This is a genomic window from Nocardiopsis oceani (genome assembly GCF_054777395.1).
In genome coordinates this window covers 1-57,671 of the sequence record NZ_BAAHAR010000042.1, presented here as the reverse complement: position 1 = coordinate 57,671, position 57,671 = coordinate 1, and the positions used below count along the sequence as shown (strand labels likewise).

Sequence of the window (57,671 nt, the reverse complement as noted above, 5' to 3'; positions counted from 1 at the left end):
TCCTCGTGACTCAGTTCCACCGGCGGGTAGGCGCCGTTGAGCGCGTGCTCACGCGAGCGCGCCTGCAGGGGGACCACGTTCTCCCGGTGCTCTCGCGCCGAGAGGGTGTTCTGGTCCTCAACGGTAGGTCGTACGAGTGTGGCCTGTTCCACTCCGTCCTCCCTCATCTATGTGAGTGCGGAACATCAACTCGTCACCGACTGATCAAGCGCACCCGACTGGCTGTCGGCGCGGGTGAGTCCCGGCACACCCGACACGCTCCCGGAACCCCTCTGGCACAGGGGTGGGAGTATGTGGGGAGCACAGGACACACACCCCTGACTGCTGCGGTCTGGGACGGACAGACCGCATCGAGGGGCGCGTGTGCGGAGTTTCACGGGCCTTCCTTGACCCGAACCCCTGCTCACCGTTGTTCTCGATCCACTTCGGCAAACTCGCGGACCAAAGCCCGCCCTCAGCACGCTAGGCGGCGGGGATGGTACCGTCAAGACCCCATAAATCACCATGTGTGGTTGCCAAATACCCGTGAGTGACATGTTCACTGGCTGGAAAATTTTCCTCATGCCCTGACCTGCGTAAACAACCTTCAACAAAGTGGCGAGATCCGTAGCCGATCTCCCAACGGAAAAACTCCGCTCTGACTCCGGAAATACCCACCCCTGACCGGGAGCTTGCCCCCTGTGCCCGTCAGGTGAGCAGCGACTCGCGCACTCAGCCTCATCCCCGCAGGTGGGACGCGTACACATCGGGGCCGCCGCACCTCGAGTGCGGCGGCCCCGTGTTGGCCTTTCGGTCATCCCACTATCGGGATTCGCCCTTTCCTCTTTTGCCCCAACCGGGGCCCAAGGTGTCCCTGCTAGTCCCCAGAGGGCTTCACGATCGGGAAAAGCACAGTTTCCCGAATGTTCTTGCCCGTGAAGGCCATGAGCATGCGGTCGATACCGACCCCCACGCCACCGCTGGGCGGCATGCCGTACTCCAGCGCGCGCAGGAAGTCCTCGTCGAGCTGCATCGCCTCTGGATCGCCCTCCGCGGCCATCAGAGACTGCTCGGTCAGGCGACGGCGCTGCTCGACCGGGTCGACCAGCTCCGAGTAGCCCGTGCCGAGCTCCATGCCGAAGCCGATCAGATCCCACTTCTCAGTGAGCAGCGGGTCCTCACGGTGCTGACGGGTGAGCGGGCTGGTCTCGACCGGGAAGTCGCACACGAACGTGGGCTGGACGATCGTGTGTTCCACCAGCTCCTCGAAGACGTGCTCGACGAGCTTGCCCTGGCCCCAGTCGTGGCTGTACTCGACACCCTTGGCCTCGGCCAGGCGACGGACCTCCTCGACCGGCGTCGCCGTGGTGACCTCGGCGTCCAAGGCCTCGGAGACCACCCCGTACAGGGTGACCCGCGGCCACTCCCCGCCCAGGTCGAAGGTCTGGCCGTCGCGCTCGATGGTGGTGGTGCCGAAGACAGCGCGGGCGGCGTCCTGGAGGAGCTCACGGGTCACCCGCGCCATGTCGCTGTAGTCCGCGTAGGCCTGGTAGAACTCCAGCATCGTGAACTCGGGGTTGTGCGTGGAGTCCGCACCCTCGTTCCGGAAGTTCCGGTTGATCTCGAAGACCTTCTCCAGGCCGCCCACAACCAGCCGCTTGAGGGACAGCTCCGGCGCGATGCGCAGGTACAGGTCCATGTCGTAGGCGTTGATGTGCGTGGTGAACGGACGGGCCGTGGCACCTCCGTGCACGCGCATCAGCATCGGGGTCTCGACCTCGATGAAGTCGCGGGTGCCCAGTCCATCCCGGATCGCCCGGATGGCGGCCGAGCGGCGGCGCACCATCTGCTGCGACTCGGGGTTGACGATGAGGTCCACGTAGCGCTGGCGCACGCGCGCCTCGGGGTCGGTCAGCCCCTTGTGCTTCTCCGGGAGCGGGCGCAGGCACTTGGCCGTCAGTGTCCAGTCGCTCACCATGATCGACAGCTCGCCGCGACGGGAGGTGATGACCTCACCCGTCACACCCACGTGGTCGCCGAGGTCGACATCGGCCTTCCAGGCGTCGAGGCGCTCCTTGCCGACCTGGTCCAGGGACAGCATGATCTGCACGTCCCCGGTCTCGTCGCGCAGGGTCGCGAAGCACAGCTTGCCGCCGGAGCGGTAGAGCATGACGCGGCCGGCGATGGCGACCGTGGCCCCGGTGTGGGTGTCGGGCTCGAGGCCCTGGTGTTTCTCACGCACGGGGCCGATCGACGTCGTCCGCGGGTAGGTCACGGGGAAGGGATCGGTGCCCTCCTCCCGAAGACGGTCCAGCTTCTGTCGCCGGACCCGCATCTGTTCGGGCAGGTCGTCGTAGTCGTCGTGTGCGTGATTCACGGGGCCGATCCTACCGGCGCCGGGGTCATTGGCCGAACCGGTCCGTCGGGCGGACCGAACGGAAGAAGCTGCACGCCCGTCACCCCCGCGTCCCCGATGTCAGCCGTGCATGATGTCGAGGATCTCGGCCGTCTCCTCCAGCAGCTCATCTTCGGTAGAGCCCACCTGGTCAGCGTGCTCGCCCGACAGGTCCCACTCACTGCCGTCCAAGGCGACAGTGACAATGGAGGCGCCGTCGGTGAAGACAACCGTCAGTCCCAGTGCGGTGACCGGCTGTTCCCAGTAGGCGTAGCCGTGCTCACCGAGATCGACCTCGTAGAGGGTGTGATCCTCAGCTTCGCGGTCCAGGCCTGTGTTGTACCTGGAAGCGACGTCGCCAACCCCGTCCTGGACACGGATGCTCAGCCTCCGGCGCTCGTCACCGTGCTCCCAGTCCCTGGCACTCTTGTCGGTGGTCTCCCAACGGCAATCGCTCGTGGTGGACGCTTCGTACCCCCGGGGCCCCAGGTCGGCGAAAGGGTCGTCGTACTCAGCACAGTCGTATTCGGTGCCGTCGGGTTGGGCCAGGGGCGGCAGGCCCAGGTCGTCGAAGGTGTGCCCCTCTCCGTAGACCGGCTCCTCTTCCGCCGCATCCGAAGTGGGGCGCGGTGCGGGGTCGGCGGGTTCGGAGCCGCCCAGCAGCGGCCGGAGGCCCAGCATGGGCCCGACGAAGACGAGCAGTACGACCACTACGACGACCGCCGCCAAGCAGCCACAACCGCCCAGCGCGAGGAACAGGGGAGCATTGGACTTCTTGCCACCACCGGCACTGTGCTGGCCCGGGTGTCCTGCGTACTGGCCCGGCTTCTGCGGACCGGCCCCTTGCCAGCCGTGGCCCTGCGGGCCGGGAGGACCCGGATGGCCGTGCTGGTGGTGGCCTGGGGAGCCCTGCCCTGGGTCGCCATACCCGCCTGGTCCGCCGGGGGGCTGGGGGTAGGACATGCGTGTACCAGGGCCTTTCATCGGGAGAGGGTTCGGGAGAGGCTCAGGGCCCGGGACAGCTTCTCACAGGCCCGCATCGAAAGACGTCATTCACCTGCGGGAACGCCTGGCCGACAGTGGCCGCAACCCCGTGGACCCGCCGCGGGTCAGCCCGCGTTGCGGTCGAAGACCAAGCGGAGTCCGGTCAGGGTGAGCCAGGGTTCGTGGACGTCGATGGTCTCGCACTCACCCACCACCGTCGAGGCCAATCCCCCGGTGGCCACCACCGTCGCGTCGTCGGGGTTCTCGGTGAGCTCGGCGACCATCCGGTCCACGATGCCGTCGACCTGTCCGGCGAAACCGTAGACGATCCCCGAACGCAGCGCCTCGGTTGTGTTCTTGGCTATGGCGGCGCGGGGTTTCACGATCTCCACCATGTGCAGCTGGGCGCCCCGCTGGGACAGCGCGTCCACCGAGATGTCGATGCCCGGTGCGATGGCGCCGCCCACGTACTCCCCCTTGGCGCTGACCGCGTCGAACGTGGTCGCGGTCCCGAAGTCCACCACCACGCTGGGGCCGCCATAGAGGTGGCTGGCGGCCAGCGCGTTGATGATGCGGTCGCTGCCCACCTCCTTGGGGTTGTCCATCCGGATGGGCACACCGGTCTTCACACCCGGTTCGACGATCACCGCGGGCAGGTCGCCGAAGTGGCGGCGGAACATGTCCCGCATCTCGTGCTGCACCGAGGGGACCGAGCAGCACATCGCGATACCGTCGATCTCTTCCAGCTTGCTCAGTGAACTCCCGTCGATGAGTCCGCGCAGGACCACGGCCCATTCGTCCGCGGTGCGCCTGGTATCGGTCCCCACACGCCAGTGTTCGAGAAGGTCGTCGGCTTCGAAGAGCCCGAAGACCGTCTCGGAGTTACCGACGTCGAGCGCGAGCAGCATTCTGGGGGCCTCACTGGTCGAAATGGTGTGTACCAAAGGAATCTTCCACCAAGTGGCCCTCTCACAACAGGTCGAGTGCGATATCCAGTGCCGGACTGGAATGGGTCAGGGCACCGACGGCCAGGTAGTCGACCCCGGTCCGGGCCACACCGGCCGCGACGTCGAGCGAGAGGCCGCCGCTGGATTCCAGGCGGGCGCGCCCGTCGACCAGGGCCACCGCCTCGGCGAGCTGGGCCACGGTGAAATTGTCCAGCAGGATCTCCTCGGCCCCCGCGGCCAGGGCTTCCTCGATCTGGTCCAGCCGGTCCACCTCGACCTCCAGTGGCAGATCCGGGAATCGCTCACGGATGGTGCGGACCGCCGCGCCCACCCCGCCGGCGGCGACCACGTGGTTGTCCTTGATGAGCCCGGCGTCGCTGAGGCTGTACCGGTGGTTCACTCCGCCGCCGCAGCGGACCGCGTATTTGTCGAGGGCACGCAGCCCCGGGGCGGTCTTTCGGCTGTCCCGAATACGGGCACCGGTGCCGACCACGGTGTCCACCCAAGTGCGGGTGGCGGTGGCGATCCCGGACATGTGGGTGAGCAGGTTGAGCGCCGTGCGTTCCGCGGTGAGCAGGTCACGGGTGCGTGCGGTCACGGTCATGAGCACGTCGCCGCGCTTGACCGCGTCACCGTCGTCCGCCGATCTGGAGGCCTCCAGCGCACCGTCGGCGACCATCCAGAAGACGAGTTCGGCGATGGGCAGGCCGCTGACGGTGCCGTCGGCCCGGGCGACCACGTGGGCGGTGCGGACCTGTTCCGCGGGGATGGTCGCCACGGTCGTGACGTCGATGCGGGATCCCGCCGTGAGGTCCTCCGCGAGTGCCCTTCGGACGGTGTCCACGTGGGACTCGTGCGGTGCAGTCCAGGGAAGGGTGAACTCGGCGCGCGCTTCGGGTGAGGGGTTCGGTCCCGCGAGGGGGAACGCGATGGCGTCGAGTTCGGCCACGAGGGCGGGCGGGAGAGCAGGCTGGGCGGTCTCGTCGGTGGTCACGATCGTGTCCTCTTCCAGTCGGACGACCACGGGCCGAACGCGCAGCTCGGGTCTGGGTTCGGGTGCGTCGGCGCGCTGGTGCGAGCCGCGGCTTTCGGTGCGGTGCAGCGCCGCGGCCGCCACGAGCCGGGCCACGGTGAGCAGGTTGGTGGCCTCCCAGGCGGCAACGTCGGGGGCCTCCGGCCCGTCCGGGGCAGCCAGCGCATCGAGCCGGGTGACGAGTTCAGCCAGGTCTTCGCCGGTGCGCAGCACCCCGGCGGAGCGGGACATCAGGGCGCGCACCGCGGTGGCCGTGGCTGGACCGGCCAGGTGCATGGTCGACCCCGTGGGCTCCGCCGAGCCCGAAGGGCGCTCCTGCTCCGCCGCGATGCGGGCGGCGATCCGATCAGCGTAGACCAGGCCTTCCAGGAGGGAGTTCGAGGCCAGGCGGTTGGCCCCGTGCACACCGGTGCGCGCGACCTCGCCCACGGCCCACAGCCCCGGCACGCCGGTGCGCCCGTCGATGTCGACCTCCACTCCGCCCGAGGCGTAGTGGGCCGCCGGTGCGACCGGGATGGTCTCGACGAGCGGGTCGATGCCGTGGGCGCGGCAGGACGCGAGGATGGTCGGGAAGCGGTGTTCCCAAGTGTCGCGACCGAAGTGGCGGGTCTCCAAGTACACGTGGTCGGTCCCCTGCTCGGCCATCGTTCGGGCGATGGTGCGGGCCACGACGTCGCGGGGCGCGAGATCGCCGAGCTCGTGCACACCCTCCATGATCCGATGTCCCGCGGCGTCGACGACGTAAGCTCCCTCACCGCGCAGCGCCTCTGAGATGAGGGGTTGGCGGCCCCGCGCCTCCGGACCGAGCCAGAGGACGGTCGGGTGGAACTGGATGAACTCCAAGTCGCGGAGGCGGGCCCCGGCGCGGGCCGCCAAGGCAAGTCCGTCACCGGTGGAGACGGGCGGATTGGTGGTGGCGGCGAACACCTGGCCCATCCCGCCTGTGGCCAGCACCACGGCGGGGGCCAGGACCGCGCCGACGCCGTCCCGCTCACCTTCGCCCATGACGTGCAGGGTGGCGCCGCGCACCTCACCCGTAGCATCGTCGCGCAGGGCGTCCAGGGCCACGGCGTGCTCTACGACCTCGATCCGTTCCTCAGCGAGGATCGCCGCCACGAGGGCCCGCTGAATCTCGACTCCGGTGGCGTCGCCCCCCGCGTGGGCCACCCGGTCGGCGCGGTGACCGCCCTCCCGGGTCAGGGAGAGCTCCCCCGAGGCGTCGCGGTCGAACTCTGCGCCGAGGCCGATGAGCCAGCGCAGCGCGTCGGGCCCTTCCGTGGCGAGCACGTTCACCGCGCGGGCGTCGCACAGGCCGGCTCCGGCCAGGAGCGTGTCGACCATGTGGGCGACCGGCCCGTCCTCGGGGGCCATGGCAGCGGCGATGCCGCCCTGGGCGTAGGCGGTGGAGCCGGTGGACAGCCGGTCTTTGGTGACGAGGACGACCCGGCCCGACGCTGTGCGCTGGACGTAGCGCAGCGCGGTGCTGAGGCCCGCGATGCCCGAGCCGATCACCGCGACGTCCGCGTGGACGGTCCACCCGGGTCGCGGTGCCTCGAGCCGGGTCTGTCTGACAGAACTCATCTGTGGGTCTCTTTCGCGCGTAGCCGCTGGGAGGGGTCGGACGGGCAGGGTGGGCCGGTACTGACGCGCCGGGGCCGGAGTTACAGGGTCACCGACACGTTGTCGATGAGTCGGGTGGTGCCCACCCGGGCTGCCACGGCCAGGACGGCGTCGCCTCGGTGGTCGTCCGCGGCCTCCGCGAAGGTGGCCGGGTCGACCAGGGCCAGGTAGTCGGGTTCGACGGGCGGGTCGGCCTTGGCCACGTCGTCCAGGACGGCGAGCGCGGCCTCGCGCACGGCCTTCGGCCCCGACGGCGCGGCGTCGGCGCCAGCGCGCAGCGCCCGGGACAGGGAGAGCGCGCTGGCCCGCTCCGCTTCTGACAGGTAGGCGTTGCGGCTGGAGGAGGCCAGACCGTCGGAGTCGCGCAGGGTGGGGATGCCGACGATGTCCACGGGGAAGTTGAGGTCGGCGACCATGCGTCGGACGAGGGCGATCTGTTGGGCGTCCTTGGCCCCGAACACGGCGAAGTCCGGGCGGACCAGGTTGAAGAGCTTGGCCACGACGGTGAGAACGCCGGTGAAGTGCCCGGGGCGGAAGGCGCCCTCCAAGCGTTCGCCCATGGCCCCGGCTTCGACGGTGACCATCTGCGGGGAGGGGTACATGGTGTCGGTCTCTGGGGCGAAGACGACGTCCACGCGCTCCGCGGCGCACATTTCGGTGTCCGCGGGCAGGTCGCGAGGGTAGCGGTCGAGGTCCTCGTCAGGGCCGAACTGGAGGGGGTTGACGAAGACGCTGACCACCACGGTCTCGGCACGCTCTCGCGCGGCCCTGATGAGGGTGCGGTGTCCCCCGTGGAGGGCGCCCATCGTGGGGACCAGGCCAACGGTGCCCGCCGTGTGGAGGACGTGGCGCAGTTCCTCGGGGGTGCGGACGATGAGGGGGCCATCGGCGGCGGGTCGCTGCGGAGTGGGTTCGGTCATCGATCATTCCCGTTGTGGTGTGCTGTGTCCGCGCACGGCGGCGGGCGCGGACCGGGTGCGACGCGCGGGTGGTTCCCGGTCGGGTTCAGCGCCGGAGGACGTCGAGCAGGCGCGCGGCGTCCTCGGGTTTGAGCATTCCGGCATTGATGGCGCGGTCGGCGGTGAGCCGCGCGAGTTCCACGTAGCTGGCCACGCTCTCGGGGGCGTTCTCGCGCAACTGCTCTATGTGTCCGGCGACGGTGCCGGAGTCGCCGCGCAGGACGGGGCCGCTGAGCCCGTGGATCCCCAGGCGCAGGGCGTTGTCCAAGGCGGCGCTGAGCATGGGCGCGAGCAGACGGCCGGGCTCCGGCACCCCCGCCTCGCTGAGCAGGGACGCGCTGTCCGCGACGAGGGTGACCAAGTGGTTCGCGCCCCCGGCGAGGGCCGCGTGGTAGAGCGTGCGCTTGTCCTCGGCGATCCACACCGGCTCCGCGCCCATCTCGACCACGAGGGCCTCGGCGATGGGACGGAGCTGGTCGGGCGCGGTCACTCCGAAGGCGCAGTTGGCGAGGCGGTCCACGTCCTCGTCCCGGCCCGTGAAGGTCATGGCGGGGTGCAGTGCCAGGGGAAGGGCCCCGACGACGGTGGCGGGGGCGAGCACCGCGTGGCCGAGGGCGCCGCTGGCGTGGACGAGGAGCTTGCCTCGGAGGTCGGTACCGGTGGCCGCGAGCCCTTCGACGAGATCCGGAAGGGCGTCGTCTGGCACGGTGAGCAGGACGAGGTCGCTGGCTTCGGCCACCTGAGCGGGTTCGAGGATCCGTGCGCTGGGCAGTCGCTCCTCCACACGGACCACCGATGCGTCGGAGACCGCGGAGGCCGCCACGACCTTGTGGCCGGCCCGTGCCAGGGCGACACCGAGGACGGAGCCGACCCGGCCGGCCCCGATGACGCCGACGCGCAGGCGGGCGGGGTGCCCCACTGTCGTCTCCATGTTCCGTGTCCCCTCGTGCTGCCGGTGCCTCCGTTACACGCGCACCGTCCTCTGAGCACACGATAGCCCTCCCCCAGCGGTGACCTGCCGCCCCGGGCCGCGGTAGGACCCTGGGCGCGTGGCGGGGTTTCGGACACGCGGACGGGGATGGGCGCCGTCGCCCACCCCCGCCTGTGTTCCATCGGCCGCGCCCTCACCGCCTGCTGGGCGGGGCGTCCGACCGGGTCTTAGTTCTGGATGATGACGCCCGTTTACGGTGAACCGTGCCAGCCTGCCTAGACCTCTGGGTAGCCATGTCTGCGAAGCAGGAACCTGCTGCCGCCGCGAGGCGGACAGCGCCACCAGACCCCGGTCTGGTCGGAATCCCTCTCACTTCAGGAGAGGGAGGAAGTCAAATAGGCGATGTTCCCACTGGCGTTGGAGCCGTTGCCGGAGGTCCAGGCACCGGCGTGCGCCGCCGCCGGCGCGGCGGAGAGGGGGATCCCGGCGGAGGTGCGAACCACCGCACCGGCGGCGAACGCCTTCTTCAGCACTACTTTCTCCTTCTGTGTCCGGGCGGGGGGCCGGCCGGACTCGCAGTGTTCCTTCCGTGGCACCTTGGGGGCGCCGAGAAAGAAGCTACTGGCACACAAGCCCCAAGAACATGCCTTGAGCTGCATTGATCACAGGACATCCACTGATGTTCACCATGGTTAGCAGACTTTCCCGGGCCCAACGGGACAAAGGGAGGGACTTCGCCGCTGCGCCCGTGCGCGCAGCGTCACCGCCATCCGGGGTTGTTGCCCGCCGCCAAAACGGGTTCCGAGTGAGCCCCTAACCAGACATCCGGACACACTCAGGCATAGAGCACACTCAGGCTCGGAGTGCGCTCGAGCCGGGCCGCAACGAATCCGGAGCGCGGCGGGCCCAGGGCACACGCAAGGGCGCCATCCCGTCGTCACGGAATGGCGCCCCTGAGCAGAAAGCTCGCTGACCCGTCCGGCTCGGTTCAGTCGGGACGTCTCCGACTGGACACCCCCGGCCCGGCCGGGCCGAAATCCGGGTTGTTACCAGTTCTTCACGCTGGCACCGGAGTCGGTGCAGTTGGCACCGGAGATGCCCAGGACGGCGACGGAGTTGCCGCAGACGTTGATCGGCGCGTCGACGTCCACCACGGCCTGGTTACCGCTCAGGATGCCGCCGTTGCCGGAGGTGAAGACGTTGCTGTTGGCCATGGCAGGAGCGCCGGCGAACAGGACGCTGCCAGCGGCAGCGGCGATGGCCGTGGCGGCGAGGGTCTTCTTCAGCATGAATTTCTCCCGTCAGACCGGTAGGCGGGGGGCGCCAACCGGTCGAAAACGTTGACGATGTGTATGACAGTGAACACTCATCGTGTTCGACCACCATTTAGCCATACTCGGTCGCCGCCCGTGACCAAAACACGGAACCGTTTTGCGGACCTGACCAGGAGGTATCACCATCAGTGAGCAGACATGTCGGACATGAAACCCGTAACTGGAACCACTTGAGCCCCGCAATGTGACACACGCCACATTCACTGCTCGGGAGTGTCGCCCGAGCCTTCTTCCGGTTCCTCCGCACTCCCCCGCTCAGCAGCCGCGTCTCCGTGCATGGTTGCCCGGGTCGCCCACCGTTCCGTCCCCGCCGTGGGCACTCGGGCCCTTCTTCCGTACTCCAGCAAGGCGTCCATGAATCTGCGCCCCTCGACCGCCTCACGGTCGGCGGCCCGTGCCGCCACCGGTCCCGGGGGTGTCTCCACGTGCACTGTGGCCCAGTCCCTCAGCTGGGAGAGCGGCCCCGACGACAGCCGCAGCACCTGCATCCGTTCGACCGGAACGATCTCCGTCACCCGGCAGAAGATCCCGCGTACGCTCACGAACAACCGGGCGTCGACACCCGCCGCGTTCGACAGCATCTCCCGGTTGACCACCAGCGGGACGTGTGCCGCATCACTGTCCGGGAACATCTCGTTCACCAGCGCGAACGCCTTGCGCCGTGGCACGACCGGCAGCAGGTCCGCTGAGTCGCCCTGGCGGGCCCCCGCGTAACCGGCGACGGTCGCCTCCACCCGGGCTACGCCCAGCGCGCGCCACAGCAGCGGCTCCACCACGCGCACGGCCTGCACGCGGCCGGGCGGGACGGTCTGCATGCGGCGCTGGAACATCCCGTAGCGCAGCCGCACCCCGTCCGAGGAGAGCGACGCGTAGAAGTCCGTGTAGCGGGCCAGCGGGCCCCAGTAGTAGCGCAGCAGGCCCAGGATCAGCGGGATGGCCCCGCCCAGGACCCCCGGTTCCAGGAACGCCACGAACGCGGTGGCCAACAGGAGCAGCACGATCAGGGCCAACAGCACCGGCACCCGGAAGGTCAGCGCGCCGAGGAGCAGCGCGAAGGGGAGCCGGTAGAACGGCCACTCCGGGGCTTCGGGAGCGCGCCCCGGCAGCCCGGCCGCGTGCGCCAGCACCGCGACCCTCAGTTTCTCGGCCACCTCCCAGGGCACGCAGCGCAAGCGGATGGCGCTCCCGTCGCCGCCCGCCAGCTCCACGCGCAGTTCCGCCAGGCCGAACACCTGCATGAGCAGCGGTCGGACCACGTCCACGGCTTGGAGACGGCTCAGCGGGATCTCCCGCGAGCTGCGCAGCAACAGCCCGCTGTGCACCACCAGATGGTCTCCACGCAGCCCGAAGGTGCCGAACCACCAGGCCGGCAGAGCGTAAGCGAGGGATCCGAACACCACGGCCACGGCGAGGACGAGCACCCAGGCGAACCCGAACTGGGTCAGGATGGGCCCCACCAGCGCCACGAACACCAAGGTCACCGCGAGGATCTGGAGCGGAACGATCAGCCAGTGTGCACGGAAGACCCCCGAGGTCACGTCGTCCTCAGGCTTCGGCAGCGGCGGGGGCGGAGGGGGCTGTACCCCCGGCCCCCGGTGGGGCGGCACCATCGCCGGACTCCACCCCTGCGGTGGGAGTGGGGGTTGGGGCTGGGGCGGGGCTTGGGGACCGGACTGTTGGGGCCCCGGGAATCCGCTCGGCTGGGCCCCGGGCGGCTGCCACGCAGACTGGGGCGGAGGCTCCTGCTGCCCCGGCTCTGGCCGCCCTGGTTCTGGCGGCCCTGGTTCTGGCGGTCCTTGCACTTACAACCCCGTCGAGAAGCTCTCGCTGCGCACCGCGAGCCGGTCGCGCAGCTTGATGGCATCGGCCAGTGGGAGCCCGACCACCCGTGTGTCCGCGGTACTCGCCGCGGTCCGCACCCGGACCGTCGCGATCCCCAGCGCCTGTTCGAGTAGGTCCGCGGTCACGTCCACGACCTGCATCCGGCCGTAGGGGACGACAACGAGCTGGCGGATCAGCACCCCGTAGGTGAGGTAGAGCTCCGCGGGCGCCTCCGCGTATCCCCAGGACCGCTGGAAGAGACCGGCCAAGAACCAGAGGACGGCGGCCGTCACCAGCACGACGCCCACCCAGGCGGCGGCGAGGACAGGCAGGCTCCACAGGAAGAGCAGGAGCGCCCCTCCCGCCCCTGCGGCCAAGGACGCGGCACCCGTCACCAAGCGGCGGTACCAGGCCAGGGCGGTCGGGAGGCGCTGCCAGGGGGTGTCGTCGGGCGCGGCGAAAGCCTCGTCCAGGGGCCTGGACGGCCGGGACGAACCTGTCGCGGGCGGTGGTATGGGTTCACTGGTGTCCACGGCTTCAGTCAACCATCAGCCGGCAAGCCCCGCCCGAAACGGCTCGGGCGCGAGCGCGGCCGACCCGACTTCTAACCGAGTCCCTGCGTGTCGTCCTCACCGTCTTCGCCGTCCTCGCCGTCGTCGGGGACCCGGCAGGCGTACTCCAAGTACAGGGCAGCGGCCAGCAGGAGACCGGCGGCGCCCGCGGTTCCCAGGGCGGTCAGCATGTCCTCGCGGTAGCTGCTCAGCTCCAGGCGGGACGAGAAGGACAGCCCCATCCCCGCGAAGAAGCCCCCGGCGATCGACGCGAAAAGCGCGCTCGCCTTGGCCAGGGCCAGCAGGCGGGCCGCGCTGAGCGGCTCCATCGGCTCGGTTCCCGGCACCCGGCGGATCCGCCGAGCTGTCCGACCCGCCGTGAACGCCTCCGCGAAGGCCAGCAGCAGCAGGGTCGGGATCGCCGTCCAAGGAAGCTGCGGAAGGCCCGTGACGGAGTTGGCGACCAGCAGCCCGACCAGGGCCCCCAAGACAGCCAACAGCAGCGGGGCACGCCACCCTGTCGGGGCGAGCGTGCCCCCGCCGTCACCGGACATCAGTGACCCGCCTCCCCGGGCAGCTTCAGCCGCAGATCGTCACGGGGCACCAGCTTCTGCTCCCCCTCCGCGTCCTCGGCCTCGACCCCGGCGAGCAGGGCCGCGACCGGCGCCCGGCCGGGCAGTACCGCGGCGGGGTCCGTGTCCAGCCAGGGACGCAGTACGAACGCGCGCAGGTGAGCGCGCGGGTGCGGCAGGGTCAGGACCGGGTCGTCGTCGAGGGCCCCGCCGAAGGCGATCACGTCCACGTCGAGGGTGCGCGGCCCCCAGCGGACCTCGCGGACCCGCTCGAACGCCTGCTCGGCCGACTGGGCCCGTGCCAGGAGTGCCCTCGGCGTGTCCTCTGTGTCCACGGCCAGGACCGCGTTGAGGAAGGCCCCCTGTTCGGGCCCGCCCACCGGAGCGGTCTCGTACACGGGCGACACCGCCACCGCCTCGGGGGCACCCTCCCCGGCCAGAACCAGGTCCACGGCTCCCTGGAGGGCGGCCATCCGGTCCCCGAGGTTGGAGCCCAGGGAGAGCACCGCGCGCGTCACCACTGGCCCCGCTTCCCCCGTGTGACGGTGACCGACACGTCCGAGAACTCGTGCTCGATGGGTGCCGACGGCTTGTGCACCGTCAGTTCGACACCCTCCACGAGCACCTCGGCCAGGCACACCTGAGCGAGGCGTTCGGCCAAGGTCTCGATGAGGTTGACGGGCTCGCCCGTCACCACCTCCACGAGCCGGTCGGCGAGCAGGCCGTAATGCACGGTGTCGCCGACGTCGTCGCTGACCGCCGCGGGCCCGGTGTCCAGGTACAGGACCGCGTCCACGACGAAGTCCTGGCCCTCGCGGCGCTCGAAGTCGAACACACCGTGGTGGCCCCGGGCGCGCAGGCCGCGGAGCGCGACGCGGTCCCGCATCAGCCCTCGGCCTCCGTCTCCTCGTCGTCCTCCATCAGCACCGGCGAGGCGTGGTGCGACCACAGCCGCCATCCCTGTTCGGTGTCGACGAACAGGTTGGTCGTCACCACCTGACCGCCCGCGACGAACCCCGGGCTGCCGTCCTCGGCGGTCAGCACGTTCTCCTCGCAGGTCACCATGGCGATGTCCCCGCCGATCCCGATGTGTGTCTCGGTGAGCACGTACTGGATGTAAGTGACGTTGGCCATGATCAGCGACCAGGCGCGCATGATCTCGGTGCGGCCGCGCAGCAAAGGCCAGCCGGGATTGACGCACACCAGGTCGGGGGCCTCGTGCTCCTCGGCCCAGACAGTGCGCATCAGGTCGATGTCGCCGTTCTCGATCGCGCTGTAGAACTGCCCGTTGGCCTCGGCGACGCGCTCCATGACTTCCTGGCGGGACTTCACAGGCTGCCCCGGTCCACAGTCCCGTCGCGGCCCTCGTCGAGGCGGGCGCCGCCGTCGGACCAGGCAGCCGCGACGCGAACCGCGTCGGCGTTCGGACGGACGTCGTGTACCCGGACCGCCCAAGCGCCCCGGTCCGCGGACAGGGTGGTCACGGCCGCGGTGGCCGCGTCGCAGTCGACGAAGGAGCGGTCCTCGCCCTTGGCATCGCCGAGCAGGCGGCTCAGGAAGCGTTTGCGGGAACCGGCCACCAGAACGGGGCGGCCGAGTTCGTGGAACCGGTCGAGCTGCTGGAGCAGCGCCCAGTTGTGCGCCTGTTCGGGACGCTTGGAGAATCCCAGGCCCGGGTCCAGAACGATCTGGCCGGGGTCGACACCTGAACTGATCATGGCCTCCATACGGTCGCGGAGCTCATCGAGGACCTCCTGGACGACATCCGTGTACACGGCACGGCTCTGCATGTCATGACTATGCCCACGCCAGTGCATCAACACGTAGGCGACACCGGAAGAAGCGACGAGTCGTGCCATCTCAGGGTCGGCCATCCCGCCGCTGACATCGTTGACCAGTACCGCTCCGCCTTCGACCGCACGCGCCGCCACTTCGGCGCGCATGGTGTCGACGCTGACGGAGATACCGCGCGAGGCGAGTTCACGCACCACGGGCTCGACCCTGCGCAGCTCCTCGTCGGCCCCGACCCGCTGGGCCCCGGGACGGGTGGACTCGCCGCCCACGTCGACGATGTCCGCGCCCTCCTCGGCGAGGCGGAGGCCGTGCTCGATCGCGCGCTCGGGGTCGAACCAGGATCCGCCATCGGAGAAGGAGTCGGGGGTGACGTTGACGACCCCCATGACCAGGCAGCGTTCGCGGCGGGGCAGCCCCGGAAGTGTGTGTTTCGGCGCCATGCGCATCACCCTACGCCCGTGCCAAGGGACTGTGGGCACGCAGCCCCGGCCCCTCTGGGACTGTCCTGGGACTTCGTTTCCCGGCCCCGGCTCAGCGGCGGTCGAGGATGAGGCTCATGACCTCGTGGCGGGTGCGGTCGCTGCTGCGGAAGATGCCCCGGACAGCGGAGGTGACCGTCTTGGCCCCGGGCTTGCGCACGCCGCGCATCGTCATGCACAGGTGCTCGGCCTCGACCACCACTATCACCCCGCGAGGATCGAGGTGGTCCATGATCGCGTCGGCGACCTCTCCGGTCAGGCGCTCCTGCACCTGCGGGCGGCGGGCGTAGACGTCCACCAGGCGGGCGAGCTTGCTCAGCCCGGTGATGCGGCCGTCCGCGCCAGGGATGTAGCCGACGTGCGCGACCCCGTAGAACGGGACGAGGTGGTGCTCGCAGGTCGAGTACAGCTCGATGTCCTTGACCAGGACCATTTCCTCATGGTCGGCCTCGAAGACCGTGGTGAGGACGTCGCCGGGCTTCTGGTCGAGGCCGGCGAACTGCTCCTCGTAGGCCCTGGCGACCCGGTCAGGGGTCTTGGCCAGGCCGTCGCGGTCGGGGTCCTCCCCGATGGCGATCAGGATCTCCCGGACTGCGCGGGCGATGCGCTCGCGGTCCACGGATCTGGCAGGCAGGTCCGCGCTCACGCTTCGTCTCCCTCAGTGCTGGTGGTCGGCCCCGCCGAGAGCTGGCCGTTGGTCGATGAGCCCTGGATTTCGGCGCCGTTGAGCCTGGACAGCTCCTTCTTGGAGCGGACGGGCGGCCGGTTGGAGGGCTGGCGCTTGCCGTAGCCGGTGTAGGAACCGCGGGAGGGACGGTCCCGGACCGGAGCGAAGATCTCCAGTACCTGGCTCTTGGTGAGCGTCTCCTTCTCCAGCAGCTGCACGACCAGTTCGTCGAGTACGTCCCGGTACTCGACGAGGACCTCGTAGGCCTCGTCGTGCGCGGACTCGATGAGGCGGCGCACCTCCTCGTCGATGATGGAGGCGATCTCCTCGGAGTACTCGCGGGCGTGGGACATCTCCCGGCCCAGGAACGGCTCCGTGTTGGACGAACCGAACTTGCGGGCGCCCAGTCGCTCGCTCATGCCGTATTCGGTGACCATGTTGCGGGCCAGGTTGGTGGCCTTGTCGATGTCGTTGCCCGCACCGGTGGTGGGCTCGTGGAACACGAGCTCCTCCGCGGCGCGGCCGCCGAGCATCATGGCCAGCTGGTCCATCATCTGCGAGCGCGAGGTGAGGAACTTGTCCTCGGTCGGTACCGACATGGTGTAGCCGAGGGCGCGGCCGCGGGGCAGGATCGTGATCTTGTGCACCGGGTCGGAATTGGGCAGCGCGTGCCCCACCAGGGCGTGGCCGCCCTCGTGGTAGGCGATGACCTTCTTCTCCCGGTCCGACATCACCCGGGTCTTGCGCTCGGGCCCGGCCATCACACGCTCGATGGCCTCCTCGAGGACCGCGTGGTCGATGACCTTGCTGTCGGCCCGGGCCGAGAGGAGTGCACCCTCGTTGATGACGTTGGACAGGTCCGCACCGGTCATCCCGGCGGTCTGGCGGGCGATGACGGTGTAGTCCACGTCGTCGGCCATGGGCTTGCCCTTGGCGTGGACCTGGAGGATCTCCTTGCGGCCGTCCATGTCCGGCCGGTCCACGACGACCTGGCGGTCGAAGCGGCCCGGGCGGAGCAGCGCGGGGTCGAGGATGTCGGGGCGGTTGGTCGCGGCGATCAGGATGACGCCGCCCTTGACGTCGAAGCCGTCCATCTCGACCAGCATCTGGTTGAGGGTCTGCTCTCGCTCGTCGTGCCCGCCGCCCATGCCTGCGCCGCGGTGCCGTCCGACGGCGTCGATCTCGTCGATGAAGATGATCGCGGGGGCGTTGGCCTTGGCCTGCTCGAACAGGTCACGGACCCGCGAGGCACCCACACCGACGAACATCTCGACGAAGTCCGAACCGGAGATGGAGTAGAAGGGGACCGCGGCCTCACCCGCGACGGCGCGGGCCAGAAGGGTCTTACCGGTTCCGGGCGGGCCCATCAGCAGGACGCCCTTGGGGATCTTGGCCCCCATCGTCTGGAACTTCTCCGGGCTCTGCAGGAACTCCTTGATCTCGTGGAGCTCCTCGATGGCCTCGTCGGCCCCGGCCACGTCCGCGAAGGTGTTCTTCGGGGTGTCCTTGGTGATCAGCTTGGCCTTGGACTTGCCGAACTGCATCACCCGGGAGCCGCCGCCCTGCATCTGGCTGAAGATGAACCAGAAGATAATGATGATGATGATCAGCGGCAGCAGGCTGAACAGCGCCGTGGTCCAGATCGGGGTGGTGGCGACGGAGACCTCGTAGGAGTCCAGGTTCCCCTCGGGGTTCTCGCTGGACTCCTGGAGCATGGTCGCCAGCTCCAGGCCCTGGCCCTCGACCCAGTAGGACTCGTAGATGTCCCCGTCGACCGTGGTCAGCTGGATGCGCTGGTCCCGGTCGACGATCTCGGCATTGTCCACCTGGTCCTGCTCGATGAGCATGTAGACGTGCGAGGTGTCGGTCTCCTCAGGCTGCGGGCCGGCCCCGACGTCGAACACGCGGAAGCCGATGATGAGCATGAGGGCGACGACCAGGATCCAAAACCACGGGCCGCGGAAAAAACGCTTCAGATTCATGTGAGCGGAACCCTGTCGGGTCCGTCCCTCCTGACCAGGCCGCCCGCCCCAGAGGACTTTCCGAAGCAGGACCTATCGGACACGTGCTCCCTGCGATGACGCCGGGATATTCGACGGTACACCTCGTCGCGCGGAGCGGGCACACCGCTCAGGCCGGTGACGGGGCCGTCATGGGGGCAACGACGGCGACCCGTTCCGTTGTTCCCGGATACCGCCGAGCGCGGACCTCCGCGGGCCCGCGCCTCGGTAGGGAGCGTACTTCCCCAACTGGGGAGAGCGTACTTCTCTAACTCTCGTACACGTGCGGTGCGAGCGTGCCGATGAACGGCAGGTTGCGGTACTTCTCGGCGTAGTCGAGACCGTAACCGATGATGAACTCGTTGGGCAGGTCGAAACCGATGTACTTGACGTCGAGGTCGACGTCGAAGGCGAGCGGTTTGCGGACCATGGTGCAGACCTCGACGGACTTGGGGCCGCGTGACTTCAGGTTGCCCACCAGCCAGGACAGGGTCAGCCCGGAGTCGATGACGTCCTCGACGATCAGGACGTCGCGGTCCTTGATGTCGGTCTCGAGGTCCTTGAGGATGCGCACCACGCCGGAGGACGTGGTCCCTGCCCCGTAGGAGGAGACGGCCATCCAGTCCATGGTGACGGGGCTGTGCAGCGTCCGCGCGAGGTCGGCCATGACCATGACCGCGCCCTTGAGCACTCCGACGATGAGCAGGTCCCTGCCCGCGTAGTCCGCATCGATCCGCGCGCCCATCTCAGCCAGGCGCGTCTTGATCTCTTCCTCGGTGACCAGGACCTTCTCCAGGTCCTGTCCCATGTCTTTGGCGTCCACGCTCATGTCCTCGCTGCTGGATTCCCCGTTTGCGGCAACCAGGATAAACGTGCCGAACGCGGCAACGGTGCCGGACCACCCGGCGGGGGCATGCACGGCTCACCGCCCGAAGAGGATCCGACCAGCGGCGCGGCGTCCCCGAATCCCTCCCGGCAAGTCGATGTGGGCCTGCCCGCGCCACTCCGTGACGAGCCGGTCCAGTTCGCGGACGTGCCGCGCGGTCAACGCGCTGGCGGGGCACCCCGCATCCAGGGCTGCGCGGCGCAGGACGCGGGTACGCAAGGAGGGATCCGCCCGTTCCAGCGGCTCCACGGAGAGACCTCCGACACATTCATCCTCCTCAGTGTCGGCACCCAGCTCACGGGACTCCGCGTAGAGCTCGTCGGAGAGCCCGTCCAGCGTGTCCGCGTCCGCACGGAGCATGGTCGCCGTCCTGGCCAAGGCGGCGCCGATCCCCGGCCCCAGCGCCCTCTCCAGCGCGGGCAGCGCCTCGTGGCGCACCCGGGAGCGGGCGAAGCGCGGATCGTGGTTGTGCGGGTCCTCCCAAGGACGCAGGCCCATCAGGTCGCAGGCCTCCCGGACCGTCACGCGGTCCAGGTCCAGCAGGGGGCGGAGGTAGTCACCGGTGCGCCGGGCCATCCCGGCCAAGGAACGGGCCCCCGAGCCGCGCGCCAACCCGAGCAGGACCGTCTCCGCCTGGTCGTCGAGGGTGTGGCCGAGGAGCACCACCGCGGGGGCGTGTGCCGAGACCGCTGCGGTCAGTGCGTCGTAGCGTGCGTGCCGGGCCGCGGCTTCAGGACCGCCGCCGCCGGAGACCCGCACGGAACTGGTCAGGACGGGATCCAGGCCGAGCCCGCGCGCGATGTCGGCGACGGCCTTGGCCCGGCTGTCCGATCCAGTCTGGAGTCCGTGGTCGACGGTGACCGCGCCGGCGGCGCGGCCCAGGCGCGGCGCCTCGAAGGCCACCGCCCCCGCCAGCGCCAAGGAGTCGGCCCCGCCGCTGCACGCCACCAGCGCAGTAGTCCCGTCTGGCAGGTCGGACAGCACCCGCCGGACCGCCGATCGAACGGCGGCCACGGCGGGGGGCGGTCCGCTCACTCCGTGATGGCGGCGGGCCGGACGACCCGTTCGATCCACTTCGCGGGGTTGCGGATCTCCTCGAGGGTGGGCAGGGTCTCGCGCGAAGTCCACACCTTGTTGAACTCGGCCATCCCGACCTGGGCGACGACCTGTCGGACGAAGGCGGCGCCTTCCTCGTACTGCTTCATTTTCAGGTCCATGCCCAGGAGCTGGCGCATGATCCGGTCGATGGGGTTGGGCGACTCCCGGCGCTTCTGAAAACGGGCCCGGATGGTCTCGACCGAGGGCACGACCTCCGGTCCGACCGCGTCCATGACGTAGTCCCCGTGCCCCTCCGCAAGGCTCATGACGGCGGTGATCCGGTCCATCAGCTCGCTCTGCTCCGGGCTGTGGAACGCGGTGAGGAGGTTCCCGTCACCTCCCCGCACCGCATCGGCCACGGCCTCGCCCGCCTGCCGGAGACGGTCGATGAGGTCCGAGGCCTCCATCTCCGTGGACAGCAGGAGCTCCTGCATGAGGTCCTGGACGTGGTCCCGCAGCCACGGCGTGGCCGTGAACTGCATCCGGTGGGTCTCCTCGTGCAAGCAGACCCACAGGCGGAAGTCGCGCGGGTCGACGTCCAGTTCGCGTTCGGTGTTGACGATGTTGGGCGCCACCAGGGTCAGGCGCCCGGTCGGCGAGTTGCCGTCCGGGTCCGGTGGCAGGAAGAGTTCGTACTGGCCGAGGACCCGCCCGGCCAGGTAGGACAGGACCGCACCCAGCTGCACCCCGGTGATCCGGGAACCGACCGCGGTGGTCAGGTTCCCGGCCGGGCTGTTGTTCAGCCGGTCGGCGCCCATCTGTTCGAGTACGGGTTCGAGAACAACCCGAAACCCGTCGACGTTGGCTCGAATCCATCCCGGGCGGTCAACGATGACCGCTGGCCCTGAGGGTTCGAGGGGGTTCATTCCGGTGAAGTCGCGCACGTGCCCGGCCGCCACGGTGGAAAGCTCGCGCAACTGAGCCACGGCCTGCCGTGCGTCGGACAGGTCCACCTGCGGCCCAGGGCGCACGAGGCGGACACCGGTGTTGACGGCTACGTCCCAGTCGATCACAGTCACACCGTCAGCCTACCCATGCGACAACCGTGAGCACGGAGATCAGGGCGCCAATTCAGGGCCGAGCCAGGGATACCCCTGAGGACGACCAAATGCTTCTCACGCAAGGCAGCAACCGCAGGGGGTGCCCGTTCGAGCGCCGGAGAGCCTGGGTTGCAGCAAGCACAGTGCAAGAGGAGTCAAGCCGCTAGCGAGGAACGAGCCAGGTGCCAGACTGCGCAGAAGGCGTCCGTTGAGGGTTGTTGGCGGGCGACGGGCGGGCGGAGGCCCAAAGTATTACGAACAGCCGCATTGGCTGAGGGCAGTGGCGAGGGTGTCCAGCTGCGGGCCGGAGGCGCCCGGGCTGTTGGCCATGAGCGCGAACACGAACACGTTGCCCTCCAGGTCGTGGACGGTGCCGGCCAGGGTGCTTACCCCGTCGAGGGTCCCGGTCTTGCCGCGCACCATCCCGGCCCCCTCGTGGGAGTTGGAGAACTCCGAGTAGCGCCCGGCCAGGGTGCCGGTGGAGTTCGCGGTGGGCATGCCGGTGATGGTCGCGTTGAGCCGGGGCTCGTCGGAGGCCGCCTTCACCATGCGGACCAGGGCGTGGGCCGTGATGCGGTTGTCGGGGCTCAGGCCGCTGTTGTCGGCCAGATCCACCCCGTCGATCCCCAGATCGTCCATCACCCGGTGGGTGGCTTCGGCCGCCCCCGCGAAGTCGGGCTCCTCGCCCATCTCCATCGCGGCAATGCGGCCCAGCGACTCGGCCATGTTGTTGTCACTGGCCAGCATCATGAACTCGACCAGCCCGGTCATCGGCATGGAGTCCACGGAGGCGACGGGGTCCCCGGAGGCCTCGGTTTCGTCCGGCGAGCCCTCGACGTTCAGCCCGGCCTGTTCCAGCCGGTCGGCGAAGGCCTCCGCCGCGGCCAGGGGCGGGTCCGGGGCCCGGGTGGACACGTCAGGGTCCACCCTGCCGCTGTCGGTGAGCAGCGCGTGGATGGTCGCGGTGCTGCCCTCGGTGACGTAGGTGGGCTTCCACCCGGGACCGGTGTCGGACCCGGTGAACAGCGAGTCGTCGTAGCCGACCGCAACCGTGTCCAGTCCTTGGTCCGCGAGGGCGGCAGCGGTGTCCTCCGCGAGCTCCTCCAAGGTTGCTACCTGCGGGTATGCTGCGGAGTCGGCGGTCGCGGTCAGAGTCGCGTCTCCCCCTCCACGCAGCACCACCCGGTTCTCCTCGGGGTCGAGGTAGGCCTCGGTCCGCAGCACGTGGTCGGGGCCGACGGCGTCCAGTACCGCGATGGCCGTGGCGATCTTCGTCGTCGACGCCGGGGTCACCAGGGCGTCCGCGTCCCGCTCGAAGAGAGTCTCCCCCGTGGCGCCGTCAACCACGTAACCGGAGAGGCCCTCCTCAAGCCCGGAAGACGACATGGGATCATCAAGAACGTCCGCGATCCGTTCCGGGGCCGCCGGGGTCGGGTCCGCGGGTGCAACCGCCGCCACGCCGTCGGCGTGCGTGACGGGGTTGGGCACCGCCGGAAGCGGTCGTGCCTCGATCACGTCCAGGGCTGCGAACCCGGTGATCAGCACGAATATGTTGAGCAGGGCCAGCGCGAGGAACGCCTCGCCTCGTACCCGTCGCACCCGGGGCACCTGACCTTCCTTCGGTGTCGCGGCCTGACGTTGTAGTTATACGGCGACATTAGTCGCATTGGGAGCCGAGATCAGCATGGAATTCGACGTTACGATCGAGATCCCCAAGGGGGAGCGCAACAAGTACGAGGTGGACCACGAGACCGGTCGTATCCGTCTCGACCGCATGCTGTTCACCTCCACGACCTACCCCGCCGACTACGGTTTCGTCGAGGGAACACTCGGCGAGGACGGCGACCCCTTGGACGCCCTTGTCCTGCTCAAGGCCCCGACTTTCCCGGGTTGCCTGATCCGGGCGCGCGCCATCGGCATGTTCCGCATGCGCGACGAGGCCGGCGGTGACGACAAGCTGCTGTGCGTTCCGGCGACGGACCCGCGCCAGGAGCACCTGCGTGACATTCACCACGTCAACGAGTTCGAGCGCCTCGAGATCGAGCACTTCTTCACCGTGTACAAGGACCTCGAGCCCGGCAAGTCCGTCGAGGGCGCCAGCTGGGTCGGCCGCCACGAGGCCGAGCAGGAGATCATCGCCTCGGTGAAGCGCGGCGAGGAGCACGGCTCCCACGGCGACGCGTCGCACATCACCAACGAGGGCAAGTAGCCAAGCGCCACAAGCATCTCGGTGTTTCGCAGGACCCGGCAGGGGGTTTCCCCGCCGGGTCCTCGTCTTTCCCGTCGGCCGCCGTCGGTCCCGTTGGCAGTACCGCTCAGTTCATCTCGGCGCTGTCCGGAGCCAACGGGCCCGGCTCCTGGCCGGGATCGCGGACGAGTGCGTACCCGGCCAGCGCGATGAGCAGAAGAGCGCACAGCAGGGCGAGGACCATGGGCAGCGGGAAAAGCGTCGCGCGTGTCGGTTGGCTCTTGTCGGGACCCAGCGGGAAGCCGTCCCGGCCGAAGCGGTCGGCCCGTGCCGCGACGTGCAGCCGGTAGCCGTCCAGCGCGGATCCGCACATTCCGTTGAGCACCCTGGCACGGACCAGCTCCGTCTTCTCCGGAAGCGCAAGCGCGCAGTCGGCCTCGTAGCTCGCCCGATGGCGCGCGCACTCGGCTTCGGCGAGCGCGTGCAGCCACTCCCCCAGCCGTGCGGCGTCCGGCAGGCGCGCGCTGTGCGCACGGGCGACGATCAGGGTGTCCCTGAGTACGACATGCGCGGCGTCGCGATCACGGAGGACCAGGATGCAGCGCCGGTACAGCTCCTCTCCGTAAGCATCGAGAAGCCATACGTAGACGTCTGAGGGCGGGGTTCGGCCGGAGCGCAGGGCATGCAGGAGATCCTGGTCCGTCATAGACCTAGAATCTACGCCGCGCTCGGCGCGACGCTCCCCGGTTCGCCGAAAGACACGCGGTTCTTCCGCGGAGCCACACCCCCTGCGAGCTGCGACGGGCCGGTGACCGGGTCCGGCCCAGCGCCGGGTTCAGTACTCGTCCGGAGGGCGGCGCGGCTCCGGTGGCCAGCCGGGGCCCTGCGGCCGTCGGCGTGGCGACCCGGGCGGACGCGGACGGCGTGGATGCGGACCCGGACGGTCGGGAGGATCCCCTCGGCCTTCCCGGTCGGGGGTGACGAACAGGGCACCGGCATACCTGAACCGCAACCACAGCAGCACGTAGGTGAGCGCGGTCAGACCAGAGACGAGCAGCGCCGCCTCGACCCCCAGGAACCCGAGGGCCATCACGCCGGCGGCGACCACGACGAGGGCACGCGCCAGCACGCGCGCCCACAGGCCCTGGACCTCGGGGGTCAAGGCTGCCCTCTGGGAACGGATGGCTGCACGGCCACTCCTGTCGCTACGGCTGTACTGGGGGGTGGAGCCCGGTTCGGCGGACGTGCCGTGTTCTCGGGCTCCACATGTCACCACCACGGGAGTCCTCCCGCAACACGTCCGGGACTGGCCAAGGGTGAGCGGTTCGACACGCGCGATTCTCGGTGATCGCTTGACTCACCACCGGCTTTGCTGGTCTCCTTACGTCCATGTATCCGCGCACCCGCACCGACGCCACGGCTCGCATGGCCCCTTGGGCCTCCTGCCACCTGGCCCGTGCGGCGTGTCCGTGTTGTCGTCACTGAGTCGTAGCCGAGGGGACGGAGTCGACCGACCCCGCGCGACCAGCCCGTGAGCGGCGTCCACTTTTCTGTGTGACCTGTCCGCGAACGGATTCCGTCAGGGCGATCCTGCCCTCCGAACGCGTGTTCGGAGAGGCCGCCCCTGCCGCCCCGGCCCCGCCGGGACCCACCGACGACATCCTCGCGGCCACGGTCACAGGACCCGGCCGCGTACACGTGAAGGATCTTCTCACGATGCCCCACCAGGCCTCCGCGGCGACCGCCGTCCGCCCCGCCACGACCGAACACACCCCCCGCCCGCGCCTCGCGACCGTCTCCCTCGACGGCATCGGCGACGTGGTCGACGCCGGCCGCGTTTCCGGCTACGCCCACCTGAGCCAACGCCGACTTCCCACCATCGGACAGCTGGTCTCCGCCGCCCGGGGCGCCGCGGGGACGCTGCGCCGACCGACCCTGTGGCCGACCCGGCGCGGACACTGGCAGCCGGCCCCGCGCAGTGCGCGACGCCACGTGAGCGGTCGTTTCCGGGTGACCACCGTCGCCCTCGAACCCAACAGCTTCGTCCCCGGCCCGGCCCGGCGCTCCGACCGGCCGCACAGCCTGGAGGTGCTTTACCTGGTGAGCGGGAAAGCGCACCTGATCACCTCCGGCGACGACGGCCAGATGCGCTCGGCCGCCGAGCTGGCCACGGACCGGGCTCGCGTGGTGGGCGGCGTCGGCACCGCCTCCGGCCAGTGGCACCAGCACCTGGTGAACACCGGAGACGAGACCGCCGTTCTGGTCCGGGTGACCGCGTAAGCGAACCCGGTGGCACTGCGACCGCTCACTCATGGTCGCCCCGTTCCGGGGCCGCCGCGCGCAACGCCCCGTCCACGGCCTCGATGGAGCGCAGCACCCCTGCGGTGCGCTGACCTTCGGCGAGGTAGGCGCTCATGACCTGGTCGAGGGCGTGTGGTGACAGGTGGTCACGCAGGTCGACGCGGGCCGTGCGGTACCCCTCTCGGGCCGCTTCCAGCGTCGCGGAGACGTACTGGCGGGCCAGCCGGGAGAGGGCTACGGGGTGGCGCCGCAGGACCCCGTGCAACCGGTAGTCGGCGGGCACGTGGTCGAACAGCCATTCCAGGGCCGTCTGCTCGAAGGAGTCCGACCCGGGTGGGTGCACACTCGCGGGCCAGTCCGACGTCAGGGACTGATCGGGCATACCAGACAGCATACCCGCTGCTCGAAAACATGTTCGATGTACGAAGCTCCAAAAAGTGGAACTCGGATCAGTCGGAGTCAGCGTCGGCGGACTCGGTCGACTCCGCGGCCGCCCGCTTCTCCAGCTCCACCCGGACGGCCTGTTCCGCCGCGTCCACCGCTGCTCTGGCGGTGATCGCGTTGGTGTGCGCCCGGTCCAACTCCTCCAAAAGGATGCAGTCGAACGAGACCCGCGCATCGTGGATGGCGGCTTCCAGCTGACGTGATGCCTCTTCCAGACTCATACCCCTCCCTTCCCCAGAAGTGGGCACCCGCACACACCTACCCCAACAGCCCCGCCCTCAGGAGCTGGCCGGAGACCGGCCGCGAACGCTCTGCGGACCGGGCCCCGCCTCGGGTCGGAACAGAACACGGATGACGCTCGCTTCGGGCGTTGGAGACGCGGGTAGGGGCACCGTGAGAAACCCGAAACAAGGGCATCGGTAGAACCCCGAAACACGCGAAGCAACCTGGAGCACAGATGGTCTACCTCATCCTCGTCCTGCTCGCGATCTGGCTGATTGTCTCCATCCTCGGAATCCTGATCGAGGGACTGTTCTGGCTGGCACTGATCGGCGGCGTCCTGTTCGTCGCCACCACCGTGTGGGGCTGGCTGCAGAGCCGGCAGCGGGTCTGAACCTGCCAGGGGGACAGGCTCTCCCGAGTCAGGGCTCCAACGCGGCCCTCCCGCCACCGAGGCGCCGCACGATCCAGCGTGCGCGCCCCTCGTCGCCGTCCAGGTGTTCGCGGACCGCGCGGACCGCCTCGTCGATGCAGCCCAGCGCGATCAGGTTGTGCACGCGCGAGCGCAGTTCGGCGGGAAGTTCGTCGGCCTCGCGCGGCGCGGGCACGTACCCGCCCACGTCTCGCCGGGGCGCGGACCTCGGCGGCTCCGGCTCGACCTCGGCCCCCCGTGCCTCCATACGGCCGACGACCAGGCGCAGCCCGTAGAAACCCCCACCGAGAACGACCACAGAACCCAGCAGGGCGAACAGCATGAACATCAGGCTCATAACGCCCAACTACCCATACGTCTCGCACAACAGACACAACAGACGCACACTCTGGGTAATCATTCCACCAAGGTCGGCCGACACCCGGTGACCGCTCCCCGCGCGAGCCGGAGCACGGCGTTAGGGCGTGTCCGGGTTTCCCGCCTGGACGTCCTCGGGCAGTAGGGTCTGGAGTTCGGCGACGTCAAGGGTCCCACCGGCGGCGGCAGCGGCCTCGATCCGCCGCGCCTGCCAGGTCACGCTCGCCTCGAACAGCGCGCGCACCTCGCGCCCGTTGCCCTCCGCGAAGCGTTCACTCTCCGCGGTCATCAGCGCCGAGAGCACCTCCAAGGTCTTCGCCGGCACCAGGAAGTCCGCCTCCTCGGCCATCCCCACGAAGATGTCCACCAGCTCCGCACGGCTGTAGGACGGGAACTCCACAGTCCGGGAGAACCGCGAGGCCAGCCCGGGATTCCCGGCGAGGAAGGCGCGGATCTCCCGTGAGCTGCCCGCCAGGACCACCACGACCTCGTCACGGTGGCCCTCCATCAGACCGAGCAGAGTGTCGACGGCTTCCTGCCCGGCCCGCTCACCCCCGGCGTCTCCCCTGGTCAACAGGTGCGCATCGGACACAAGGAGGACACCTCCCCGCGCCTGTTCGAACGCCTCCCGTGTCCGCTGCTCCGTCCGGCCCCGCTCCCGCCTTCCCGGTGCTCCCACCAGGTCCGCCCGCGAGACCTCCACCACCTGGCCCCGCTCCAACACGCCCAGCGCCGCCAGCAGCTCACCGTAGATCCGCGTCACGGTGCTCCTCCCGGTCCCGGAGGAGCCCGAGAACACCAAGTGGCGCGACGGCGGCGTTCCCAGCCCGGCTGCTTGGCGCCGACGGGCAGCAGACAGCAGATCCGTCAGACCCCGTACCTCGCGCTTGACGTCGGCCAGACCCACCATCCCGTCCAGCCGGTCCATCAGCACGCGGATCCGGCCGGTGTCCCGTGGTGCACCGACCCCCGCGACGAGTTCGGGGGCCACCACGCCTTCCAGGTCTTCGGGCAGAACCTGGGTGAGGTCGTCGAGGGTCGTGAAACCGCCCTCCACGAGCCGGTTGGCCTGGGCCCGCACCGTCTCCTCGAACATCCTGCGCGCCTCGCGCCCGTTGCCGAACGCCTCGTCGCGCCGCTGCCTGCGGAAGTGCCGGGCCACGATGTCGCGCACGCCCTCACCCAGGTCGTATCCCTGTTCCGCGGACATCCCCGCGAAGATCCCGCTGAGCTGTTCCGGGGTGTAGTTCTCGAACGCGATCGTCCGGCCCATCCTCGACCGCAGCCCGGGGTTGGCGTCGAGGAAGGTACTCATCTCACCCGAGTAGCCGGCGAAGACCAGGACGACCTCCTCGCGGAAGTCCTCCATCAGCTTGATAAGCGTGTCTATGGCCTCCTGACCGAAGTCGCTGCCGCTGCCGAAGCGCCGCGACAGCGTGTACGCCTCGTCGACGAACAGCACACCGCCCCGGGCACGCTCCACCAGGTCCGTAGTCTTGCGCGTCGTGCCACCGAGGTGCTCGGCCACCAGGTCCGCCCGGGACACCTCCAGGAACTGCCCCTTGGAGAGCACCCCCAGTGAACGCAGGATCTCCCCGTACAGCCGCGCCACCGTGGTCTTCCCTGTCCCGGGCGGCCCCGAGAACACCAAGTGGCGGCTGACATTCAGCGCCGGCAGCCCCGCCTCGACCCGCTTCGCGCTCACCTGCTGGAAGTTGACGAGCGACCGGACCTCCTTCTTCACCCCGTCCAGGCCCACCATCCCCTCCAGCTCCGAGAGCAGGACGTCCAGCGGGCGCGCACGGTCCCGCACGGTCCCGTCGCCCTGAGCCTCACCCGGGAATCCGCCCACCGTGCCGTCCCCGGTCGGTGCTGAGGACTCAGCGGCGCGCGCGGACACCCGGTCTCCGTTGCCCCCGCGGTTGCCGCTGAAGGTGCTGTCCTCCAGGTACACGGAGGCGCTGTCGGAGGCGCTCAGGCCCTCGTCGTCGTTTCCGGAGACGGTGCACCGCACCAGGCGTACCCGGCCGCCCTCCTCCACCATGAGGCCGTCTCCCCGGCCGTCCCGGATCGCGGTGTCCTCCAGCGCGACCACGCCGCCGCTGCCCACCCGGACCCCGCGCTCGCCGCTGCCGGACAGGGTGGAGGACCGGATCGTGACGTGCCCGCCCTGGACGTAGACCGCGTCCTCGCCGCAGTCGGAGAGGTCGGCGTGGCGGACCTGGATCTCCGTGCCGTCGAGGATGTTCAGGCCACCCTCGCGGGCCTCGCGCAGCACCATGCCGCGCACCGTGATCGTGGCGTCCTCACGGCTGTGGATCCCCGATCCCACATCGTGGCCGACGATGTCCTCGAACACGCCACGGCCGCCCACGACGATGGCCATCGGACCGTGCCAGCGGCTGACCCGGAGGTCGCTCACCTCGAACCGGGATCGGACCGAGGCGATCGCGCCGCGTTCCTCCTCCCCGCTCTCGGCCACGGACATCCCCGTGACGGTCGCCCTGGCGCCGTCGGCGACCACCAGGGCCGCCTTCCCGACCCGGGTGCACCTCAGGTCGGTCATAGTCACCTCCCCGCCGTCGATGAGGACGGCGTCGGTGGCGGTGCCGTTCACGGTCAACCCTCGGGCGGTGAGCCTGCCGCCCTCGATCGCCACCCCGGTGCGGGTGGCGTCGGTGATCTCGCAGTCGTACAGGGTGCTCTCGGAGTCCCCGTGGACGAAGAAGGCGTCTGTGTCCTCCTTGCGGGCGTCCTCCACCACCAGCCGGGTGAAGACCGCCTTGGAACGTTCGTAGACCCGGACCGGCCAGTCGTAGGAGCCTGTGACCTTCAGGTCGGTGAACTCCGGCTGTGCCCGGTCCCGGACGTAGACGCCGCCCCCGTCCACGAGGGCGCAGTCGGTGATCTCCGGGGACGAGTTGGCGACGTAGAGGCTGTGCCAGTCGTCATGGACCCCGGTGAAGACCGTCCCGCTGATCCGCGGTGAGCACCCGCCCTGGACGGCGATCACCGCCCCGGCGAAGTAGCAGTCGCGTACGCTGCCCTCACTGCCGTCCCACAGCAGTCCGCTGTCCTCGAACCGGCACCCGACGATCTCTGCGTGGGAGGACACCACGTTGACCCTCCTGGGCGCGGTGAAGACGCAGTCCACCGTCCTGACCCGAGCACCCTTCTGCGCGTACAGGGGCGGGTACTCGTCCGAGTCGCTCCGCACGGAGACCCCGTAGATCTCCAGGTTCCCGCCCCCGTGGACGTTGAACACGTTGGTCTCGTTGGCCGCCGCGACCGTGACCGTCCCAGCCCCTTCGGTGGGCACCACGACCACTCGGCGCAGTACCCCGATGACCTGGGGTTCCACATACTCTCCCGGGTCTACTTGGAGGTACAGGTCCGATCTCCTGTACCGGGGGTCCCGGATCACCTTCCCCAACGACGAGCTGGCGGCGGGATCCGTCTTCGAGACGCGGACCGTAATCATCCATCGACTCCAAAGGGGGTTGCGGCCGCGGCGCCGCGCCGGAGTGTCTGCGCTATGTACCGTATCCACCTCGGGCGCCGGGAACCCGCACCGAAGCGCACCCCAGTGGCCAGGGTCGGTCAGAACCCCGGAAACGCCTCAGGCCCGCCCGGGTTTCCCGGACGGGCCTGAGGTGGCTGAGCCGCCTATCGGAATCGAACCGATGACCTATTCATTACGAGTGAATCGCTCTGCCGACTGAGCTAAGGCGGCACAACGCCACATGTCGTGTGCGGCGAAGCAGGAACCAGTCTAGCGCCTCTCACGAGTGGCACGTACAGGCTCACCCGAACCGGACACCGCACCGCCGTGTCACGCGCATTCCATACCGTCCTCGGGCACGGCGAGTTCCAGCAGGTACTCGTCGACGATCTCGTCCACGCACTCGTCACCCATCCGGTAACCCGTGTGGCCGTCGCCGTCTCTGGTGAGGAGGAACCCGGAGTCCAGCTGACCGGCGAGCGCCTCGGACCAGGCGTAGGGGGTGGCGGAGTCGCGAGTGGTGCCCAGCACCATGATCGGGTCGGCCCCTTGGGCGTTGAGCTCACCGAGCGGGGCCACCGCCTCCTCCGGCCAGAAGGCACAGGGAAGCGCACCCCAGGCGAGGGTCGGGCCGAAGATCGGCGACGCCTCGCCCGACGCGGCGGCCGCTTCCGCGTAGGCGCCCACCTCGCGGGGTGCCTCGGAGTCGGAGCAGTTCACGGCCATGAGCGCGGCGGTCGAGTTCTCGTACTCGGCCAGGTCACCGCGCCCGTACAGGTCGTCCCCGAGCAGCAGCAGACCGGTGCCGTCACCGTCCTCCACGGCCTCCGTGAGCGCCTCTCGCACCCGCGGCCACCAGTTCTCCGAGTACAGGGCGGCGAGCACGCCCAGTTCGGCGCGGGACCGGTTGACCTCGCGGCCGTCGCCGGTGGTACTGTCCAGCGGCTCCACGGCCGCACTCTCCAGGAAGGCGTCCAACTCCGCGATGCCCTCCTCGACACCGGTGCCGGAGTCACCGATCGGGCAGTCGGGCCGGGTCAGGCAGTCCTCCACGAAGGAGGTCAGCGCGGTCTGGAAACCCGTCGCCTGTTCCACGCTGACGCTCAGCTGGTCCTGGCTGGGGTCGATGGCGCCGTCGAGCACCAGAGCCCGCACCCGTTCCGGGAACTGCTCGGCGTACTGCGCGCCGATGTGCGTGCCGTACGAGGCGCCGAGGTAGGTGAGTTGCTCGTCACCGAGCAGGCCGCGCAGCATGTCCATGTCACGGGCGACGTCGGCGGTGCCGATGTTGCGCATGAGCTCGGGGTCGTTCTCCTCGCAGGCCTCCACGAACTCCCTGCTGTTGGCCTCGATCTCGTCGAGCCCCTCGGGGCTGAGGTCGGCGAGGTCGTCGGCACCCTCACCGTCCCCGTAGTCCGTGCCGAGGAAATCGTCGACCCCCTCAGCGTCCAGACAGGTCAGCGGGGTGCTGCGGCCCACGCCCCGGGGATCGAAGCCGACCACGTCGAAGTTCTCACGGACCGTTTCGCTGACCGAATAGGGCGCGTGGTCGACGAAGTCGTAGCCGGAGCCGCCGGGGCCGCCGGGGTTGACCAGCAGGGAACCGATGGCGTCGCCCTCGGCGGGGGCGCGCTTGACCGCGATCTCGATCCGCTCGCCATCGGGGTCCTCGTAGTCCAGTGGAGCCTCGAAGACCGCGCACTCGCTGTCAGGGAGGCCGCTCTCGCACTCCGTCCAGTCGAGCTCCTGCTCGGCGAAGTCCACCGGGGCCCCGTCCTCCGGAGTGCCGTCGCCTCCGCCGTCCGTCGTACAGCCGACCGCCAGCACCGCCCCGGTCAGCAGCACCGCCAACGAACCCCGAACCCTCGAACCCACCCGACACCAGCTTCCAGTCGCATCCTGTCCCGCACCATTGTCCCGGGGCGCTTCGCCGCCCTCACCCCGGGTCTGGTCACTCGAGCCCCGCGCCGGAGTCGGCACCGGCCCCGCCCGGGAAACCGCGCCGGGGCACGCAGGGGCCCACAGGAAGCACCAGGGGGCCCGCAGGGGCACGACCGGTCCCCGGTCGGCTACCCGGCCAGGAGCGCGGAGGTCATCGCCTCCATGGCGATCTGCGGGTGCACATTGGCCGCGATCCGCTCGCGGCAGGCCATGATCGCGTCGATCCGGCGCAGCGTGGACTCCGGGGTGCCGGAACGGGCGATCCGCTCCAGGTCTCCAGAGCGCTCCCCGGTGGACAGCTCCACGGTGGCGCCCACCTGCAGGGCGAGCACGTCCCGGTAGAAGGCGGCCAGGTCGAGCAGGGCTCGGTCGTAGGAGTCCCGCTTGATCCTGGTGGCCCGGCGCTTCTGCCGCTCCTCCAGGTCCTTGAGGGCGCCGGAGGCCCCGCGGACCGCCTTGGCCACGCCCTTACCGGTCGAACCTTCGCCGAAGGCCGCCTTGAGCTCGTCCTTCTCCTTCTCGTTGAGTGCCGTGGTGAGCGCCTTGGACTCCTCCTCGGCGATCTCGTACAGCCGGGCCGCGGAGGTGACGCAGGCACCCAGCCCGTCGAGTCGGGTCGGGATGGACAGGACCTCCTCCCGACGGCGGCGCGCCTCCGGATCGGTGGCCAGCTGCCGCGCCCGGTCGGTCCGCCCGGCGGAGGCACGGGCGGCGGCTTCGGCGGCCACGGGGTCCACGCCCTCGCGTTGGACGAGTGCGTCGACGATCTGCCGGGTACCCGGGGTGGCCAGGGTGACCATGCGGCAGCGGGAGCGGATGGTGATGAGGAGGTCGTCGGGTGTGGGTGTGCACAGCAGCCACACCGTCCGCGGCGAGGGCTCCTCCACCGCCTTGAGGAGGGCGTTCGAGGCGGCCTCGGTGGCCCGGTCTGCGTCCTCGAAGAGCACGATGCGGAAGTTGCCGCCGGAGGGCTTGGACCCGGCTCGGAGCACCAGGTCGCGGGTGGCGGCCACACCGAAGCTCAGCCCGCTGGGCCGCACGTAGAGGATGTCGGGGTGGGTTCCGGTAAGTACCTGGTGGCAGGAGTTGCAGTGCCCGCAACCCCCCTCGTCGCACTGGAGGGCGGCGGCGAAGGCCCGCGCGGCCTCTTCCCGGCCGGAGCCGGGTGGGCCGGTGAACAGCCAGGCGTGGGTCATCCCCGCCCCTGGCCCGCCCGCGAGGAAGTCGGCCGCGCCGTTGACGGCGTGGGTCAGTTGGGCGCTCGCCGTTTCCTGGCCGACAAGGTCGTCGAAGACCGTCAAGCTTCCCCCCTGGGCCGCATGGAATGTCTGGCTACCAGGATAGGAGCCGCGGACGACACCCGGACCGTTTTCCACAGGGACCGTTCCGCCGCTTCCCGCCGCCTTCCCGCGGCCGATTCGGTCAACGACGCGGACCGGTCCGCACCGTTGTCCGCACGGCCGAACCAGGTCAGAAGGCGTGCGGCGACGAACCGCGCTTCCGCCTCGGCCATCTCTCCCGGTACAGACGGCCGCACGGGGGCGCCGTCCACACGCTGAGGGGAAGCACATGTCGAAGGTACGCGGGATCGCCATGCTGATCGCGTCCGGGGCCGCCGTCGCCGGGATCGGAGTCTCCGGAACACCCGCCCTGGCTCAGAACGGCGCTCCCAGCAGCCCGCCGGAGGTCACGGCGTCCGTCGAGGCCTCGGAGTGGCCCGAACTGGAGGAGGGCTACGTCACCTGGGAGGTGACGGTCGTCAAGTACATCCTCCACGATCTCGGCTACTACGACGCCAGCAACGCCGACAAGCACTTCGACGAACGGCTGAGCGAGGCGGTCAAGGAGTACCAGCGGGACCGGAACATCCCGGGGAGCGGCGTGGTGGACGGCGAGACCTGGGCTGCGCTCACCACGGACCTGGTCGCGGTGGGGCAGGGCGACAGCGGCTACCGGGTACTGGCCGTCCAGTACGCGCTCGCCGCGGGCCACGGCTTCGACGTGCCGCAGGACGGCCTGTTCGGCCCGGAGACCCTGGATGCGGTGGTCGGCTTCCAGGACAGCGCCGACCTCCCGAACGACGGCATCGTCGGTTACACGACCTTCCAGGCCATCATGTCCACCGGCTGGTGACGACGGCGCCGGGCGGCGGACCGACGCGACCTCCAGCACGGAGTTGTCATCGGGGCCGAAGCAGGTCAGAAGGGCCGCCGGAGCGAACCGGTCGCCTCCGTCACGGATCTACCCAAGTAGAGACGGCCGCGGGGGCGTCGTCAACAAGCGGAAGGGAAAACCATGACGAAGGTACGCGGAGTAGCCATGCTGATCGCGTCCGGGGCCGTGGTCGCGGGCGTCGGGTTCTCGGGGGCCCCAGCGCTCGCCGACGGCCCGGACACGCCGCCAGAGGTGGTCGACACGATCGAGGCGGCCGAGTGGCCCGAGCTGGCGGAGGGGCAGAACCGCTGGGAGGTGTCGGTCGTCAAGTTCATGCTCTTCGACTTCGGCTACCTCGACGTCGTCCACGCCGACGAGCACTTCGACGAGCGGTTGACCGAAGCCGTCATCGACTACCAGACCGCCAAGGACATCGAGGCGGACGGCGTGGTGGGTGCCGCCACCTGGGAGGCCCTCAGCGACGACATGGGGCTCGTTCAGCCGGGTGACAGCGGCAACCTGGTGAAGGCTGTCCAGCAGGCGCTGATCAGCGGGTACGGCTACGACCTGTTGTTGGACGGCGAGTTCGGCCCGGCGACCGAAGCGGCCGTGCGCGACTTCCAAGCTGCACAGGGAATCGACGACGACGGCATCGTCGGCCCGATCACCTTCCAGGCCCTCATGACCCCCGACGACACCTCCGTCGACTGACCACCGGTCTCCGTGCCCCGGTCGGACGCGTGGGTCCCCGGCCGGGGCACGGCCATGCCGTCCCAAGCTTCGGGCGCTGGCGCCCCCAGGGTTCGGGCAGCTCGCCATCGGGTCGCAGGCAGGCGTCGGTGCCCTGCTCGGACCTACACCCCCTACCGTGACCGAACAGGGCTCGACACAACCCGGTCCCCCTCCCCCACAATGGAGCTTCGACTCCCCACGAGCACGGAGATCCCGTGAACCCACCTCCTCCGCACGGTTCGGGACCGCAGGGCTTCCAGCCGCCGCACGGCCCCGGCCCACAGAGCCCCCACCAGTACCCGTTCGGCTATCCCCCGCAGCCCGAGCCCCAAGGCTTGGGAACGGGGGCCAAGGTCGCTCTGGGCGGTGCCGCGCTGGGCACGGCCTTCCTCGTCCTCGCCGCTGTCGCCGCCTTCGTCCGGGTGCCCTCCGACGGCGCACCCACCGCCCAGGACGACCCCTCCGTTTCAGCAACGGACGAGGAGCCGGACCCGGACGACGCGGACCAGAACGAGGGCTCAGCCGAGGACGACAGCACGGACGAGTCCGCGGACGACGGGCCCGAGGGTCCGGGCACCCCTCCGGACTTCCCCGAGCACGACGTCCTCGAGGCGAGCGGCAGCGGTGACACCCTCGTCGAGGTGGAGCCTTCGTTCGACGACGTACGGATCATCTCGATGACCCACGAGGGGTCCGATGTGTTCAGTTTGTACGCCGGGGGATCCGACTCCGACTCCGCGGACCTGGTGGCCACCAAGCGAAGCCCCTACGAGGGCCGGATGCTGCTCACCACGATCTTCGAGGACGACATCGGCATGCTGAAGATCGAAGCCGACGGTGACTGGGAGGTCACCATCGAGCCGTTGACCCACGCGACCCCCTGGCGGGCGGACGAGAGCGAGTACTCCGACAGCGGCGATGACGTCCTCCAACTGCTGTGGTCCACCGGCACCTTCGCTTCCCTCAGCCTGAACCACGAAGGAGACAGGTACTTCAGTGTCAAAAGCCTCGCCGGGGAGAGCACCAACATCATGGCCAACGAACTCGGCGCCTACGAGGGGGAGGAGCCCCTGCAGGACGACGCGGACATCTTGGAGGTCGGGGGCGACGGTGAGTGGACCCTGACCCGCTGAGCGGGCCCTGACTGGACCGGGCTCCGGTGGGGAGTCCGACAGGACCGCCAACAGCCCGAAGGGCCCCTGCCGCGGCTCGGAAGCTCAAGGCGGCAGGGGCCCTCTGTGCACGGTCGGCTACTCGGGCTTGATCACCGGGATCATGCCGGTGACCGCCTCGGAGCCGGAGTCGACCGGGTCGGGCAGCAGCGGCCGCACACGGCGCTGGATCTCCCGCGTGATCTTCTCCTGCGGCTCGCGGGCGTCGAGCACCAGGTACCGGTCCGGGTGCTCCTCCGCGAGCGCGCGGAAGCCCTTGCGGACGCGGGTGTGGAAGTCCGCCGACTCGGACTCGATCCGGTCGGCCGGACCGCCCAGCCGGGAGAGGCCGTCCTCGGGGCGCACGTCCAGCAGCACCGTCAGGTCGGGGACCAGCTCCTGGGTCGCCCACGAACTGACCTCGCGGATGTCGTCCACCGCCAGGTCGCGCCCGGCCCCCTGATAGGCGAGCAGCGAGTCGACGTAGCGGTCGCTGATCACCACTGCGCCGCGGCGCAGCGCCGGGAGGATCTCCTGTTCGACGTGGTCGGCCTTGTCCGCCGCGTACAGGAGTACCTCGGCGCGGTCGGTGATGTGCGAGTTCTCGCGGTCGAGCAGGATACCGCGCAGCCGCATACCGAGCTTGGTGGCGCCCGGCTGGCGGGTGCCCACCGCCTCGAACCCCTGGTCACGCAGCCACACCGTCAGTTCGCGCACCTGGGTGGACTTGCCCGCACCCTCGCCGCCCTCGACGACGATGAAGGCACCGGTGATCCTGCTGTCCTCCTCCTCTTCGGGCTGCGGGGTGACCCCGCGCAGCGCCGCGAAGAGTTCGGGAAGCAGCCCGGGGCCGGCTTCGGGCACGTCCTGGTTGGCCTGGTGGTAGGCGACGAACGCCGCGACGAGGGCGATCAGGCCGCCCGCCATCAGAAGCAGGCCGCTGCCGTGCAGGTCGTAGCTGAGCGGGCCGCCGAGCGGGATCTCGTGGTCACCGGCGAAACCGGCGGCCAGCGGGGCCAGGACCGCTCCCCCGAGGAGCGCCAGTCGGCCCGTCCCGTGCAGGAGGGCGAACCCGGCTGCGCGCTGGTCCTCCTCCACCTCGACACTGACCAGCGACGTCCCGATTCCCCAGGCCAAGCCCGAGGCCAGGCCGAGCACGAGGACCAGGAGCGCGGTGAGGACCATGTCGGCGATCGCGCCGGAGAAGAGCAGGGCCAGACCGCCCAGGATGACGGCCAGCCCGTAGAGGCGACGCCGACTGAACTGCTTGAGGACGCGCGGGCCGGAGACCAGGCCCAGGCCCAGCCCCAGGAAGAGCGCGGCGACGAGGACACCGAAACCGGCGTTGCCCGCGCCGAGGTTCTCCACGTGCGGGCGCCCCACACCGAGGACGATGCCGCCCGCGGCGGCCGTGGCGGCCAGGCCGACGACCACGCCGCGCACGAGCGTCCCCGCACCGACCGCGGCGCGGCCTGCGAAGACGGCGCTCAGGATGTTCGCGTCGCGGTTGGGGCTCTGCGCCTCCTTGGACACCGTGTGCTTGGGCAGTGGCAGCCCGGCGACGACGATCGCCGCCACGAAGAAGGTGAGGGCGTTCAGGTAGAGGGCGACATCCGCCTCGGGGTTGGCCATGGTGGGCACGAGCGCGCCCAACACGTTGCTGACCGACGCCAGCGCGGCGAACAGCAGGGCCGCGACCGGCGCGGCGCCGTATGTGGCCAGGAGGGTCAGCCGGTTGGCCTGGCCGAGCATCCGTTTGGGCACGAGCGTGGGGATCGTGGCGTCGCGCGCGGGGGTCCAGAAGAGGGCGACGATCTCCGCGAGCAGGCTCGCGATCAGCAGCCACTCCAGCGCGAAACCGGAGAACATCAGGCCGACGACCGGGATGGAGACGTAGAGGAGGCCGCGGAGGACGTCTCCGGCGACCATCGTCCACCGCCGGTCCAGGCGGTCCGCGACGGCACCGGCGAGCGGGCTGAGGAGGACCGCGGGCGCCAGTTTGATGGCGACGACGCCGGTGACGGCGAGGTATTGGACGAGAGTGGAGCTGTCGGCCGTGAAGATGGCCGCGAGGGACACCAGCGCCAACAGGCTCAGCCAGTCACCAAGGCTGGAGAGGGAAAGCGAGACCCACAGCCTTCGGAAGGGTGTGATCGCGAGGACGTTCTGCGCCTCGGCCGGCGCTCCCAGGGGTGCAGATCTGCTCATAGCGCTCAAGATTATCGATGAGGGGGATAGGAACTGACAGGCATCAGTCACCTGTCCATGGAATCGGGGGATACGGGCGGGGGTCACACACGTTTCCGTGCCCCCATCCGTCACGCACAGCGTAGTACGCAAGATCATTCCCCGACAGGGGATGAAGTTGCGTATCCGTTGCAATACACGCGGGAACGCTCACCCGGGCGCCCCACGGAGGGAACGTCCAGGTGAGCGTCACTGCTCACCGCCGACTGCGGAGGCCCGTCCGGCCGTTGGCCGCGGACGCCGGTCAGGCCTCTTCGGAGGCCTTCTTGGCGGCCGTCTTCGGCTCGCCGGTCTTCTTGGCGGCGGGCTTCTTCGCCGCCGTCTTCTTGGTGGTCGTGGTCTTCTTGGCCGCGGGCTTCTTCGCCGGGGCCTTCTTCTTGGCCGGGGCCTTCTTCTTGGCGGGGGCCTTGGCCCGGCGGTCGGCCAGCAGCTCGGCGGCGCGTTCGTCGGTGATCGACTCGACCTCGTCACCCTTGCGCAGGGACGCGTTGACCTCTCCGTCGGTGACGTAGGGGCCGAAGCGGCCGTCCTTGACCACCATCTTGGCTCCCGACTCCGGGTCCTGTCCGAGCTCGCGCAGCGGGGGGGCCGCGGCACGGCGACCGCGCTGCTTGGGCTGCGCGAAGATCGCCTTGGCCTCCTCCAGGGTGATCGAGAAGATCTGCTCCTCGGTCTCCAGGGAGCGGCTGTCGGTGCCCTTCTTGAGGTAGGGGCCGAAGCGGCCGTTCTGCGCGGTGACGTCCTCGTCGTCGAGCTGTCCCACCACGCGGGGCAGGGACAGCAGGCGCAGCGCGTCCTCCAGGGTGACCGTGTCCAGGTCCATGCTCTTCAGCAGCGAACCGGTGCGCGGCTTGACCTTGGCCTTCGCCTTGCTCTTGGGCTTGGTCTCGCCCTCGGCGGGCGCGGCCTCCTCGATGACCTCGGTGACGTAGGGGCCGAAGCGCCCGGTCTTGGCCAGGACCGTGCGGCCGGTCTCGGGGTCGACTCCGAGATCCCGGTCGCCGCTGGGCTGGGCGAAGAGCTCCTCGGCCTTGGCCTCGGTCAGCTCGTCCGGCGCCAGGTCCTCCGGCACGTTCACGCGGGCACCGTCGCGGTCCAGGTAGGGACCGTAGCGGCCCACCCGCAGCACGATGTCGGTACCGGGCAGCGGGAGGGAGCTGACCTCCTTGGGGTCGATCTCGGAGAGGTGGTCGCCCACCAGCTCCTTGAGACCCATCTCCTCCTGGCCGTCGGCGTCCTGGCCGCCGAAGTAGAAGCGGCGCAGCCAGGGCAGGCTCTCGGCCTCGCCGCGGGCGATGCTGTCCAGGCTGTCCTCGAGGCGCGCGGTGAACTCGTAGTCCACCAGGTTGCCGAAGTGCCGCTCCAGCAGCTGCACGACGGCGAACGCCAGGAAGGACGGCACGAGCGCCGTGCCCTTCTTGAAGACGTAGCCCCGGTCGAGGATGGTGCCGATGATCGAGGCGTAGGTGGAGGGGCGGCCGATCTCCCGCTCCTCCAGCTCCTTGACCAGGGTGGCCTCGGTGTAGCGCGCGGGCGGCCGGGTGCTGTGCCCCTCGGCCTCCAGGCTCTGCGCCTTGACCGGGTCGCTCTCGGCCATCGGGGGCAGGCGGCGCTCACGGTCGTCCAGGTCCGCGGCGGGGTCGTCGGACCCCTCAACGTAAGCCTTGAGGAAGCCGTGGAAGGTGATGACCTTTCCGCTGGCACTGAACTCGGCGACCTCGCCGTTGGTGGAGGTCCCCTGAATCTTCACCGTGACGGACTCGCCGACCGCGTCCTTCATCTGGGAGGCGACCGTGCGCTTCCAGATGAGCTCGTAGAGGCGGAACTCGGGGCCGGACAGCCCGGACTGGGCGGGGGTCCGGAAGTTGTCGCCCGCGGGGCGGATCGCCTCGTGCGCCTCCTGCGCGTTCTTGACCTTCTTGGAGTACACGCGCGGCTTTTCCGGCAGGTAGTCGCCGCCGTACAGGCTCCGCACCTGGTTGCGGGCGGCCTTGATCGCGCTGTCCGACAGCGTGGTGCTGTCGGTACGCATGTACGTGATGTGCCCGTTCTCATACAGCCGCTGGGCGACCTGCATGGTCTGCTTCGCGGACAGGTTGAGCTTGCGGGACGCCTCCTGCTGGAGGGTGGTGGTGCGGAAGGGCGCGTACGGCGAGCGGCGGTAGGGCTTGCGCTCCACCGAGCTGACCGCGAACCCGGTCCCGGTCAGGCGCTCGGCCAGGCCGCGGGCGGCCGCCTCGTCCAGGTGGCGTACGTCGCGGTCGGCGCGGATGGTGCCCTGGGAGGTGAAGTCGCGGCCCGCGGCGATCCGCTTGCCGTCGACGGAGACCAGGGTGGCGGGGAACGTGGCGGGCCCGTCGGCAGCACCGGCCTCGGTGGCGTCGAAGACCGCCTTGAGGTCCCAGTACTCGGCGCTGGTGAACGCCATGCGCTCGCGCTCGCGCTCGACCACCAGGCGGGTGGCGACGGACTGCACGCGGCCCGCCGAGAGCTTCGGCATGACCTTCTTCCACAGCACGGGTGAGACCTCGTAGCCGTAGAGGCGGTCCAGGATGCGCCGCGTCTCCTGCGCGCTGACCAGACGGGTGTTCAGGTCACGCGTGTTGTTCTTGGCGTGCTGGATGGCGTCCTTGGTGATCTCGTTGAAGACCATCCGGCGGACGGGGATCTTGGGCTTGAGCTCCTCGCGCAGGTGCCAGGCGATGGCCTCACCCTCGCGGTCCTCATCAGTGGCGAGCAGGAGTTCGTCGGCCTCCGCCATGAGCTCCTTGAGCTTCTTGACGTGTGCCTTCTTGTCGGTGTTGACGACGTAGAGCGGCTCGAAGTCGCCGTCCACGTCGACACCGAGCCTCGCCCAGGGCTGACCCTTGTACTTCGCGGGGATCTCAGCGGCCTTGGTGGGCAGGTCACGGATGTGGCCGATGCTGGACTCCACGACGTAGCCGTGTCCCAGATAACCGGCGATGGTCTTCGCCTTGGCTGGCGACTCGACGATGACGAGAGCGGTCCCCGTCCCCTGACTTCCGTTGTCCTTCGAGCCGTTCTTGCCGGCGCTGCCCTTCTTGGGTGGCACGCTTTTTCCCCTACGTCTAGCCTTACGTGTTCTGTCGGCCGCGGTCCTTCGGTTCCGTGGGAACCGACAGTAACCGAACTACAGGACTCCCCCGTCGGTGAGCGGGCGCGGACGGCCCTCGCGGCGTGGACCCGCCGCGGACTCCGAACCTCCACCCACCGGCACCCGCAGAATAAGCGCTACCCCGACCGGTACCGGCCCGTAACGTGCGCTACCGACCGTGGCGACGCTCTCCTTCGGACCGACGCCCACTCGGACGAGCACCTCTAACACCCCGATCGGGTGACTTGCGTCACACTTGGGCGTTCAGAGTGTCCCTGCCTCCAGAATGCGGCGAGTCCTCCCGGATATTCCCGGGAGGACTCGGCTCACGTCCGGAACCCTGCGGTCGCCACCTCCACTCTCCCGCAGTCCACCGCGTTCCATAACGGAACGGGAGCGCGGAGGCGACTCACCACGATGCGTTTCCCACACACAGTGCTTCGGACGTGCACGGCACTTGGTGCCGTTCGCGGGGCACGGTCCCGGTTCACCGCTTCGCCGACCCTGGGAGTCCGGCTTCCCGCAGTCCACCGCGTTCCATAACGGAACGGGAGGCCGCACTCCCCTGGTCCGGCGAGTGGCCGTGACCGGTCACACGCCCCGCACAGGTCCTCGCGGACCCGTTCTGGTCGTTACAGGCCGATGCCCGCGGCACCCAGCAGGTCACCGACCGGGTCGACGTCCGGGATCTCGGTGGCCTCGGGCAGCTCCTCGGGCAGCTCCTCGACGAGCTCCGGGGCCTGCTCCTCGACCTGCTCGGGCGCCTGCTCGGGGGCCTCTTCCGGGGCCTGCTCCGGGGCCTGCTCGGGGGCGGGCTCCTCGACGGCCCGGTCGGCGGTCTCGGTCAGGTCGTAGCCGACGGGCAGCATCTCGGAGACGGGCACCTCGGGCAGCTCACCGACGAGCGGCGCGCTGTCCATGGCCGCGGACTGCTCCTCGGTCTCGGCACTGTGGTGCACGACCTCCGCACCGTCGCCGGTGGAGCTCGCTCCCGCGATCCCCGCCACGGCGCCGATGGCGTTGCCGGACACGTTCACCGGGACGTCCAGGTCGCCGACGATCTGGTTGCCGCCGGCCAGCGAGCCGTTGCCCGAGGTCCGGATGTCGCGCTCGGCGTCCTTGACCTTGGCGGTGCTGTCGGTGGAGGCCGCGCCCGCGACGCCGCCCAGGGCACCGATGGCGTTGCCGGTGACGTTCACCGGGATGTCGCCGTCCACGACCAGCTGGTTGCCGCCCAGCAGGGAGCCGTTGCCCGAGGTGGCGATCGACTGGTGCTCGCGGACCGGAGCGGACTGCTGCAGGACGCCGGCGTCCACACCGGAGGTGTCCGGCAGGACCTGCGCGTTCTCGGCCACCTCGGTGACCAGGTCGGTCGCGGTGAGCTGACCGGACTGGTGCTCGACCTCGGCGGCCTGGTGCTCGACCTCGGCGGCCTGGTGGTGCCGGACGATCGCGTCGGCGTCGGTGGCGGCAGCTCCGGCCACACCACCCACGGCACCGACCGCGTTACCGGACACGTTCACCGGGACGTCCAGGTCGCCGACGATCTGGTTGCCGCCGATCAGCGAGCCGTTGCCCGAGGTAGCGATGTCCGGGTCGTCGCTCCCGTGACCGTGGTGACCCTTGCCCTTGCCCTTGCCCTTGTAGCCGTAGCCGTCGTCACCGGAGCTGTGGTGCACCACGGAGTCGGCGTCGGTGGCGGCCGCTCCGGCCACACCACCCACGGCACCGACCGCGTTGCCGGACACGTTCACCGGGACGTCGCCGTCCACGACCAGCTGGTTGCCGCCGGCCAGCGAGCCGTTGCCCGACGAGCGGACGTCGTTGTGGTTGTGGTCGATCACCTTGGCGTCGGAGTCCGTGCTGGAGGCGCCCGCGATCCCGGCCACGGCGCCGACGGCGTTGCCGGACACGTTCACGGGAACGTCCGCGTTGGCCACCGCCTGGTTGCCGCCGAGAACCGAGCCGTTGCCGCTGGTGGCCGCGTCGCTGTCGGCGTAGGCAATGCCACTGCCCAGGGCGACGAAGCCAGCCGCCAGGAGCACGGACTTCGCGGATGTGCTTGCCCACTTACGCATGTGGGAAGTCCTTTCGAGAAAACAGGTTGATGAGAAGTGCATGGGCCACAGGCCGTTCCACACCCCTGGGTAGGGCGCGGGCCTTCGGCCAAGGCCGGGGATCATCCGGTCGGCTCCGCACCTGGTCGGTGCGTGGTCTGCCGGGCTGCTGAGTGCGGCCCCGTCCGTCTCCGCTGGGTGCGTACGGACGACCCCACCCCGTCGATCAGCTCCGCTCTGGTTGAGCGGCGGCTGACGTGAACCCCGAGCACATGGCCGTGGCCGGTGCTGCGGGACTCGCGTCAACCCCCGGGCGCGCGGCCCGGGAGGCCGATCAGCTCTCGCTCTTGCGGCGCCTGCCGAAGAGCAGGAGCCCGGCGCCTGCGGCGACGGTGAGGATCGCGGCGGCGACCAGCCCGGTGAGCGCGCCCTGGTCGGCGCCGGTGACCGCCAGGCGGTGCTCGTCGGCGGGCGGAGCGGAGGGAGACGCGGACTCGGAAGGCGCCTCGGAGGGCTCCTCCTCCGCCTGCTCCTCGCGCTCCTTGTCCTCCGGGGGTTCCTCCTCGACGGGCTCCTCCGGCTCCTCTTCGACGGGCTCCTCAGGCTCTTCCGGGTACTCGGGGTACTCGGGGTACTCGGGGTACTCGGGGTAGTCGGGGTACTCGGGGTAGTAGCCGTCGTAGTCGCCGGGGTCTTCGTCGCTGTCCCGGGGAACGCTGGTGGAACTGGCACCGGTCACGCTGGCCTCACCGTCGGTGCAGTCGGCCCCGGCGAGTCCGAGGACCGCGATGGCGTTGCCGCAGACGTTGATCGGAGCGTCGATGTCCGCCTCGATCTGGTTGCCGCCACCGATCGAACCGTTTCCACTGGTCGTGGTGTCGGCGTAGGCGATGCCCGTGGTGCTGGCGAGGAATCCGGCTGTCAGAAGGGCGGCGAATCGGACGTGGGTTGTCTGGGTCATTGGATGTCCTGTCAACGAGGAGTTCTGCTGGATGCTCCTGATGACCGCGGACGGGATCCCGGCGTCAATGCCTGGGAAAGAGAGCACGCCCACCGAGAAGGGTGAGGCGGCTGTGCGCAGGGCGCACGGACCGGCCGCGGTCTGGAGCGCGACTAGTCAGGGGAGAAGGAGGGGTCGTCCGCGGCGTCGCGGACCACCAGGTTGGGGTCGCCGGGAAGGGCGACCCGCTGTGCCTGAAGCACCATGTGATCGGACCGGGCCATGAGGAATCCCGCGGCACCGGGCGTCGGGAAGGACGGGGCGGAGGCACCGGTGGTGTCCGGCCCGGCCTGGTACTCGGAGCCGCCGCCGATCAGGCGGATACGCTCCGCGGACTCGTCGTCGGAGTCCTCGTGGCCAGCGCTCTGCGATGCCTCGTCGGCCACGCGCCAGGACGTCTCGGCCACGTGTGCGGCGACCTCGTCGGCCGCGCGCGCCACCCGGTCCTGACGCTCGTCGCGCTCGTCCCGCTCCCGCTCTTCGAGCTCCTTGTCGGAACGCTGTTCCCCGGGCAGAACGGCGGCCGTGAGCTCCTCGTCGGAGCCCAGGATCGGCAGGCCCAAAGGCCCGCCGGGCTCAGCCACGGAATCGATCCCGCCGTCGCCGACCGTGTCGGTCAGGCCGGCAGCCACGCCTTCGACCAGGCCGGCCTCGCGCAGGGACTCGTCCGTGGACTCCACCACGTCCTGGCCGGTGCGGGCGACCCCGGTGACGAGGCCGGTGGCCTCGCGAGCGGTGTTGTCGACGGCTTGGCCGGTGTCGTGGACCACGCTGTTGGCGACCGCGCCGACCGTGCTCTCCTCAAGGGCCTCGCTGACACCCGTCTCCTGGAGCGCGGTCTCGGGAAGCGAGGACGCCTGCGGGACGACACTGTCGGCGATGGCCTCCGTGGAGGAGACGGCTCGGTCCGCGGTTTCGGAGATCCGGGTCTCCCGGATCTCGTCGGTGGCCTGATCGGCGCGTTCGGTGACGTCATCGACGCGGCCGTCGCCCAGGACGTCGACCCCGTCGTCGCTGAGAACACCGTCGACGTCACCGTCGCCCAGGACGCTGTCGACGAGCCCGCCGGACTCGGGGGAGGCCTCGCTGTGCGCGACGCCCATTCCCCCGGCCAGCCATGCGACGGCGACGATGCCGGACAGGAGCAGCAACCGGGCGTAGGTTCCACGGGCATTGCGAGCAGCGCGGCTGGGGGAAACCAGCCACCCTCGGCTCGCGAGCACCATGAATGCCCCTTCGTTTCGCTGCTGCTGGACGGTCCCGTGCGGCCGTGCCGCTTCCGGTCACACTGCGGGGCCCGACAAACGGAGACCCCGCCGCACTCAAAGCAACCTTAGCATCACGTTGGGTGACCGTGTGCGAGAAAGCGAACCGCGCCGAGAAGTTACTCGGCGCGGTTCGCCCATAGCGGGACATACTCGGGTCAGAGCACGGCGTCCCTGGTCAGCCGATGCCGACGACCGGTCAGCTCATGCCCACGAAACGGTCCAGCACCCGCACCCCGAACTGGAGGCCGTCCACGGGGACTCGCTCGTCGACCCCGTGGAACATGCCCGCGAAATCCAGCTCCGGCGGGAGCTTCAGCGGGGAGAAACCGTAGTTGCGCACCCCGAGTCGGGAGAAGCTCTTCGCGTCCGTACCGCCCGAGAGGCAGTAGGGAACAGCCTTGGCACCCGGGTCCTCGGCCAGCAGGGACTCCGACATCGCGTTGACAAGACCGCCGTCGAAGGAGGTCTCCACCGAGGGCAGGTGGTGGATGAACTCGCGACTGACCTTCGGGCCGAGGAGCTCGTCGACCTTGGCGAAGTACTCGTCCTCGGTGCCGGGCAGGAAGCGCCCGTCGACCTGCGCGGTGGCCTCACCCGGGATGACGTTGGCCTTGTAGCCACCGCCGAGAACCGTCGGGTTGAGGGTGTTACGCAGAGTGGCACCGATCATCTTGGCGATCGGCCCCAGCCGGGCCACCGTGGCGTCGACGTCCTTCTCGTCGAAGGGGATGCCGAACTCCTCGCAGATCTCCTCGAGGAAGGTCCGCACGGTCGGGGTCAGCTGCACCGGGAACTCGTGCTGGCCCAGGCGCGCGACGGCGGCGGCCAGCTCGGTGACCGCGTTGTCGCTGCTGACCATCGAACCGTGCCCCGCGGTGCCGCGCGCGGTGAGCTTCATCCACGCGATGCCCTTCTCCGCGGTCTCCACCAGGTAGAGGCGACGGTTCTCGTTGACCGTGAAGGAGAAGCCGCCGACCTCGCTGATCGCGGAGTCGCAGTCGGCGAACAGCTCAGGATGCTCGTTCACCAAGTACTGGGCGCCCCAGGTACCGCCGGCCTCCTCGTCGGCGAGGAAGGCCAGCACGATGTCCCTCGGAGGCTTGCGCCCCTCCCGGAGCCGCTGCCGCAGCATGGCCAGGACCATCGCGTTCATGTTCTTCATGTCGACCGCGCCGCGGCCCCACACGCATCCGTCGGCGACCTCGGCCGCGAAGGGGTGGTGGGTCCAGTCCTCCGGGGCGGCCGGCACCACGTCCAGGTGCCCGTGGATGAGCAGCGGCGGCCGGCTGGAGTCCTCGCCCGTGATCCGCGCCACCACGTTGCTGCGCCCGGGGTGCTTCTCGTAGATCTGCGACTCCACCCCGACCTCGTCGAGCCTGGTCGCTACGTACTCCGCGGCCTTGCGCTCCCCCGGCCCCGAGTGGTCGCCGTAATTGGAGGTGTCGAACTCGATCAGCTCGCGGCACAGGTCGACGACCTCGACCTCCGTCGCACTCAAGCCCTTGTCTGGTTCCGCCATCTGGCTCTCCCGTCTGCGTCCGCACCTTTTGCCCTAGACACTGCCACGGTCACCCCCGGGCGGAAAACTGGTTCGGGGCCCTTCAGACCTTTGCTATGGTTGAACCTGTTCGGCGCGAGAGCGACCGAGCGACCCAGTCCGGGTGGCGGAATAGGTAGACGCGCTAGCTTGAGGTGCTAGTGGCCGTTAAGGCTGTGGGGGTTCAAGTCCCCCCTCGGACACGTCAGTTTGTACATATTGCGCCCTTCGTGCGAGTTGAGGTCCGCCTCGGCTCGCACGACGCGTTTCACGGGGTGGTAGGTCAGGCGAAGGTCCAGCCCCGTGTAGAGGGCGCTCTTCGCCTCGCGGTCTGCTTCACGGATCATGGTGGCGAAGTCTCCTATCGCTTCGAGATGGGCCTCGATCTCGTTGGCTTCCAGCCGTTGCGGACCGTCCTCGCGCTCCTTGAGCTGAGCGTTGGCCAGAGCCCGGTCAGCCTTGACCTCCCGAATCCACTCCCCAACGATCTCCGGGTCTGTTCCCGACTCCAACGCGGCGCGGTAGCGAGAAAGCTTGGTGTCGCATTCGGCGAGCTTCTCCTCGGCCGCACGCTTTACGGCCTGGCCAGTCTCATCCTTTTGCTGCGACTCGGTGAGCAGACGAAGAGTCTCTTCTCTGCGCGTGGGCTCGAACAGCCTGGCGAGCCAGTCGTCCAGCACCGGAAGCACGTCGTCCTCCTTCAGATACACCGAACGCGGATGGGCCACGTGGTTGGCCATGGCGTACTCGTTGGGGAAGGTGCACCGGTAGTAGGGGCGCTGGTTGTTCCAGCTCCCCTGCATCCTGCGGTTGCACAGACCGCAGTGCAGCCGACTACGCAACGGATAGACACGCCCGGTGCTGCGCGGGCGGCGAGTCACGGCCCGGCGTCCCTTGACTTCGAGTAGACGCTGCGCCTGCGCGAAATCCTCGTCCGAGACCAGTGGCTCGTGCACGATCTCGTTCGAGACGACCCACTGGTCCTGGTCGTTCCACCGCAACTTGGTGGTGTAGCCCAGCGAGACGTCACGCACGTCGAGCAACTCTTCGGACTTGTGTTGCTTGTTCCACACCTGGTGGCCCGTGTAGCGGGGGTTCTTCAGGATGGCCCGGATCGCGTTCTTGGACCAGGCCAGTCCGGTGCGATGAGGGTTGCGCCGACGGTCGTGTGCCGACGGCGAGGGTATGCCCTCACTGGTCAACATCTCCGCGATGGCGAAGATCCCCAGCCCGCACAGGAAGTCGGCGAAGATCCTCTGCACGACGTGTCTGGTCACGGGATCCGGAACCATACGGTGCATGCGCTTGCCGTCCGCGGCCTTGGCCGGATTGGGGTGAGGGCCAGCGTCCTGAAGCATGTAGCCGTAAGGAGGACGTCCCCCCAGCCATCGACCCTCCAACTTGGCCTGTGCCGCCATGGCGGCCTGCACTCGCACCTGGATACGGGTGCGCTCGCCCTTACTGGTTCCGCCGAACACCGACATGATCATGGTGTGGGCCTCGTTACGCGAGTCGATCGCGCCCCCGACCTCGGGCACCCACAACGGCACACGGAAGTGATGGAACAACGGGAAGGTGTCATTGAACTGGGCGTCGTAGAAGACACGCTGGGGCTCGCCCACCACCACCGCATCGAACCCCCGATCGGGATCCTCCAACAGGCGCAGCAACCGCGATCCCTGCGGCCGACGACGCGGGGGCACAGAGCGCGACTTGTCCATGTCGAAGAACTCGGTGACGATCTGGCCTCGCTGGCCGATGAGCGCCTCGGCTCGGGTGCGTTGCCAGGCACGCGATGCTTCGGGGTCCTGGAGGTCGTCGGTGGACACGCGGGCCCACAGGGCGAACCTCAGCGGGTCCTCACTCGGGAGGTTGCTCTGGGTCATTCTGCTGGCCTCCTGGGCCGGGTTCAGAGTCGTGCGTATCGGACGAGGAGTGTTGTGCGTACGCACTGCGGACGATCCGCAGTAGTGCCCGGGCCGCTTCGGGGGAAAGGTCCGGCGGCTCTTCGGGGACGATCACACGTACTGGGTTCCTGGAGCCGGTATGGCTGTCAGGGTAGGACCCAGAACCTTCGTTTTCATAGTGTTTTAGCTGGTCAGAACCCTTCTCTTGCTCTTCAGCCACACAAACCTCCCTCGGAGGTAAGGTCCCGGAGAACGGCAATACCGGTACCAGTTCGGCAATGCCGCCCTTGCCGCTTCGATCCCTCGTTCACGTGGTGATGCTGAGGGCTCTGGATCCCGGGACCACTGCGCGGTGGAATGGGCGCACGGTCGTGTTCGAGGCATGAACGGACGTTGCCGAGATGGGATCGCGTACCGCGTAGCAACGAGACGGAGCAGGTAACCGGTTGGAGCCCTCTTCTCATTGGGCCTCCCAACGGGTTCTCGAAACGCCTTCGGCGCGTGGCCGCCGGGGCGGATGCCACCCTTCCCGAGGCGGCAGTGCCGCGACCGGCTGCCATCCGACCGCGCGCAGCGATGCCCCGGTTTCGTCGGCGCGGGTGTAGGTGACCAGGCGGTGGTAGGCCAGTGCCCGCGCGGCCCTCCAGGAGGCGGCGTAGAGCATCGAGCAGGCGTTGGGTCTGCCATTACTGGCGAGACGGGTGACTTCGAGGGTGCGCCCGTCATCGAGTCCTCGCGCGACCGGTCGTCCGACCACGGCAACAGCGACGAGAACACCGTCGTGGTCGGCAATACCGAGGCTGAACTTGTGTCCCCTCGGCGGTTTCAGGTGGCGATGCCAGACTTCGATGAACGCCTTCGCTTCAGTGAACGGCACGGGCACGAGCGTCAGCCTCATGTCGCCCCTCCCTCTGCGGCATGGGCCATCTCGGCCAGTAGGTGCCGGACGGCAGCAGTGGCCTGCTGCGGTACCACAGCGTTGCCGAGGGCCTGTAGTTGGGCACGACCCGGCATGCCGAGGTCCGGGTCGGTGACCCACCCCTGGTGGAGCAGCATCCACTCGACCAATTGAGCACGCAGTCGGGGCTGTGCCCGCCTGCCGGTCTCGATGGGCGCTGGTGCCGCTCTGCCGATCACCGTTTCCCAGCGCCGGATCGCGAGCCCGTAGTCCGCCCATGCGTACGCGAACGGCGGGTGTGCGTACGCGGCTGCGTGCCGTCGTTGCCGGGGTGCGTACCGATGACCCCGGAGGACAGCGTGGGGTTCCAGCGTGAATCCCTCTGGTGCGGGCTTGCCCTGGTGGCATCGCTGGCCAGCGGTGTGGGCAGCAAACACCCGGGAGCGCGGGTGCGGCTGGTGGTGTGCGCAGTGCAGGTGCGTGCGTACGCAGGCGGGTGACACAGCACGTCGGAAACCCGCACCTGGCGTCCGCGCCGCGTACGCACATGAGAATCCGACGCGCCCCGATCCCCGTCGCTGGCGCACGGGGTGGGCAACAACAAAGATGCGCTCGCGCCGGGGTGCGCCGATGCCGCTGGCGCGTACGCAACACGAGCGTGCGTCATACCCCGCGCGGGCCAGGTCGGCGCAGCCGGTACGCAGCGAGCCGATCAGCGTGTGCCGCTCGGTGGTGGTGGCTTTGGGCTGTGACAGTGCCCTGGCCATCACTGGTCCTCACCGCCCGCTGCCGGATCGGTGGCGGCATCGCCCCGGCACGCCCAGGGCGCGCACCCGCAGGGATGCCACCCGGTGTCCGTGCTCAGGTCGGCCTGGTCCAGTGGGACGCGGTCGGGGTGCAGGTAGAAGGTGGTGCCGTCCGGCATGCCGCGCAGTGCCGGGCTGGGGTGGCCGTGCCGCAGGGTGGTGTCGATCGATACCGCGTCGGCGAACGCCGCCGGGTCGGTGTCACGTAGATGTCGCCAGGATCGGTTGGAGCGCAGCGGGCAGGGGATGCATGCCAGGTCCAGGGTCGTGGGGAGCCCGTGCTGGGCCAGAAAAGCGGCGCAGTCGGTGCTCGTCCACCCGATGTCGATCACTGGGCGGCGAAAGCGGATATAGCGCGGGCCGGTCGAAGGCGGGGCCTGGGCCTGGGCCTGTCCGAGGGCGGTGCCGGTAGCGCACTCGGCCGCAACTCCGTCGGGGATCGGGGTGGGGCGGGGGTAGCCGAGCAGACGACGCACCGCGCTGGACAGTGCCACCCCTGGCGGTGGGCGCATCCCTGGGGTAGGCGTCCGGCAACGCGGTCAGCGGTGAGAGTGAACAACGGCAGCGGCAAGACTATGCCGTCGAGGCTGTCTCGTGCAGTATCACCGGTCCGGGCATGGATCCAGTCCATGCCGGACGCGGTGGCTCTGTGCCGCAACGCGTCCAGGTCATGGTGGGTCTGCTCAGGTAGCCAACCGGTGTCGGGCACCAGGACGGCGTCGAAGGTGCCGATCGCGCCGTGGGTGGCCAGGACGAGCAGAGTGGTGGCTCCAGGGCTGCCGTCGATCAGCAGGTATCGGGGGCGGGATGGGTGGTGGGTCATGGGTGGGTGGTCGGCTGAGTGTCGAACGCCTTACCCATCAAGAAGAACGAGATGCCGTTTTTCGCTCATTCCGATTGAGGTCATGCGTACGCAGCACGTACGCATCAGACCTTTTTCTCCTGCACACCCTGGACGCGGTGCAAGTCGAACTGACCCCCTTGGATGAGCAGAGAGTACGCAGTTCGTGAGCAAAACTCTGTACTGATCGTCTGCTAATTTTCTGCGAATCCGATGGTGCTCCATGGAACTCCCCGATACGTGAAGGGAGTTCGACATGGTGCACGCCACCACGGCAGACCAGCCATTCGAGGTACTGCGGCGCACGCTCACTCTACTCACCACCGGCCCCGGACAACCCGCCCTCCCCACCGCTGCGGTGGAGGGCATCGAAGCAGAGGAACTTACCGCCTCAGAGATCCTGGCCCTGCTGCGCCACGGCCCTCGGGAGGTAACCGACGGGCTCTGGCACCGCGTCTTTGCCCGGGCACGTGCGGGCGAGTCAACGTGGACGGTCATCGCGGCCGGAGGGGCGCTGCCCCGGATGGTGGCCGCCTGTTCACGCTACGCCCGAGTCCCCGAGCAGCACATCCCTGACCTGGAGTCCGAAGTACTGATCGCTCTGATAGAGCAGGTGCGATCCATCCCCGCTGGGGTGAGCGACGTGGGCGAACGGTTGTGGTCGGCGGCCACCAACACCGCGAGCGCCTACGCCTACCGCCACGCCCGCGACCGACGCCGCACGAGGGCGTGGCACCCCAATAGGTTCACGACCGCCCCGGCCGCCGGTGGGCGGGGGCCGGTAACGGTTCTGGCCGAAAGCGTGGCCACGGGACTGCTGACTCAGGCCGAGGCCGACTTGGTAGCTCGCACTCGCCTGGAGCGCGCCAAGCTGGCCCAGGTCGCCGATGAGATGGGGCTGGCCTACATCACCGCGCGGCGGTGGCGGCGCGGCGCCGAAGAGCGGCTGGAGAACGCCCTGGCAGGAAGTTCATTTCCGATGTGATGAGCGAAAAACGGCATCTCGTTCTTCTTGATGGGTGAGGAGAGTTCCTCCTCCCCCGCCAACGAGGACACACCAGCCGGGGCGGAGAAGGTGTTGAACGCCCACCACCGAAAGCGCCATTTGGAAAGGAGGAGTCGGCGCCTTCGCCCCGGCCTCTGATGCGTGTGTCCCGCTGGATTCTGGCGGGGTTTCAGCGAATCGAGGTGGCCATGATGGAGGCGGTCAAGAAATGTGCGCGCCCCGCCCTTACTGCGGGTGTGGCCGTAGTCCTGGTGCTGGCCGGGGGTGAGATCTCGCCCGTCTGGGCGCAGGAGGCCGAGGACCCTGGAGTCAGCGACCTGGACACCGTCATCAACAACATTAGGAATTGGTTGGTAGGTCTGCTGGTGGTGCTGGCCACGCTGCTGCTCACCATCGGCGGCCTGAGGTACCTGCTAGCCGGTGGCGACCCAGGCGAGGTCAACAAAGCCAAAGACACCCTGAAGTACAGCGCCCTGGGATACCTGGTAGCCATCCTCGCGCCGATCCTGGTCCAGATCCTGCGCGGCTTCGTGGGACTGCAATGAGACCGCGAACGCGGACTTTCGTGCTGTTTATCGGCGTCAGTGGCGGACTCCTGTGGGGCGCACCCTCTGGCGCCGAGGCCGCACTATCACCTGCGGATCTACCAGATGAGCCCGGGGAGACCACCCCCACTGACCCCGAGGAGTGCGGACGCCTCGACTACCCATGCCGGGCCGGTGTGACTTTCTACGAATGGGTGGCCGGGTTCATCGGGGATGCGATCGAGTTCACCATCACCCTTGCCGCGCTTCCCGCGCTGGCTACCCCACCCCCCACCGACGGGATCCGCACGATCTGGGGTGAACACCTCGCGGTCGCCAACAGTCTCTACGTGCTGGTGATCATCACCGCCGGGATCCTGCTGATGAGCTACCAGAGTGTGCAGACCTCCGCCGGAGCGAAGGAGCTTCTTCCGCGAGTAGTGCTCGGGTTCATCGCCGCGAACTCCTCGTTTTTGCTGGTCGAGATGATGCGGGAGCTGGCCAACGGCATCGCCCTGTCCATGCTCGACGGGGCCGCGACACTCGACAACGTCACCGAAACGCTCGCCAGGGTCTTCGGGAACCCGCGCGGCGAAGCGCTCGTGCTGCTGTTGCTGATGGTGGTCGGCTCACTGCTGAGCTTCTTCTTCATGCTGGCGGCGATCCTGCGCATCGTGCTGTGGATCCTGCTCACCGCGATCGCTCCACTGGCGCTGGCTTGCCACGCCCTTCCTCAGACCGAAGTGCTTGCGCGCCTGTGGTGGCGGGCGATGGGCGCACTCATGATCATCCAGATCGCCCAAGCCGTGGTGCTGCGCCTGATGGTGGTGCTCTTCCTCTCCCGCAACGCGGCCCCCGACTTCATCGAGGCCGCCGAGAACGTGGTCGATGTCCTTCTGATCATCTGCGCCATGTATGTGATGGTCCGCATCCCCTTCTGGGCGTTCAAGCAGGTGTTCAACTACCAGAACTCGCCCCTGGTCAAGGGGACCAAGCTGGTCGCCAGCCTGCTGATCTTCCGCGGACTGGGCAAGGCCTTCGCAGCCAAGAAGGGCGCAGCCGCATCCCGTGCTGCTGGGCGGCCCAGCGGACCAGGGCCCTCGCGCGCCAGCAGTGGCCGACTGGCCCCAGGCCAGGGCCGGGGCGGGGCGGGGCTAACCCCCAGCCGAGTCCGGGCGGACCGGGGCGCGGGCCGCGTCCCGGGGCCGGGACCGGGCCCGGGCGCAACCCGCGCGGCGGCCCTGGTCGTGGCACAGGGCCCGGACGTGGACGTCGTGGCCCGGGAAGTGGCCCGGGGCGAGGCCCGCGTGGCGGTCCCGGAAGGGGGACCGGACCTGGCCCAGGCCCAACTCCACCTCCACGCCCGGGGTCGGACCCGCGTGGTGGCCCTCGTCCCCGCAACCCGCGTCCCCGAAGGAGGCCCTAAGTGTCGCGTGTACGCATGCCCGCTGATGTCGAGCGCGAGGACAAGATCCTCGCAGGTCTCACCGCACGGCAACTCATCATCATTGCTGTCCCCGGACTTGGCGTCTGGGTCCTCTACCAGGCGGCAGGTCATCTGGTTTCGCCGCTGGCCTTGGTGGCGGTGGCCGTTCCCGTCATGGGCGGGGCGGTGGCCGCCGCCCTGGTCCAGCGCGATGGGCTCAGCCTGGACCGCCTAATGCTGGCCGCTCTCAAATTCGCTCACTCACCCAAGCGACAGTCCACCGATGCCCACCACGGCGCTCGGATACCGTCCTGGATCGACGCTCGCACCCCGCCCCTGCCAAGCCCACTGCATCTGCCGGTGGCAGCGATCTCTGATGAGGGCGTGGTGGACCTGGCCGAACATGGCTGCGCCGTGCTGGTGTCCTGTTCGACCGTGTCGTTCTCGCTGCGCACTACGAGCGAACAGGCCGGTCTGGTGAACGGGTTTGGCTCTTACCTGAACTCGCTCAGCGCCCCGGTCCAGATCCTCATCCGTGCGGAGTCCATCAAGTTGGACCCGCTGGTGGACGCCCTGGACCAAGCGGCACCGACGATGCCCCACCCGGCACTGGAGAGGGCCGCCCGCGGTCATGCGGATTTCCTCTCCGATCTCGCCCAGTCCCGAGACCTGTTGCGGCGGCAGATCGTTCTGGTTCTGCGGGAGACCGGCAGCGATGGCGCCCATGCCGCGGTCACCGTACGACGACGGGCCGAGGATGCCGTGCGCGCACTGGCCGCAGCCGGGTCCCGAGCCCAGGTGCTCACCGGGGGACAGGCCGCTGCGGTCCTGGCCTCCGCCTCCGACCCGTCCAGCAGGCACGTGCCTCCCGAAGGGCTTGCCAGTCCAGGATCGGTCGTCACCGGCCCCACCCAACCCGAGGAGGCATGAGGTGTTTGCCCGCAAGAAGAACCGCACCACAACTGCTGATGGGCAAGGGCAGGTGGCCGCTGAGGTGGAAATCGCACCCCGACACCTGCGGGTCGGTGGCGGAGTCAGCGCCTCCTGGGCGGTGACCGGTTACCCCGCCGAGGTCGGCCACGGGTGGATGGAGCCGCTGCTGACCTACCCGGGCCGTTTGGACGTATCCCTGCACATCGAGCCCATCCCACCCCAAACAGCCGCCGACCGACTCCGGCGACAGATGTCCAAGCTCGAAGCCTCCAGCCGCACCACAGCCGAAAAGGGCAAACTCGAAGACTTCGAGGCCGAGGTCGCAGCCGAAGACGCCCGGGAGATGGCCGCCTCCCTCGCCAGAGGCGAAGGAAAACTGTTCCGTGTGGGTCTGTACCTGACCGTGCACGCCTCCTCTGAGAAAGGCCTGTCCGAAGAGGTCGACCATGTCCGCTCGCTGGCCAGTTCGATGCTGGTCGACGTCCGCCCGGCCTCTTACCGTCAGTTGCAGGGGTGGATTTCCAGTCTGCCGCTGGGCGTGGACCTGTTGGAGCAGCAGCGCAGCATGGACACCGCAGCGTTGTCCGCGGCGTTCCCGTTCTCCAGTCCGGACCTGGCTGTGCAGACCACCGACCGGGCGGTGCTCTACGGGCTCAACGCCTCCTCGTCTGGGGTGGTGGTCTGGGACCGATGGAGGGGCGACAACTACAACTCGGTGGTGCTCGCCAGATCAGGCGCCGGGAAGTCCTACTTCTGCAAGCTCGAACTGCTCCGCAGCTTGTATTCGGGTGTGACCGCCGCAGTCATTGACCCCGAGGACGAATACACCCGCCTCGCCCAAGCCGTGGGCGGCACGGTCCTTCGGCTCGGGGCACCCGGTGTCCACGTCAACCCCCTCGATTTGGCCGTGGACTCCACAGCCCGGCGCGACGCGGTGAGCAGGCGAGCACTGTTCCTGCACACCTTGATGGCGGTAATGCTGGGCGGTGCCCTGTCCGCGCGCCAGCGCGCTGCCCTGGACCGGGCTCTGGTGGCCACCTACCGCGAAGCCGGAATCACCGGCGAGGGCGAAACGTGGTCACGCCCGGCCCCGCTGCTGGCGGACCTGGTGGGGGCCTTGACCCCGGTTCTTGGACACGGGGGTGATTGATTACGCCGCGGACGCCAGCATAGACGCCTGAGACGGGTGAGACGCCTCGAAAGCATTCGGAGCCAGATTCTGGCACCACGAATGCCGACGACAGGTGTTGTAGCGGTGGGCCCACCGGAACACCGTGCGCCGCAGCGTCACCTCGTCGGTGTAGGTGAGGGCGCCCGCGAGGGTCTCGCGCTTGAGCGTGGCGTTGAAGCTCTCCGCGACCGCGTTGTCCGCACTCGAGCCGATCGCCCCCATCGGCTGGACCACCCCCAGGTCCGTGCACAGTCCTTCGTAGGCCCGGGAGGTGTAGACGGGGAGTTCAATCCGCCGACCGACCCGTGGTCGGAGTGGAAGACCGCCCCTTGCAGCCCCCCGCGCTCACGCGCGGCTGCTGTGAGGGCGTCGGCCACCAGCTCGGTGCGCATATGGTCGGCCAGTGCCCACCCGGCGAGCTTG

50 protein-coding genes, 2 tRNA genes and 2 pseudogenes (1 of these 54 running past the window's edge) are annotated in these 57,671 nt (G+C 69.3%); 12 read left to right on the top strand and 42 right to left on the bottom strand.

Annotation, left to right across the window (positions count from 1 at the left end; genetic code table 11):
• The 22 genes from ACYVDG_RS23950 to dacB all read right to left on the bottom strand — a co-directional run.
• Positions 1-152 carry the 5' portion of a LuxR C-terminal-related transcriptional regulator gene (locus ACYVDG_RS23950; RefSeq protein ID WP_460757853.1) on the bottom strand. The gene continues 172 nt to the left of window position 1, outside the view, so 152 of the gene's 324 nt are visible here — the first part of the coding sequence; the start codon lies at positions 150-152; the stop codon falls past the left edge of the window.
• Between the two features lie 704 nt (positions 153-856).
• Complete coding sequence (gene lysX, locus ACYVDG_RS23945) at positions 857-2,356, bottom strand: bifunctional lysylphosphatidylglycerol synthetase/lysine--tRNA ligase LysX (protein ID WP_460757831.1); 1,500 nt, start codon at positions 2,354-2,356, stop codon at positions 857-859.
• 99 nt (positions 2,357-2,455) lie between these two features.
• Complete coding sequence (locus ACYVDG_RS23940) at positions 2,456-3,103, bottom strand: hypothetical protein (protein WP_460757830.1); 648 nt, start codon at positions 3,101-3,103, stop codon at positions 2,456-2,458.
• 380 nt (positions 3,104-3,483) lie between these two features.
• Positions 3,484-4,266 carry a type III pantothenate kinase gene (locus tag ACYVDG_RS23935; RefSeq protein ID WP_460757829.1) on the bottom strand — a complete coding sequence of 261 codons (783 nt, stop codon included), beginning with the start codon at positions 4,264-4,266 and terminating at the stop codon, positions 3,484-3,486.
• A 61-nt stretch (positions 4,267-4,327) separates the two neighbouring features.
• Positions 4,328-6,919, bottom strand: coding sequence for an L-aspartate oxidase (locus ACYVDG_RS23930; RefSeq protein WP_460757828.1), 2,592 nt, complete (start codon positions 6,917-6,919; stop codon positions 4,328-4,330).
• A gap of 80 nt (positions 6,920-6,999) precedes the next feature.
• A complete protein-coding gene (gene panC, locus ACYVDG_RS23925) occupies positions 7,000-7,878 on the bottom strand; it encodes a pantoate--beta-alanine ligase (protein ID WP_460757827.1) in 879 nt (292 codons plus the stop codon).
• A gap of 85 nt (positions 7,879-7,963) precedes the next feature.
• Positions 7,964-8,848 (bottom strand): Rossmann-like and DUF2520 domain-containing protein, encoded by an 885-nt coding sequence (locus ACYVDG_RS23920; protein ID WP_460757826.1) that lies wholly within the window; start codon positions 8,846-8,848, stop codon positions 7,964-7,966.
• Positions 8,849-9,222: 374 nt separating this feature from the next.
• Entirely contained in the window at positions 9,223-9,381 is a 159-nt protein-coding gene (locus tag ACYVDG_RS23915; protein ID WP_460757825.1) for a hypothetical protein, read from the bottom strand.
• Positions 9,382-9,894: 513 nt separating this feature from the next.
• Positions 9,895-10,137, bottom strand: coding sequence for a chaplin family protein (locus tag ACYVDG_RS23910; protein ID WP_460757824.1), 243 nt, complete (start codon positions 10,135-10,137; stop codon positions 9,895-9,897).
• A 245-nt stretch (positions 10,138-10,382) separates the two neighbouring features.
• Positions 10,383-11,792 carry a PH domain-containing protein gene (locus ACYVDG_RS23905; protein WP_460757823.1) on the bottom strand — a complete coding sequence of 470 codons (1,410 nt, stop codon included), beginning with the start codon at positions 11,790-11,792 and terminating at the stop codon, positions 10,383-10,385.
• Between the two features lie 192 nt (positions 11,793-11,984).
• Positions 11,985-12,476 carry a PH domain-containing protein gene (locus tag ACYVDG_RS23900; RefSeq protein WP_460757852.1) on the bottom strand — a complete coding sequence of 164 codons (492 nt, stop codon included), beginning with the start codon at positions 12,474-12,476 and terminating at the stop codon, positions 11,985-11,987.
• A gap of 131 nt (positions 12,477-12,607) precedes the next feature.
• On the bottom strand, positions 12,608-13,108 hold the full coding sequence (locus tag ACYVDG_RS23895) for a DUF3180 domain-containing protein (RefSeq protein ID WP_460757822.1): 501 nt from the start codon (positions 13,106-13,108) through the stop codon (positions 12,608-12,610).
• Positions 13,108-13,644: a 2-amino-4-hydroxy-6-hydroxymethyldihydropteridine diphosphokinase gene (folK, locus tag ACYVDG_RS23890; protein ID WP_460757851.1), complete on the bottom strand. Its 537-nt coding sequence runs from the start codon at positions 13,642-13,644 to the stop codon at positions 13,108-13,110. The genes ACYVDG_RS23895 and folK overlap by 1 nt, the downstream gene beginning before the upstream one ends.
• Positions 13,641-14,012: a dihydroneopterin aldolase gene (folB, locus tag ACYVDG_RS23885; protein WP_460757821.1), complete on the bottom strand. Its 372-nt coding sequence runs from the start codon at positions 14,010-14,012 to the stop codon at positions 13,641-13,643. Before folB ends, folK begins: the two co-directional genes overlap by 4 nt.
• Entirely contained in the window at positions 14,012-14,458 is a 447-nt protein-coding gene (locus tag ACYVDG_RS23880) for a nuclear transport factor 2 family protein (protein ID WP_460757820.1), read from the bottom strand. Before ACYVDG_RS23880 ends, folB begins: the two co-directional genes overlap by 1 nt.
• Positions 14,455-15,360, bottom strand: coding sequence for a dihydropteroate synthase (gene folP, locus ACYVDG_RS23875; protein WP_460757819.1), 906 nt, complete (start codon positions 15,358-15,360; stop codon positions 14,455-14,457). The genes ACYVDG_RS23880 and folP overlap by 4 nt, the downstream gene beginning before the upstream one ends.
• Positions 15,361-15,451: 91 nt before the next feature.
• A complete protein-coding gene (folE, locus tag ACYVDG_RS23870) occupies positions 15,452-16,045 on the bottom strand; it encodes a GTP cyclohydrolase I FolE (RefSeq protein WP_460757818.1) in 594 nt (197 codons plus the stop codon).
• Entirely contained in the window at positions 16,042-18,048 is a 2,007-nt protein-coding gene (gene ftsH, locus ACYVDG_RS23865; protein WP_460757817.1) for an ATP-dependent zinc metalloprotease FtsH, read from the bottom strand. Before ftsH ends, folE begins: the two co-directional genes overlap by 4 nt.
• A gap of 286 nt (positions 18,049-18,334) precedes the next feature.
• A complete protein-coding gene (gene hpt / locus ACYVDG_RS23860) occupies positions 18,335-18,889 on the bottom strand; it encodes a hypoxanthine phosphoribosyltransferase (protein WP_460757816.1) in 555 nt (184 codons plus the stop codon).
• A 99-nt stretch (positions 18,890-18,988) separates the two neighbouring features.
• Positions 18,989-19,987 carry a tRNA lysidine(34) synthetase TilS gene (gene tilS, locus ACYVDG_RS23855; protein ID WP_460757815.1) on the bottom strand — a complete coding sequence of 333 codons (999 nt, stop codon included), beginning with the start codon at positions 19,985-19,987 and terminating at the stop codon, positions 18,989-18,991.
• Positions 19,984-21,063: a zinc-dependent metalloprotease gene (locus tag ACYVDG_RS23850; RefSeq protein ID WP_460757850.1), complete on the bottom strand. Its 1,080-nt coding sequence runs from the start codon at positions 21,061-21,063 to the stop codon at positions 19,984-19,986. Before ACYVDG_RS23850 ends, tilS begins: the two co-directional genes overlap by 4 nt.
• Before the next feature lie 279 nt (positions 21,064-21,342).
• Positions 21,343-22,698, bottom strand: coding sequence for a D-alanyl-D-alanine carboxypeptidase/D-alanyl-D-alanine endopeptidase (dacB, locus tag ACYVDG_RS23845; protein ID WP_460757814.1), 1,356 nt, complete (start codon positions 22,696-22,698; stop codon positions 21,343-21,345).
• A 76-nt stretch (positions 22,699-22,774) separates the two neighbouring features.
• Between dacB and ACYVDG_RS23840 the strand changes: the two genes are divergently transcribed.
• Entirely contained in the window at positions 22,775-23,299 is a 525-nt protein-coding gene (locus tag ACYVDG_RS23840; RefSeq protein ID WP_460757813.1) for an inorganic diphosphatase, read from the top strand.
• Positions 23,300-23,405: 106 nt separating this feature from the next.
• On the opposite strand, the gene ACYVDG_RS23835 is transcribed toward ACYVDG_RS23840, so the two are convergent.
• Together ACYVDG_RS23835 and ACYVDG_RS23830 are read right to left on the bottom strand one after the other, a co-directional pair.
• Positions 23,406-23,984 carry an RNA polymerase sigma factor gene (locus tag ACYVDG_RS23835; protein ID WP_460757812.1) on the bottom strand — a complete coding sequence of 193 codons (579 nt, stop codon included), beginning with the start codon at positions 23,982-23,984 and terminating at the stop codon, positions 23,406-23,408.
• A gap of 129 nt (positions 23,985-24,113) precedes the next feature.
• The gene (locus tag ACYVDG_RS23830) at positions 24,114-24,440 is read right to left on the bottom strand and encodes a hypothetical protein (protein ID WP_460757811.1); all 327 of its coding nucleotides are present in this window, start codon (positions 24,438-24,440) and stop codon (positions 24,114-24,116) included.
• A gap of 554 nt (positions 24,441-24,994) precedes the next feature.
• Between ACYVDG_RS23830 and ACYVDG_RS23825 the strand changes: the two genes are divergently transcribed.
• Complete coding sequence (locus ACYVDG_RS23825) at positions 24,995-25,558, top strand: hypothetical protein (RefSeq protein WP_460757849.1); 564 nt, start codon at positions 24,995-24,997, stop codon at positions 25,556-25,558.
• 25 nt (positions 25,559-25,583) lie between these two features.
• Here the strand turns inward: ACYVDG_RS23825 and ACYVDG_RS23820 are convergent, their stop codons facing one another.
• The gene (locus ACYVDG_RS23820) at positions 25,584-25,973 is read right to left on the bottom strand and encodes a hypothetical protein (RefSeq protein ID WP_460757810.1); all 390 of its coding nucleotides are present in this window, start codon (positions 25,971-25,973) and stop codon (positions 25,584-25,586) included.
• A 55-nt stretch (positions 25,974-26,028) separates the two neighbouring features.
• Entirely contained in the window at positions 26,029-26,244 is a 216-nt protein-coding gene (locus ACYVDG_RS23815; protein ID WP_460757809.1) for a hypothetical protein, read from the bottom strand.
• A 236-nt stretch (positions 26,245-26,480) separates the two neighbouring features.
• Here ACYVDG_RS23815 and ACYVDG_RS23810 point away from each other — a divergent pair, with 236 nt between their 5' ends.
• Entirely contained in the window at positions 26,481-26,636 is a 156-nt protein-coding gene (locus ACYVDG_RS23810) for a hypothetical protein (RefSeq protein WP_460757808.1), read from the top strand.
• A 28-nt stretch (positions 26,637-26,664) separates the two neighbouring features.
• On the opposite strand, the gene ACYVDG_RS23805 is transcribed toward ACYVDG_RS23810, so the two are convergent.
• The 5 genes from ACYVDG_RS23805 to ACYVDG_RS23785 all read right to left on the bottom strand — a co-directional run bounded on the left by ACYVDG_RS23805 (position 26,665) and on the right by ACYVDG_RS23785 (position 33,776).
• Positions 26,665-27,012 (bottom strand): hypothetical protein, encoded by a 348-nt coding sequence (locus ACYVDG_RS23805; RefSeq protein ID WP_460757807.1) that lies wholly within the window; start codon positions 27,010-27,012, stop codon positions 26,665-26,667.
• A gap of 120 nt (positions 27,013-27,132) precedes the next feature.
• Entirely contained in the window at positions 27,133-30,513 is a 3,381-nt protein-coding gene (locus ACYVDG_RS23800; RefSeq protein ID WP_460757806.1) for a right-handed parallel beta-helix repeat-containing protein, read from the bottom strand.
• A gap of 179 nt (positions 30,514-30,692) precedes the next feature.
• Positions 30,693-30,765, bottom strand: a tRNA-Thr gene (locus tag ACYVDG_RS23795).
• Positions 30,766-30,864: 99 nt separating this feature from the next.
• The gene (locus ACYVDG_RS23790) at positions 30,865-32,409 is read right to left on the bottom strand and encodes an alpha/beta hydrolase (protein WP_460757805.1); all 1,545 of its coding nucleotides are present in this window, start codon (positions 32,407-32,409) and stop codon (positions 30,865-30,867) included.
• A gap of 194 nt (positions 32,410-32,603) precedes the next feature.
• Complete coding sequence (locus ACYVDG_RS23785; protein ID WP_460757804.1) at positions 32,604-33,776, bottom strand: DNA polymerase III subunit delta'; 1,173 nt, start codon at positions 33,774-33,776, stop codon at positions 32,604-32,606.
• A gap of 268 nt (positions 33,777-34,044) precedes the next feature.
• On the opposite strand from ACYVDG_RS23785, the gene ACYVDG_RS23780 reads away from it, so the two are divergent.
• The 3 genes from ACYVDG_RS23780 (at position 34,045) to ACYVDG_RS23770 (ending at position 36,494) form a co-directional block, all read left to right on the top strand.
• A complete protein-coding gene (locus tag ACYVDG_RS23780; RefSeq protein ID WP_460757803.1) occupies positions 34,045-34,608 on the top strand; it encodes a peptidoglycan-binding domain-containing protein in 564 nt (187 codons plus the stop codon).
• Positions 34,609-34,770: 162 nt separating this feature from the next.
• Positions 34,771-35,340 carry a peptidoglycan-binding domain-containing protein gene (locus ACYVDG_RS23775; protein WP_460757802.1) on the top strand — a complete coding sequence of 190 codons (570 nt, stop codon included), beginning with the start codon at positions 34,771-34,773 and terminating at the stop codon, positions 35,338-35,340.
• Positions 35,341-35,576: 236 nt separating this feature from the next.
• The gene (locus tag ACYVDG_RS23770) at positions 35,577-36,494 is read left to right on the top strand and encodes a hypothetical protein (protein WP_460757801.1); all 918 of its coding nucleotides are present in this window, start codon (positions 35,577-35,579) and stop codon (positions 36,492-36,494) included.
• Between the two features lie 117 nt (positions 36,495-36,611).
• On the opposite strand, the gene tmk is transcribed toward ACYVDG_RS23770, so the two are convergent.
• From tmk to ACYVDG_RS23740, 6 genes are all read right to left on the bottom strand, one after another.
• Entirely contained in the window at positions 36,612-38,720 is a 2,109-nt protein-coding gene (tmk, locus tag ACYVDG_RS23765; RefSeq protein ID WP_460757800.1) for a dTMP kinase, read from the bottom strand.
• Positions 38,721-39,003: 283 nt separating this feature from the next.
• The gene (gene topA / locus ACYVDG_RS23760; RefSeq protein ID WP_460757799.1) at positions 39,004-41,832 is read right to left on the bottom strand and encodes a type I DNA topoisomerase; all 2,829 of its coding nucleotides are present in this window, start codon (positions 41,830-41,832) and stop codon (positions 39,004-39,006) included.
• 674 nt (positions 41,833-42,506) lie between these two features.
• Positions 42,507-43,952, bottom strand: a complete 1,446-nt coding sequence (locus ACYVDG_RS23755) for a hypothetical protein (RefSeq protein ID WP_460757798.1) — start codon at positions 43,950-43,952, stop codon at positions 42,507-42,509.
• 313 nt (positions 43,953-44,265) lie between these two features.
• Complete coding sequence (locus tag ACYVDG_RS23750; RefSeq protein WP_460757797.1) at positions 44,266-44,892, bottom strand: chaplin family protein; 627 nt, start codon at positions 44,890-44,892, stop codon at positions 44,266-44,268.
• 152 nt (positions 44,893-45,044) lie between these two features.
• Positions 45,045-46,157 carry a hypothetical protein gene (locus ACYVDG_RS23745; protein WP_460757796.1) on the bottom strand — a complete coding sequence of 371 codons (1,113 nt, stop codon included), beginning with the start codon at positions 46,155-46,157 and terminating at the stop codon, positions 45,045-45,047.
• Between the two features lie 238 nt (positions 46,158-46,395).
• Positions 46,396-47,718, bottom strand: coding sequence for a M20/M25/M40 family metallo-hydrolase (locus ACYVDG_RS23740; RefSeq protein WP_460757795.1), 1,323 nt, complete (start codon positions 47,716-47,718; stop codon positions 46,396-46,398).
• Positions 47,719-47,854: 136 nt separating this feature from the next.
• Between ACYVDG_RS23740 and ACYVDG_RS23735 the strand changes: the two genes are divergently transcribed.
• Positions 47,855-47,939, top strand: a tRNA-Leu gene (locus ACYVDG_RS23735).
• Here ACYVDG_RS23735 and ACYVDG_RS23730 read toward each other — a convergent pair.
• The 4 genes from ACYVDG_RS23730 to ACYVDG_RS23715 form a co-directional block, all read right to left on the bottom strand.
• On the bottom strand, positions 47,895-49,622 hold the full coding sequence (locus ACYVDG_RS23730) for a recombinase family protein (RefSeq protein ID WP_460757848.1): 1,728 nt from the start codon (positions 49,620-49,622) through the stop codon (positions 47,895-47,897). The two genes, ACYVDG_RS23735 and ACYVDG_RS23730, sit on opposite strands and share 45 nt — an antisense overlap.
• 481 nt (positions 49,623-50,103) lie before the next feature.
• Complete coding sequence (locus tag ACYVDG_RS23725; RefSeq protein WP_460757794.1) at positions 50,104-50,541, bottom strand: XF1762 family protein; 438 nt, start codon at positions 50,539-50,541, stop codon at positions 50,104-50,106.
• Positions 50,538-50,780 (bottom strand): hypothetical protein, encoded by a 243-nt coding sequence (locus tag ACYVDG_RS23720; protein WP_460757793.1) that lies wholly within the window; start codon positions 50,778-50,780, stop codon positions 50,538-50,540. Before ACYVDG_RS23720 ends, ACYVDG_RS23725 begins: the two co-directional genes overlap by 4 nt.
• Before the next feature lie 527 nt (positions 50,781-51,307).
• Positions 51,308-51,841, bottom strand: coding sequence for a hypothetical protein (locus ACYVDG_RS23715; protein ID WP_460757792.1), 534 nt, complete (start codon positions 51,839-51,841; stop codon positions 51,308-51,310).
• Between the two features lie 603 nt (positions 51,842-52,444).
• Between ACYVDG_RS23715 and ACYVDG_RS23710 the strand changes: the two genes are divergently transcribed.
• From ACYVDG_RS23710 to ACYVDG_RS23690, 5 genes and pseudogenes are all read left to right on the top strand, one after another.
• On the top strand, positions 52,445-53,173 hold the full coding sequence (locus ACYVDG_RS23710) for a hypothetical protein (protein WP_460757791.1): 729 nt from the start codon (positions 52,445-52,447) through the stop codon (positions 53,171-53,173).
• A gap of 257 nt (positions 53,174-53,430) precedes the next feature.
• The gene (locus ACYVDG_RS23705; RefSeq protein ID WP_460757790.1) at positions 53,431-53,739 is read left to right on the top strand and encodes a pilin; all 309 of its coding nucleotides are present in this window, start codon (positions 53,431-53,433) and stop codon (positions 53,737-53,739) included.
• Positions 53,740-55,159: 1,420 nt separating this feature from the next.
• Positions 55,160-55,357, top strand: a pseudogene (locus ACYVDG_RS23700) (PrgI family protein); the annotation flags it as partial.
• Positions 55,358-55,504: 147 nt separating this feature from the next.
• Complete coding sequence (locus tag ACYVDG_RS23695; protein ID WP_460757855.1) at positions 55,505-56,074, top strand: hypothetical protein; 570 nt, start codon at positions 55,505-55,507, stop codon at positions 56,072-56,074.
• A 64-nt stretch (positions 56,075-56,138) separates the two neighbouring features.
• Positions 56,139-57,227 carry a VirB4 family type IV secretion system protein gene (locus ACYVDG_RS23690; RefSeq protein WP_460757789.1) on the top strand — a complete coding sequence of 363 codons (1,089 nt, stop codon included), beginning with the start codon at positions 56,139-56,141 and terminating at the stop codon, positions 57,225-57,227.
• Here the strand turns inward: ACYVDG_RS23690 and ACYVDG_RS23685 are convergent.
• Positions 57,228-57,671 (bottom strand): annotated as a pseudogene (locus ACYVDG_RS23685) (transposase); the annotation flags it as partial.

Coding starts and splice junctions, on each gene's coding strand:
- ACYVDG_RS23935 (WP_460757829.1), bottom strand. CDS start 4,266: ATGCTGCTCGCGCTCGACGTCGGTAACTCCGAGACGGTCTTCGGGCTC.
- ACYVDG_RS23930 (WP_460757828.1), bottom strand. CDS start 6,919: ATGAGTTCTGTCAGACAGACCCGGCTCGAGGCACCGCGACCCGGGTGG.
- panC (WP_460757827.1), bottom strand. CDS start 7,878: ATGACCGAACCCACTCCGCAGCGACCCGCCGCCGATGGCCCCCTCATC.
- ACYVDG_RS23920 (WP_460757826.1), bottom strand. CDS start 8,848: ATGGAGACGACAGTGGGGCACCCCGCCCGCCTGCGCGTCGGCGTCATC.
- ACYVDG_RS23910 (WP_460757824.1), bottom strand. CDS start 10,137: ATGCTGAAGAAGACCCTCGCCGCCACGGCCATCGCCGCTGCCGCTGGC.
- ACYVDG_RS23905 (WP_460757823.1), bottom strand. CDS start 11,792: ATGGTGCCGCCCCACCGGGGGCCGGGGGTACAGCCCCCTCCGCCCCCG.
- ACYVDG_RS23895 (WP_460757822.1), bottom strand. CDS start 13,108: ATGTCCGGTGACGGCGGGGGCACGCTCGCCCCGACAGGGTGGCGTGCC.
- folB (WP_460757821.1), bottom strand. CDS start 14,012: ATGCGGGACCGCGTCGCGCTCCGCGGCCTGCGCGCCCGGGGCCACCAC.
- folP (WP_460757819.1), bottom strand. CDS start 15,360: ATGGCGCCGAAACACACACTTCCGGGGCTGCCCCGCCGCGAACGCTGC.
- ftsH (WP_460757817.1), bottom strand. CDS start 18,048: ATGAATCTGAAGCGTTTTTTCCGCGGCCCGTGGTTTTGGATCCTGGTC.
- ACYVDG_RS23840 (WP_460757813.1), top strand. CDS start 22,775: ATGGAATTCGACGTTACGATCGAGATCCCCAAGGGGGAGCGCAACAAG.
- ACYVDG_RS23835 (WP_460757812.1), bottom strand. CDS start 23,984: ATGACGGACCAGGATCTCCTGCATGCCCTGCGCTCCGGCCGAACCCCG.
- ACYVDG_RS23825 (WP_460757849.1), top strand. CDS start 24,995: ATGCCCCACCAGGCCTCCGCGGCGACCGCCGTCCGCCCCGCCACGACC.
- ACYVDG_RS23820 (WP_460757810.1), bottom strand. CDS start 25,973: ATGCTGTCTGGTATGCCCGATCAGTCCCTGACGTCGGACTGGCCCGCG.
- ACYVDG_RS23815 (WP_460757809.1), bottom strand. CDS start 26,244: ATGAGTCTGGAAGAGGCATCACGTCAGCTGGAAGCCGCCATCCACGAT.
- ACYVDG_RS23810 (WP_460757808.1), top strand. CDS start 26,481: ATGGTCTACCTCATCCTCGTCCTGCTCGCGATCTGGCTGATTGTCTCC.
- ACYVDG_RS23805 (WP_460757807.1), bottom strand. CDS start 27,012: ATGAGCCTGATGTTCATGCTGTTCGCCCTGCTGGGTTCTGTGGTCGTT.
- ACYVDG_RS23800 (WP_460757806.1), bottom strand. CDS start 30,513: ATGATTACGGTCCGCGTCTCGAAGACGGATCCCGCCGCCAGCTCGTCG.
- ACYVDG_RS23780 (WP_460757803.1), top strand. CDS start 34,045: ATGTCGAAGGTACGCGGGATCGCCATGCTGATCGCGTCCGGGGCCGCC.
- ACYVDG_RS23775 (WP_460757802.1), top strand. CDS start 34,771: ATGACGAAGGTACGCGGAGTAGCCATGCTGATCGCGTCCGGGGCCGTG.
- tmk (WP_460757800.1), bottom strand. CDS start 38,720: ATGAGCAGATCTGCACCCCTGGGAGCGCCGGCCGAGGCGCAGAACGTC.
- ACYVDG_RS23755 (WP_460757798.1), bottom strand. CDS start 43,952: ATGCGTAAGTGGGCAAGCACATCCGCGAAGTCCGTGCTCCTGGCGGCT.
- ACYVDG_RS23750 (WP_460757797.1), bottom strand. CDS start 44,892: ATGACCCAGACAACCCACGTCCGATTCGCCGCCCTTCTGACAGCCGGA.
- ACYVDG_RS23745 (WP_460757796.1), bottom strand. CDS start 46,157: ATGGTGCTCGCGAGCCGAGGGTGGCTGGTTTCCCCCAGCCGCGCTGCT.
- ACYVDG_RS23740 (WP_460757795.1), bottom strand. CDS start 47,718: ATGGCGGAACCAGACAAGGGCTTGAGTGCGACGGAGGTCGAGGTCGTC.
- ACYVDG_RS23730 (WP_460757848.1), bottom strand. CDS start 49,622: ATGACCCAGAGCAACCTCCCGAGTGAGGACCCGCTGAGGTTCGCCCTG.
- ACYVDG_RS23725 (WP_460757794.1), bottom strand. CDS start 50,541: ATGAGGCTGACGCTCGTGCCCGTGCCGTTCACTGAAGCGAAGGCGTTC.
- ACYVDG_RS23710 (WP_460757791.1), top strand. CDS start 52,445: ATGGTGCACGCCACCACGGCAGACCAGCCATTCGAGGTACTGCGGCGC.